Source organism: Alteribacillus sp. YIM 98480, from assembly GCF_009765375.1.
Taxonomy (GTDB): Bacteria; Bacillota; Bacilli; order Bacillales; family Marinococcaceae; genus Alteribacillus.
In genome coordinates this window covers 57,672-115,342 of record NZ_VTOK01000005.1, presented here as the reverse complement: position 1 = coordinate 115,342, position 57,671 = coordinate 57,672, and the positions used below count along the sequence as shown (strand labels likewise).

At 39.7% G+C, this 57,671-nt stretch carries 58 protein-coding genes (1 of these 58 only partly in view); 18 read left to right on the top strand and 40 right to left on the bottom strand.

Going from position 1 to position 57,671, the window contains the following annotated elements:
- The first annotated feature begins 185 nt into the window (after positions 1-185).
- Both FZF09_RS08040 and FZF09_RS08035 read left to right on the top strand, forming a co-directional pair.
- Positions 186-1,322: a TAXI family TRAP transporter solute-binding subunit gene (locus FZF09_RS08040; protein WP_158736077.1), complete on the top strand. Its 1,137-nt coding sequence runs from the start codon at positions 186-188 to the stop codon at positions 1,320-1,322.
- A 574-nt stretch (positions 1,323-1,896) separates the two neighbouring features.
- Complete coding sequence (locus tag FZF09_RS08035; protein ID WP_158736076.1) at positions 1,897-3,828, top strand: TRAP transporter permease; 1,932 nt, start codon at positions 1,897-1,899, stop codon at positions 3,826-3,828.
- A 42-nt stretch (positions 3,829-3,870) separates the two neighbouring features.
- On the opposite strand, the gene FZF09_RS08030 is transcribed toward FZF09_RS08035, so the two are convergent.
- Both FZF09_RS08030 and FZF09_RS08025 read right to left on the bottom strand, forming a co-directional pair.
- Complete coding sequence (locus FZF09_RS08030; RefSeq protein WP_158736075.1) at positions 3,871-4,725, bottom strand: MurR/RpiR family transcriptional regulator; 855 nt, start codon at positions 4,723-4,725, stop codon at positions 3,871-3,873.
- Between the two features lie 223 nt (positions 4,726-4,948).
- Entirely contained in the window at positions 4,949-6,346 is a 1,398-nt protein-coding gene (locus tag FZF09_RS08025; RefSeq protein ID WP_158736074.1) for an aspartate aminotransferase family protein, read from the bottom strand.
- Positions 6,347-6,695: 349 nt separating this feature from the next.
- On the opposite strand from FZF09_RS08025, the gene FZF09_RS08020 reads away from it, so the two are divergent.
- The gene (locus FZF09_RS08020) at positions 6,696-7,883 is read left to right on the top strand and encodes a KamA family radical SAM protein (protein WP_158736073.1); all 1,188 of its coding nucleotides are present in this window, start codon (positions 6,696-6,698) and stop codon (positions 7,881-7,883) included.
- Between the two features lie 422 nt (positions 7,884-8,305).
- Positions 8,306-9,031: a hypothetical protein gene (locus FZF09_RS08015; protein WP_158736072.1), complete on the top strand. Its 726-nt coding sequence runs from the start codon at positions 8,306-8,308 to the stop codon at positions 9,029-9,031.
- Here the strand turns inward: FZF09_RS08015 and FZF09_RS08010 are convergent.
- The 6 genes from FZF09_RS08010 to FZF09_RS07985 form a co-directional block, all read right to left on the bottom strand.
- On the bottom strand, positions 9,028-9,186 hold the full coding sequence (locus FZF09_RS08010; RefSeq protein ID WP_158736071.1) for a hypothetical protein: 159 nt from the start codon (positions 9,184-9,186) through the stop codon (positions 9,028-9,030). The genes FZF09_RS08015 and FZF09_RS08010 overlap by 4 nt on opposite strands.
- 71 nt (positions 9,187-9,257) lie before the next feature.
- Positions 9,258-10,166 carry a fumarylacetoacetate hydrolase family protein gene (locus tag FZF09_RS08005; RefSeq protein WP_158736070.1) on the bottom strand — a complete coding sequence of 303 codons (909 nt, stop codon included), beginning with the start codon at positions 10,164-10,166 and terminating at the stop codon, positions 9,258-9,260.
- Positions 10,167-10,231: 65 nt separating this feature from the next.
- Positions 10,232-11,026, bottom strand: a complete 795-nt coding sequence (locus FZF09_RS08000) for an ABC transporter ATP-binding protein (protein WP_158736069.1) — start codon at positions 11,024-11,026, stop codon at positions 10,232-10,234.
- Entirely contained in the window at positions 11,013-12,023 is a 1,011-nt protein-coding gene (locus tag FZF09_RS07995; protein ID WP_158736068.1) for an ABC transporter permease, read from the bottom strand. The genes FZF09_RS08000 and FZF09_RS07995 overlap by 14 nt, the downstream gene beginning before the upstream one ends.
- 185 nt (positions 12,024-12,208) lie before the next feature.
- Positions 12,209-13,258, bottom strand: coding sequence for an ABC transporter substrate-binding protein (locus tag FZF09_RS07990; RefSeq protein ID WP_158736067.1), 1,050 nt, complete (start codon positions 13,256-13,258; stop codon positions 12,209-12,211).
- Positions 13,259-13,429: 171 nt separating this feature from the next.
- On the bottom strand, positions 13,430-13,999 hold the full coding sequence (locus FZF09_RS07985; protein ID WP_158736066.1) for a hypothetical protein: 570 nt from the start codon (positions 13,997-13,999) through the stop codon (positions 13,430-13,432).
- 127 nt (positions 14,000-14,126) lie between these two features.
- Between FZF09_RS07985 and FZF09_RS07980 the strand changes: the two genes are divergently transcribed.
- Positions 14,127-15,893 (top strand): B12-binding domain-containing radical SAM protein, encoded by a 1,767-nt coding sequence (locus tag FZF09_RS07980; protein ID WP_158736065.1) that lies wholly within the window; start codon positions 14,127-14,129, stop codon positions 15,891-15,893.
- A 328-nt stretch (positions 15,894-16,221) separates the two neighbouring features.
- Here FZF09_RS07980 and FZF09_RS23020 read toward each other — a convergent pair whose 3' ends face one another.
- Positions 16,222-16,356 (bottom strand): hypothetical protein, encoded by a 135-nt coding sequence (locus FZF09_RS23020; protein ID WP_255450444.1) that lies wholly within the window; start codon positions 16,354-16,356, stop codon positions 16,222-16,224.
- Positions 16,357-16,551: 195 nt separating this feature from the next.
- The gene (locus tag FZF09_RS07975; RefSeq protein WP_158736064.1) at positions 16,552-16,998 is read right to left on the bottom strand and encodes an Hsp20 family protein; all 447 of its coding nucleotides are present in this window, start codon (positions 16,996-16,998) and stop codon (positions 16,552-16,554) included.
- A gap of 218 nt (positions 16,999-17,216) precedes the next feature.
- Here FZF09_RS07975 and FZF09_RS07970 point away from each other — a divergent pair, with 218 nt between their 5' ends.
- Positions 17,217-17,432, top strand: a complete 216-nt coding sequence (locus tag FZF09_RS07970) for a methionine aminopeptidase (RefSeq protein WP_158736063.1) — start codon at positions 17,217-17,219, stop codon at positions 17,430-17,432.
- 725 nt (positions 17,433-18,157) lie between these two features.
- On the opposite strand, the gene FZF09_RS07965 is transcribed toward FZF09_RS07970, so the two are convergent.
- From FZF09_RS07965 to FZF09_RS07950, 4 genes are all read right to left on the bottom strand, one after another.
- Positions 18,158-18,727, bottom strand: coding sequence for a sugar O-acetyltransferase (locus FZF09_RS07965; protein ID WP_233269442.1), 570 nt, complete (start codon positions 18,725-18,727; stop codon positions 18,158-18,160).
- A gap of 94 nt (positions 18,728-18,821) precedes the next feature.
- A complete protein-coding gene (locus tag FZF09_RS23315; RefSeq protein ID WP_158736062.1) occupies positions 18,822-19,178 on the bottom strand; it encodes a DUF4181 domain-containing protein in 357 nt (118 codons plus the stop codon).
- A 76-nt stretch (positions 19,179-19,254) separates the two neighbouring features.
- Complete coding sequence (locus FZF09_RS07955; protein WP_158736061.1) at positions 19,255-19,770, bottom strand: hypothetical protein; 516 nt, start codon at positions 19,768-19,770, stop codon at positions 19,255-19,257.
- A gap of 247 nt (positions 19,771-20,017) precedes the next feature.
- Complete coding sequence (locus FZF09_RS07950) at positions 20,018-20,443, bottom strand: putative signal transducing protein (RefSeq protein WP_158736060.1); 426 nt, start codon at positions 20,441-20,443, stop codon at positions 20,018-20,020.
- Positions 20,444-20,618: 175 nt separating this feature from the next.
- On the opposite strand from FZF09_RS07950, the gene FZF09_RS07945 reads away from it, so the two are divergent.
- On the top strand, positions 20,619-21,545 hold the full coding sequence (locus FZF09_RS07945; RefSeq protein WP_370514439.1) for an SDR family oxidoreductase: 927 nt from the start codon (positions 20,619-20,621) through the stop codon (positions 21,543-21,545).
- A gap of 17 nt (positions 21,546-21,562) precedes the next feature.
- On the top strand, positions 21,563-21,727 hold the full coding sequence (locus FZF09_RS22630) for a hypothetical protein (protein WP_199256762.1): 165 nt from the start codon (positions 21,563-21,565) through the stop codon (positions 21,725-21,727).
- Positions 21,728-22,689: 962 nt separating this feature from the next.
- On the opposite strand, the gene FZF09_RS07940 is transcribed toward FZF09_RS22630, so the two are convergent.
- The 3 genes from FZF09_RS07940 to FZF09_RS07930 all read right to left on the bottom strand — a co-directional run bounded on the left by FZF09_RS07940 (position 22,690) and on the right by FZF09_RS07930 (position 25,943).
- Positions 22,690-23,847 (bottom strand): FAD-dependent oxidoreductase, encoded by a 1,158-nt coding sequence (locus FZF09_RS07940; RefSeq protein ID WP_158736059.1) that lies wholly within the window; start codon positions 23,845-23,847, stop codon positions 22,690-22,692.
- A gap of 82 nt (positions 23,848-23,929) precedes the next feature.
- Positions 23,930-24,949 carry a DMT family transporter gene (locus FZF09_RS07935; RefSeq protein WP_158736058.1) on the bottom strand — a complete coding sequence of 340 codons (1,020 nt, stop codon included), beginning with the start codon at positions 24,947-24,949 and terminating at the stop codon, positions 23,930-23,932.
- A gap of 157 nt (positions 24,950-25,106) precedes the next feature.
- Positions 25,107-25,943: an alpha/beta fold hydrolase gene (locus tag FZF09_RS07930; protein WP_158736057.1), complete on the bottom strand. Its 837-nt coding sequence runs from the start codon at positions 25,941-25,943 to the stop codon at positions 25,107-25,109.
- A 309-nt stretch (positions 25,944-26,252) separates the two neighbouring features.
- Between FZF09_RS07930 and FZF09_RS07925 the strand changes: the two genes are divergently transcribed.
- On the top strand, positions 26,253-26,900 hold the full coding sequence (locus FZF09_RS07925) for a Crp/Fnr family transcriptional regulator (protein WP_158736056.1): 648 nt from the start codon (positions 26,253-26,255) through the stop codon (positions 26,898-26,900).
- Between the two features lie 6 nt (positions 26,901-26,906).
- Positions 26,907-27,584 carry a Crp/Fnr family transcriptional regulator gene (locus FZF09_RS07920; protein WP_158736055.1) on the top strand — a complete coding sequence of 226 codons (678 nt, stop codon included), beginning with the start codon at positions 26,907-26,909 and terminating at the stop codon, positions 27,582-27,584.
- 52 nt (positions 27,585-27,636) lie between these two features.
- On the opposite strand, the gene FZF09_RS07915 is transcribed toward FZF09_RS07920, so the two are convergent.
- From FZF09_RS07915 to FZF09_RS07885, 7 genes are all read right to left on the bottom strand, one after another.
- Positions 27,637-28,485, bottom strand: coding sequence for an alpha/beta hydrolase family protein (locus FZF09_RS07915; protein ID WP_233269441.1), 849 nt, complete (start codon positions 28,483-28,485; stop codon positions 27,637-27,639).
- A gap of 445 nt (positions 28,486-28,930) precedes the next feature.
- Positions 28,931-29,413, bottom strand: coding sequence for a YobA family protein (locus FZF09_RS07910; RefSeq protein ID WP_158736054.1), 483 nt, complete (start codon positions 29,411-29,413; stop codon positions 28,931-28,933).
- A gap of 59 nt (positions 29,414-29,472) precedes the next feature.
- Complete coding sequence (locus FZF09_RS07905; protein WP_158736053.1) at positions 29,473-29,949, bottom strand: hypothetical protein; 477 nt, start codon at positions 29,947-29,949, stop codon at positions 29,473-29,475.
- A 312-nt stretch (positions 29,950-30,261) separates the two neighbouring features.
- Positions 30,262-31,233 carry a nucleoside hydrolase gene (locus FZF09_RS07900; RefSeq protein ID WP_158736052.1) on the bottom strand — a complete coding sequence of 324 codons (972 nt, stop codon included), beginning with the start codon at positions 31,231-31,233 and terminating at the stop codon, positions 30,262-30,264.
- A 443-nt stretch (positions 31,234-31,676) separates the two neighbouring features.
- Entirely contained in the window at positions 31,677-31,931 is a 255-nt protein-coding gene (locus FZF09_RS07895; protein ID WP_158736051.1) for a NifU N-terminal domain-containing protein, read from the bottom strand.
- An 87-nt stretch (positions 31,932-32,018) separates the two neighbouring features.
- Positions 32,019-32,513 (bottom strand): hypothetical protein, encoded by a 495-nt coding sequence (locus FZF09_RS07890; protein WP_158736050.1) that lies wholly within the window; start codon positions 32,511-32,513, stop codon positions 32,019-32,021.
- A 32-nt stretch (positions 32,514-32,545) separates the two neighbouring features.
- A complete protein-coding gene (locus tag FZF09_RS07885) occupies positions 32,546-33,736 on the bottom strand; it encodes an MFS transporter (protein WP_233269440.1) in 1,191 nt (396 codons plus the stop codon).
- A 208-nt stretch (positions 33,737-33,944) separates the two neighbouring features.
- Between FZF09_RS07885 and FZF09_RS07880 the strand changes: the two genes are divergently transcribed.
- Positions 33,945-34,151 carry a hypothetical protein gene (locus FZF09_RS07880; RefSeq protein WP_158736048.1) on the top strand — a complete coding sequence of 69 codons (207 nt, stop codon included), beginning with the start codon at positions 33,945-33,947 and terminating at the stop codon, positions 34,149-34,151.
- 57 nt (positions 34,152-34,208) lie between these two features.
- Here the strand turns inward: FZF09_RS07880 and FZF09_RS07875 are convergent, their stop codons facing one another.
- A complete protein-coding gene (locus FZF09_RS07875; protein ID WP_158736047.1) occupies positions 34,209-34,370 on the bottom strand; it encodes a hypothetical protein in 162 nt (53 codons plus the stop codon).
- A 79-nt stretch (positions 34,371-34,449) separates the two neighbouring features.
- The gene (locus FZF09_RS07870; RefSeq protein ID WP_158736046.1) at positions 34,450-34,650 is read right to left on the bottom strand and encodes a YfhD family protein; all 201 of its coding nucleotides are present in this window, start codon (positions 34,648-34,650) and stop codon (positions 34,450-34,452) included.
- Positions 34,651-34,938: 288 nt separating this feature from the next.
- Here FZF09_RS07870 and FZF09_RS07865 point away from each other — a divergent pair, with 288 nt between their 5' ends.
- Positions 34,939-35,904 carry an arsenic resistance protein gene (locus FZF09_RS07865; protein ID WP_158736045.1) on the top strand — a complete coding sequence of 322 codons (966 nt, stop codon included), beginning with the start codon at positions 34,939-34,941 and terminating at the stop codon, positions 35,902-35,904.
- A gap of 104 nt (positions 35,905-36,008) precedes the next feature.
- On the opposite strand, the gene FZF09_RS07860 is transcribed toward FZF09_RS07865, so the two are convergent.
- Entirely contained in the window at positions 36,009-36,713 is a 705-nt protein-coding gene (locus FZF09_RS07860; RefSeq protein ID WP_158736044.1) for a hypothetical protein, read from the bottom strand.
- Positions 36,714-36,910: 197 nt separating this feature from the next.
- Complete coding sequence (locus tag FZF09_RS07855; protein ID WP_158736043.1) at positions 36,911-37,504, bottom strand: NAD(P)H-dependent oxidoreductase; 594 nt, start codon at positions 37,502-37,504, stop codon at positions 36,911-36,913.
- Between the two features lie 155 nt (positions 37,505-37,659).
- On the opposite strand from FZF09_RS07855, the gene FZF09_RS07850 reads away from it, so the two are divergent.
- A complete protein-coding gene (locus FZF09_RS07850) occupies positions 37,660-38,112 on the top strand; it encodes a hypothetical protein (RefSeq protein WP_158736042.1) in 453 nt (150 codons plus the stop codon).
- A 216-nt stretch (positions 38,113-38,328) separates the two neighbouring features.
- Here the strand turns inward: FZF09_RS07850 and FZF09_RS07845 are convergent, their stop codons facing one another.
- The 10 genes from FZF09_RS07845 to FZF09_RS07800 form a co-directional block, all read right to left on the bottom strand.
- Complete coding sequence (locus FZF09_RS07845; RefSeq protein WP_158736041.1) at positions 38,329-40,296, bottom strand: TRAP transporter permease; 1,968 nt, start codon at positions 40,294-40,296, stop codon at positions 38,329-38,331.
- A 270-nt stretch (positions 40,297-40,566) separates the two neighbouring features.
- Positions 40,567-41,634, bottom strand: coding sequence for a TAXI family TRAP transporter solute-binding subunit (locus FZF09_RS07840; RefSeq protein WP_158736040.1), 1,068 nt, complete (start codon positions 41,632-41,634; stop codon positions 40,567-40,569).
- A 789-nt stretch (positions 41,635-42,423) separates the two neighbouring features.
- A complete protein-coding gene (meaB, locus tag FZF09_RS07835) occupies positions 42,424-43,437 on the bottom strand; it encodes a methylmalonyl Co-A mutase-associated GTPase MeaB (RefSeq protein WP_158736039.1) in 1,014 nt (337 codons plus the stop codon).
- Between the two features lie 32 nt (positions 43,438-43,469).
- Positions 43,470-45,653: a methylmalonyl-CoA mutase gene (gene scpA / locus FZF09_RS07830; protein ID WP_158736038.1), complete on the bottom strand. Its 2,184-nt coding sequence runs from the start codon at positions 45,651-45,653 to the stop codon at positions 43,470-43,472.
- Positions 45,650-47,755: a methylmalonyl-CoA mutase family protein gene (locus tag FZF09_RS07825; protein ID WP_158736037.1), complete on the bottom strand. Its 2,106-nt coding sequence runs from the start codon at positions 47,753-47,755 to the stop codon at positions 45,650-45,652. The genes scpA and FZF09_RS07825 overlap by 4 nt, the downstream gene beginning before the upstream one ends.
- Before the next feature lie 18 nt (positions 47,756-47,773).
- Positions 47,774-49,327, bottom strand: coding sequence for an acyl-CoA carboxylase subunit beta (locus tag FZF09_RS07820; RefSeq protein ID WP_158736036.1), 1,554 nt, complete (start codon positions 49,325-49,327; stop codon positions 47,774-47,776).
- Between the two features lie 110 nt (positions 49,328-49,437).
- Entirely contained in the window at positions 49,438-49,950 is a 513-nt protein-coding gene (gene accB / locus FZF09_RS07815) for an acetyl-CoA carboxylase biotin carboxyl carrier protein (protein ID WP_158736035.1), read from the bottom strand.
- Positions 49,951-49,991: 41 nt separating this feature from the next.
- Entirely contained in the window at positions 49,992-50,627 is a 636-nt protein-coding gene (locus tag FZF09_RS07810) for a TetR/AcrR family transcriptional regulator (RefSeq protein WP_158736034.1), read from the bottom strand.
- 21 nt (positions 50,628-50,648) lie between these two features.
- Positions 50,649-51,995 (bottom strand): acetyl-CoA carboxylase biotin carboxylase subunit, encoded by a 1,347-nt coding sequence (accC, locus tag FZF09_RS07805; protein WP_158736033.1) that lies wholly within the window; start codon positions 51,993-51,995, stop codon positions 50,649-50,651.
- A gap of 287 nt (positions 51,996-52,282) precedes the next feature.
- The gene (locus tag FZF09_RS07800) at positions 52,283-53,128 is read right to left on the bottom strand and encodes a dimethylarginine dimethylaminohydrolase family protein (protein WP_158736032.1); all 846 of its coding nucleotides are present in this window, start codon (positions 53,126-53,128) and stop codon (positions 52,283-52,285) included.
- Positions 53,129-53,253: 125 nt separating this feature from the next.
- Here FZF09_RS07800 and FZF09_RS07795 point away from each other — a divergent pair, with 125 nt between their 5' ends.
- The 5 genes from FZF09_RS07795 (at position 53,254) to FZF09_RS07775 (ending at position 55,809) form a co-directional block, all read left to right on the top strand.
- A complete protein-coding gene (locus FZF09_RS07795; protein WP_158736031.1) occupies positions 53,254-53,550 on the top strand; it encodes a 4a-hydroxytetrahydrobiopterin dehydratase in 297 nt (98 codons plus the stop codon).
- An 86-nt stretch (positions 53,551-53,636) separates the two neighbouring features.
- Positions 53,637-53,819, top strand: coding sequence for a hypothetical protein (locus FZF09_RS07790; protein WP_158736030.1), 183 nt, complete (start codon positions 53,637-53,639; stop codon positions 53,817-53,819).
- A gap of 824 nt (positions 53,820-54,643) precedes the next feature.
- Positions 54,644-54,979: a DUF5665 domain-containing protein gene (locus FZF09_RS07785; RefSeq protein WP_233269439.1), complete on the top strand. Its 336-nt coding sequence runs from the start codon at positions 54,644-54,646 to the stop codon at positions 54,977-54,979.
- A 64-nt stretch (positions 54,980-55,043) separates the two neighbouring features.
- Positions 55,044-55,502: a DUF948 domain-containing protein gene (locus tag FZF09_RS07780; RefSeq protein WP_158736028.1), complete on the top strand. Its 459-nt coding sequence runs from the start codon at positions 55,044-55,046 to the stop codon at positions 55,500-55,502.
- Positions 55,492-55,809 (top strand): hypothetical protein, encoded by a 318-nt coding sequence (locus FZF09_RS07775; RefSeq protein ID WP_158736027.1) that lies wholly within the window; start codon positions 55,492-55,494, stop codon positions 55,807-55,809. The genes FZF09_RS07780 and FZF09_RS07775 overlap by 11 nt, the downstream gene beginning before the upstream one ends.
- 362 nt (positions 55,810-56,171) lie before the next feature.
- On the opposite strand, the gene FZF09_RS07770 is transcribed toward FZF09_RS07775, so the two are convergent.
- Positions 56,172-56,774 (bottom strand): cytochrome c oxidase subunit 3, encoded by a 603-nt coding sequence (locus tag FZF09_RS07770; RefSeq protein ID WP_158736026.1) that lies wholly within the window; start codon positions 56,772-56,774, stop codon positions 56,172-56,174.
- Positions 56,767-57,671, bottom strand: the 3' portion of a protein-coding gene (locus FZF09_RS07765; protein WP_158736025.1) for a cytochrome c oxidase subunit I. It continues 1,054 nt past the right edge of the window; the window shows 905 of its 1,959 coding nt (coding positions 1,055-1,959); its start codon lies off the right edge, out of view — the gene reads right to left on this strand; its stop codon occupies positions 56,767-56,769. Before FZF09_RS07765 ends, FZF09_RS07770 begins: the two co-directional genes overlap by 8 nt.

Genomic DNA, 57,671 nt, shown 5'->3' with positions numbered 1-57,671 from the left:
TTTCACCTTTCACAAGCTGCCCAGCCTTTATAATGTTTACTTGAATATTACCAGTTTATGATGGGGCTATGCCCTGTTGTTTCTTGTCAACCATTGCGATAGTTATATTTTGACAATACCTATTTTTTCTGATTAAATAAGACGTGAACATATGTTCAGATCACAAGATATAAGGGGGATACAAAATGAACAAGAAGTGGTCTTTACTATTAGCTATGCTCTTCACGTTCGGAATGCTGCTAGCAGCTTGCGGCGGCGGAGATGAAGGCGGGGAAGATGACGGAGATGCCGGTGGAGATGCTGGCGGCGACAACGAAGAAGAAGAAGCAGCCGGCGAAGATGCAATGGTTGAACTCCAGCTTGGCACAGGATCTACTGGTGGAACGTATTACCCGCTCGGTCAGGAGATTGCGAATGTTTTGAATGATAACGTAGACATCGAAGGTTTTGATGTTAGTGCCGTATCATCTGACGCATCTGTGGACAACCTTGCTCAAATCAGCCGTGGTGATATGCAGCTTGGAATGTCTGTTCACCTTACTGCTCTTCAAGCTCTCGAAGGTGAAGGTGACTTTGACGGTACCGTAATTGATAATTTTGGATTTATGGGACATATTTATCCAGAAGTAATGCAGGTTGTAACCACTGAAGATACTGGTGTTACTTCTATTGAAGAATTAGAAGGAAAAAGTGTAAACCTTGGACCTCCTGGAAGTGCAACGAACTCTGCAGCCAAACTCATTCTTGAAGCTCACGGTCTTGAAGAAGGCGATTATGACGCTTATGAGGAAGGATTTGGAGATGCAGCTGGTCGTCTTCAAGACGGCAATTTAGATGCTAACTTCGGACTTCTTGGTCTGCCAGCAGGGAACGTAACGGAGCTTTCCACTCAGCGTGATGTTGTTATCCTTCCAATTGAAGGCGAAGCGCTGGACTACGTCGAAGAAAACAGTGATTACGGTCAGCTTGATATTGAAGCAGATGTTTATGACTTCCTTGATGAACCAGTAAGTACGGTAACGGCTTACGCTGTTCTTGTAGGTTCTACTGATCAAGTTGATGAAGATACAGCTTATGAAATTACTAAGCAGCTTTATGAAAATGCAGACAGCATTTCTCATGAACAAGGACAATTCATGACAATGGAAAACATCATGAACGGAGCAGACGATATGCCGCTTCATCCTGGTTCTGAAAGATATTTTGAAGAAGAAGGACTACTTGACGGCGCTGGCGATGCAGAAGAGGAAGAGGAAGGCGAAGCTGAAGCCGAAGAAGATACTGAAGAAGATACCGAAGATGACACGGAGGAAGAAGAGTAATATAGACTATACAAGGCCGGAGTATTTCCGGCCTTTTTTCATTAGGTAAGAAAGAATTTTGGCGTTTTTGATGTCTAGCTTCAGCGCCCAGCCTCAGGCGCACACGATAAAGAGGAACTTTTGCTAAAACCGGAACGTCCTGTCGTGTGCGATCTTAGTAGAGGTTCATTAAAATGAGCTGAACGTCTTATGCCTTCCCTTTCGACTCCGGGCCGCAGGCGACCCTGCGCGAAAGCTCCAGAACCTGTCGCGGGCTCCCAGGATGGGAGTCAGTTCGGCGTTGTCGTTGTCACAGGACGTGACGCTCGTAGCCAAACTTCCATCTTTTAAGGCGCTTGCGCTTTTCTTAGTTTGGATATAATATGAAAAAATTTTCTTGTTCAAAGGATTTTTTTTAGGATTGCCTAATAATATAATATAGAAAAGTAGCACCACCTTAGTCTTGTCACAGACAAATTCTATTTTATTTGTTATGATATTGAAGTCACAGCCTTTGCCGGCTATGAGCAGCCTGTTTATCCCCCCTTTAATTAGAAAAAATATTCAAATAAATTTGTTGAGGTGGTGACTGTTAATGGCGAATAATAAACAAACCGACCAAGAGTTAACCCAAGATGAATTGTTGAAAAAATACGACAAAGAATCTACATACCGGACGAATCTTGGAAAATGGGGCATTTTAGTTACAGTTATCGGAGTAGCATTAACAATCTTTCATTTATGGACAGCAAGCAATCCTTATCGTTCCGTTATTCAAGGTGCTATTCACTTAGCAGGCGGGTTATCGCTTATCTTTTTACTATACCCTGCTAAAAAATCCATGACGGACCGCAAAGGAATTGCCTGGTATGATGTCATACTTGCCTTCACAGCATTATTTGCCAACTTTTATATCGTTTTCAATTATGATGATTTGTTCCGTTCTTCTGTGGTGACAGGTTTTGATACTTTTGATAAAGCAGTAGCCATAATTTTTATTATCCTTCTATTAGAAGCAACCCGACGTGCTGTAGGACTTCCCATTATTATTATCGCGATGCTTGCCATTGCATATGGTCTTTGGGGAAACGGCATTCCCTACTTCGGGCATGCAGGATTTTCATTTGACCGGCTGATGACTGACTTGGTGTATTCTAGTGAAGCGATTTTTGGTACACCTGTACAAATATCATCTACCTATATTTACTTATTTTTATTTTTTGGTGTCATGCTCGTAAAAACCAACATTGGTCAATTTTTTAATGATCTTGCATTTGGTTTGACTGGCAGATTTACCGGCGGCACCGCAAAAGCAGCTGTATTTGCTTCCGGTCTACAAGGTATGGTAACCGGAAGTTCCGTCGCTAACACAGTCAGTTCTGGTTCCTTTACTATACCGATGATGAAACGGGCAGGATTTAAACCTGAATTTGCAGCGGCAACAGAAGCTTCCGCATCCACTGGCGGACAGATTATGCCGCCGATAATGGGGGCTGCTGCCTTCATTATGATAGAAACGATTGGTGTTCCCTATAATGAGATTATTCTTGTAGCTCTCATTCCAGCTCTGCTTTATTTCTCAGGTGTTTTTATCGGTACGCACTTTGAAGCCAGAAAGCAGCATATTTATGGTCTCCCTAAAAACGAACTGCCTTCTGCCAAGTCATTATTAAAAAAAGCAGATCTTTTGCTGCCATTAGTCGCTATTTTGTTCATGCTGTATAGCGGCTACACTCCGACCACTGCGGCATTGTGGGGGATTTTCACAGCATTTGTGATTAGTTTTTTCCGTAAAGAAACACGGTTGTCCATTAAAGATATGCTATATACTCTCGAACAAGGGGCGCGAATTGCCCTTCCAGTTATAGCAGCTGTTGCAACGGCTGGCATTATTGTCGGAGTAGTGGTATTTACCGGTCTTGGCGGCAAAATTGCCAATGGAATCATTGATTTAGCAGGCGGACAGTTTTTCCTTGTAATGTTCTTTACGATGATTGCCTGTATTATTCTTGGCATGGGATTGCCTACTACTGCAAATTATGTTGTGACAGCGTCATTGGCAGCGCCAGCTTTAATTGCATTAGATGTTCCTGTTATTGCAGCTCACTTCTTCGTCTTTTATTTTGGTATTGTTGCTGATATAACTCCGCCTGTTTGTCTAGCGGCTTATGCCGGCGCAGGTATTGCCAGGGCCAACCCGATGAAAGCAGGGGTAACGTCTGTTAAATTAGCAATAGCAGCATTTGTTATCCCATATATATTTGTAACCAATCCAGTACTTGTCCTGCAGGATGCCACAGCAGCTACATTGATTCCTGCATTAATTACCGCATTAATTGGAATGGTTGGTATTAGTGCCGGAATGATTAATTACTTTGTAATTAAGAACAATATTATCGAGCGTTTAATGCTGCTTGCCGGTGGTATTATGCTGCTCTTGCCGGACCTCTATATTTCTATGCCTGGTCTTGGATTAATCATATTGGTTTATTTGATTCAACAATTCAGAAAAAGAAAACAAGATTAGAAAGAAAGCCGAACGGATGGTTATTCCATCCATTCGGCTTTTTTAATCATAAAAAACGTCAAATGTTTCCCATAATCCTTCAAGTTCTTTTAAGCGTGCTTCCACCTTTTTGTGTTCTGAACGGGTGACCGCTGTAATTAAGGCACTCACTATACTTAATGGAGCCGAAAATGAATCGATAAACGAATTAATTTCAGTAGCGGCCAGCAACTTTCGATCTCCGTAAGGAACGAGCGGTGACAACAAATGATCCGTCAACACTAACGTTTTCGCTCCGCGTTGTTTTGCATACTTTAAAACTTCAACCGTCCGTTTCGTATAACGAGAAAAACCAAAGCCAATAACTAAATCATCCGAAGTAATATCAAGCAAATGCTCAGATACCCCATCTGCTTCCCTTAACATTTCCGTATTTTGTAAGACGAGATCAAGATAAAATTCCAAAAATGAACCGATGCTCACTGCACTGCGGTAAGCTATAATGTAAATTCGATTTGCTCTAATAATATCATTTACAGCACCTTCAAATACTTTTGAATCCATTTGCTGAAGCGTTTCTTTCAAATTTTGCATATCATCTGCGAGTATTTCTGTTACAGCATTCTCAGGCTGATCTTCTTCATCTGTTGTATGAGCAAACACTTCAGCTGAAGTCCATTTTCGCTGCAAGGCTTCCTGCAAATGACGCTGCATATCTGGATACCCATTAAAATCCAGAAAAACAGCAAACCGAATGACTGTAGCCTCCCCCACTCCCGCATTTTTTGCCAATTTGGATGCGGTCAAAAAGGGGGCTGTTTCTGAATAATTAATTAAGTAATTTGCAATTTTTTTCTGGGATTTGCTCATTTGATCTTGAAGTTCCATAATGCGCTGGTATACATCACTTTCAAGCATGGCAGCCCTCATTCCTTTTTAAAACCAATTAATTTGTTCAGAAAGGAGGGCAAAAGCGACAAGGACAAGGTATTATAACACCTTTACGCTTTTTTACAGTCAGCCATGAAATCAAAGCTGGCTGACCATTTATCAGATATCCGCAGCGTTTCTCAGCAAACGTCTATCAACACCTCCTGGGCAAATAAATACTTCGCAATTTACCCAAGCCTGAACATTTGTTTTAAAAACGAGCACCTTCATAAACCTCCCTCAGCACTTCATCATATGCATCTAACGTTTGATTAATGTCTTCATCGCTATGAGCTGTCGACACACTATAACGATTCATCGGCTTCACATAAATCCCTTTTCCCAGTAATCGAAAATCTATTTCTTTTCTGGTGGCCAGGTCGGTTTTTTGAAGGTCTCGATAGTTTCGTATCTTTTCTTTATTATTTAATACTACACTAAAAATAGACCCTATGCCAACCGCCTCGCCTTGTACGCCGTACTTGCGAAGCTTTTCGTTAATGCCGTTTTTCAGCTTTTCAGTCTGCTTTAAGACATCATCTAATTCTTTTTCTAAAATATCGAGAACCGCCATGCCTGCTGCAAGAATCATAGGATGACCGTTATACGTGCCGCTATGAAATAATACATCTTTGGATGATGAACGTTTGCTTTGGCTGCTGTCAAAAACATCTGATCCCTGTGATGGAGCACTATGCATCATCATTTCTTTCTTTCCCCCGACAACGCCTACTGGGTATCCTCCTCCTATTGCTTTTCCTAACGTCGTTAGATCAGGCTTAATGTCATAAATGTTCTGAGCGCCGCCAAGACCAGTACGGTAACCCGTTTTAACCTCATCAAAAATGAGAACCATACCTAATTTCTCTGTAATTTGACGTAAACCTTTCATAAATGATTTTTCTGCAGGTATAAACCCTGCCTGCACCGGTTCAATCATGACAGCACCAATTTCGTCTTTATGCTGCAATAATATTTTTTTACATGCTTTCAAGTTGTTAAAAGGCAATGTAATTGTATTTCTAGTATGGGATGGATGCATCCCTTTAGATTCAGGCAATGAACAAGGAGCATCTGCATTCCCGGCTTCTCGAACAGAGGGACTCACACTTACAAGCATTTGGTCATATCCGCCGTGATAGTGGCCTTCAAATTTTGCTATTTTATGTTTTCCTGTATGGGCTGCTGCAAGCCTTAAGGAAAGTAATGTTGCTTCTGTACCTGAATTTGTATAACGCAGGCGTTCCATGCTCGGAAAGTGCTTTTGAAGCCTTTTCCCCATTTCCACTTCAAGATAATGCGGTGTACCAAACAACCATGTACCGTCTCTTTCGATTTGTTCCATAATCGCTTTTTTCACATGTTCGTGTCCATGTCCTGTTACAAGCGATCCGTAACTCATTAAATAATCAATATACTCATTTTCATCCATATCGATCAGCTTCGAACCTTTTCCATATTTCATAACAACAGGATGCGGTTCAAAATATTTAATATTTGCCGTTACTCCGCCCGGCATTACTTCTTCTGCTTCCTTCATAAATGCTTGTGAAGAAGGTGTTTCCTCCTTGTAATCTAAAATGGGATGTTCTACTTTCTGAACGGCCATTTTTTTACGCTCCTCTTTTGATGAATTTTTAACTTCAAAAATATTTATTTATGAATTCTACATTTCATTCTAATAGAAGTACAAGTTTTTGTGAAGTACTAATTTCATTTTATTTATTTTTGAAGTTTATATTTCATATTATATGAATTTGTTATTTCAATATCCACATTTTATGAATGTCAAACTTCAATTTGGGCTATTTGTCTTTTTTGTTAGAAACTTTTCCTTCATTTTCTTTTGCAATTTAAATTTTTCTTTCTTTTTTGACTATTTTTAACCCTCACTGTTATACTTCAACTGAATACCATAAAAGATGTACAAATTAAGTTTTAGAAAGGTGTGGGGGCTTTTGGCACAACCAAAGTACATTACCAAAATTGATCAAATTAAAGAAATTCCAGATGACGAGCGCGAACGTTTAAAAAAAATCACTGAAAAATTTGTGTTCCGTGTAAACGAATACTATTTAAGCCTTATTGATTGGGAAGACCCGAATGATCCCATTAAAAACTTAGTCATACCAAATGAAGGTGAGCTTTCTGAATACGGACGCTGGGACGCTTCTGATGAAGACACTAACTATGCAGTGCCAGGCTGTCAGCATAAGTATGAAACGACTGCCCTTTTAATCTGTTCTGAAGTGTGCGGCGCTTATTGCCGCTATTGTTTCCGTAAACGCTTGTTCCGTAATGACGTGAAAGAAGCAATGTCTGATGTGGATCCTGGACTAGAATATATCCGCAATCATCCAGAGATTAATAATGTTCTGCTTACGGGTGGAGATCCTTTAATTCTTGCAACAAAGAAGCTTCGTTACATTATTGAAGAGCTGCGCAGCATTCCGCACGTAAAAATTATCCGTATCGGTTCAAAGCTTCCTGTCTTTAATCCGATGAGAATTTATGAAGACGAATCTCTTTTGGAACTCATTCGTGAATATTCCACGCCGGATAACCGCATTTATATTATGGCTCATGTTAATCATCCGCGTGAAATTACAGAGGAAGCGAAAAAAGCATTTGAAGCACTGCATGATGCTGGAGCAATAGTGGTAAACCAGACACCTGTATTAAAAGGTATCAACGCCAATCCAGACGACCTGGCGGAGCTGCTCGATAAGTTGTCTTGGGCAGGCGTAACTCCTTATTATTTCTTTATTAATCGTCCGGTAGCCGGAAACAACGACTTTGTGCTTACTTTAAAAGAAGCATATGATGCGGTGGAAAAAGCTAAAGCAAAAACGAGCGGACTTGGAAAACGTATCCGTCTTTCCATGAGTCATACTTCTGGAAAAATCGAAATTTTGGCAATTGATGACGGAAAAGCATATTTAAAATATCACCAATCCCGCGATGGCAATTACGGTAAATTCATGGCACTTGACTGCCCAGATAATGCTGCCTGGTTCGATGACCTTCCAGGAAATGAACAGCATTGGAGTATGCCTGAGAAAAAGGTAGAAGACGTTGTGTCTGTTAATGAAATGCCTGATATGCCGCAAAAACGAAAAAGAAAACCGAAAACGGCTGCAAAATAAGCAGCAAAAAGAGCTGTCCTCATTAGGATAGCTCTTTTTTTGATGTGAGAATCGACTGAAATACGTTTTTGCCTTTTTCAAAAGGGGATGAAACGATGGATCGGCCGTATTGTATGGCTAGCTCCCTCCCATACCTTATTTCTTTACAATAGTACTGCTGTACTGATTTAGAAAATAATCTTTCTTTTCAATGACAGGATGTCTATCCATTTGTATGTCATTCCTTCCCTTGATTGAGGTATGTTCTTGAAAATTTGTATCCCTTTCTTCAAATGTGATTATTGTCCTGTACGAAAGGAAACTAAAATGAGTTACACTGTTCGACAATTTTCCTTCTCCTCACCTTTTTTCATGTTAAAATAGACTCAAATGCAGACAGAGGAAGAAGGATGTGTACAACCATGAACAGGTGTTATCTCTTTATGATATTGTTTCTTTTTATAGCTGCCGGCTGCAGTTCCTCGTCTTCAGAGGAAAGGCTAAAGGAAGAACTCAACACTTCCTTCTCTAACTCGCTTTATGAAATAGAATTCGAAAAACTAGAAGAAAGCCGATATGAAGGCAAAGACGGATTTTTCTTACACTACTCGATTACTTCCCCGGATGAAAGCCGTGAACTTTCTCCGTCTGATATAGACATGACATTTTCTAAAGTTATTGAAGATGAATTCGGAAATGAACACTCAATATATCAAGAAACGGAAATGAAAACAGATCAAGAAGAAAATAACGTACTCCGCATTAAGCAATTTTTCACGACCAGTCTTCATCATGACAGCGAGCAATTGATATCAACGGCACAATTGGTTTTACATCCAAACAAAACGGTTCGCTTTGACCAGGTGAAAAAGGACAAAATTCCTATTTCCCGTGATGAATTAACGATTCAAGACATGGAATGGAATGACAATAAGCTCACATTAACCGCAACAGATGTATTAGATATTCAAAATGTAGAATGGAGTATATTATCTGAAGGAGAGCAAATTTATCCTGTCTTTACTAACTCCATAACCGAAGAAGAGCATTATTTTAAAGGAGAATTTGAATTTGCTGTTGAACTAGAGGAGCCATTTACGATCATTGCCGAACGTTCCGACTCTTCTGAATTAATTTGGGAATTGCCGTTTGTTATACCGATCGATTAGAAAACATAATTTACCTTAATCATTTTATTGTGTAAAAAAAACGCAAGCGCCTTGCCCACGAGCGACAAGTCCTGGAGGGTCGGCATTATGGAAAGCTGATCTTTGCTTTGACGAACCGAAGGAATCTCGAGCGAGTAGGCACTTGCGCTAGACATCAATAACGCCAACTATTTATAATTTCTTACCTTACAAGAAAAAATAGAACAGCCTGTAAAAAAGGCATGCTCTATTTTTTATTCACTGTATTTTTTAACTTTCCAATTCTATCTGATTGCACTACTACTTCATCACCTTCTTGCAGATACTTCGGTGGATTAAACCCTTTTCCCACCCCTGCAGGTGTTCCTGTGGCGATGATGTCTCCTGGTTCTAAGGTCATTCCCCGGGAAATAACTTCAATTAATTGAGAGATAGAAAAAATCATCTTATCCGTTGTTGTTTCTTGTCGAATTTCATCATTTACGAGCGTCTTTAACGACATCGTTTTCCCTTTCCAATGTTTGAGGGGAACAATCACCGGTCCCATTGGACAAAACGTGTCGAGACTTTTCCCTAGAAAAAACTGCTTATGCTTGGACTGTAAATCTCTTGCTGTCACATCATTTAACAGCGTGCAGCCAAATAGGTAATCTTCTGCTTCTTCTGCTTTGATACCTTTTCCTTTTTTTCCAATAATGACAGCAATTTCTCCTTCATAATCTAACGCATCCGTCACATCAATATGAGGATCAATCGTGTCTTCCGGTCCTATTACGGTTGTCGGTGACTTCGTAAAAATGATCGGGTGATCAGGAATATCTGCAGCACTTCCCATTTCTATGGCGTGATCTGCATAGTTTTTCCCTGCACAAATAATATTTTTTCTCGGGACTGGAATAGGTGCTTTCAATGATATTTCCTTAGAAGAAAGCGGATAAACATAGGAAGCATCTAAATGATTATAGGCTGAAGCAGTTATTTTCTCGGCCTCTGCTAAAAAATTTTCTCCGTCACAAATCGCTTCTAACATCGTGCGAGGAAAACGATAACCCACATTATATGCTTTTCCAGCTTCCTCGAGATCAATGACATATTCTTCGTTCACAAGTGCTGCTGTTTTTTCTTCCTTATGTATTTCAACCGTAGCTAGTTTCATTTAACTGCCCCTTTCTTTAACTTAATGCTGAGGAAAAGTTCTATCTTTTGAGGTAGATAAAACCATCAACTGAGCACCGCCTTATCATTAGCCATTTTTTCACCGCGGATTTTCTGAAATTCATTTAATAATTTTTCGATCGTTAACGATTGTTTTTCATCTCCATCTACATCTAAAATAATCTGTCCTTTATCCATCATAATTAAACGATTACCTAGATCAAGAGCTTGCTGCATGTTATGGGTGACCATTAATGTAGTCAGCTTAAATTTTTTTACGACTTCTGCAGTGATGTTGGTTATTAGCTCAGCTCGCGACGGGTCAAGCGCTGCCGTGTGCTCATCCAAAAGCAGAATCTTTGGTTCTGTGAATGTGGCCATTAATAATGATAAAGCCTGGCGTTCTCCGCCTGATAAAAGTCCTACTTTGGCTGTCAGCCGATCTTCTAAGCCAAGATTTAACGTTTCTAGATGTTCCTTGAAAAGAGATTTTCTTCTTTTGCTGACTCCTGGTTTCAAGCTGCGTTTTTTATTGCGCGACCAAGCCATTGCTAAGTTCTCTTCAATCGTCATTGAAGGGGCCGTTCCTGCCATTGGATCTTGAAACACTCGGCCAATTAATTGAGAACGCTGATACTCTTGAAGGTGAGTTACCTGATTATTGTCTATGAGCACATCACCTGTGTCAGGCAGGAGTGAACCGGAAATGATGTTCATTAGCGTTGATTTTCCAGCACCATTACTGCCGATCACCGTCAAAAAATCACCCTGGTTTAAATTGAGATTAACATGTTGCAACGCTTTTTTTTCATCCATCGTTCCTTCATTAAACGTTAACGATGCTTGACTAAGTTGCAGCATTTCCTTTCTCCCCTTTCTTCGTGTCAGCCATCTGGGTGATTTCTCGCCGTTTGCGCAGTCTTCTTCGTTTTTCACGCTGTGCTTCGAGTATTTTTGGTGTGACTAATGCCGCTACCACAATAACTGCTGTAATTAATTTCATATCACCGGTTTCCAAAAAGTCTACTCGCAATGCCAGCGACACGACGATTCGATAAATAATGGCTCCGCCAATAACAGCCAGTGTTGTGCGTGCAATAGACTTCGTTCCAAAAAGGGCTTCGCCAATAATGACCGACGCAAGGCCTATAATAATCATTCCGATCCCCATACCAGCGTCTGCAAACCCGCCATGCTGTGCAATTAAGGCACCAGAAAGAGCAACAAATGCATTGGAAAGCCCCAGCCCTGCTATGATAAGAATATCTGTATTGGCTGAAAAACTGCGAATCATTTTTTTGTTATCCCCAGTAGCTCGTAATGCAAGACCGACTTCTGTCTTTAAAAAATAATCGGTAAGAAATTTGATGATTAGTGTAATAATTAAAGAGAAAAATAGTATTCCCCATGTTTTTGGCGTTCCTGAGATTCCAAGGGCGGCGATTATATTGTTAAATGGGGCACTCAAGTTTAAATTCTCCCAAAATGAGGTGATCGACGTAAAAATAGTCGTTTCGTTTAATAAAGGAACATTGGACTGCCCCATGATACGCAAGTTAATCGAATACAACGCAATCATCATTAAAATTCCCGATAATAATGGGTTTATTTTTCCTTTCGTATGCAAAAGTCCGGTTACACATCCTGCTAAAAACCCGGCAATCACCGCGACAACAGTAGCGATAAGCGGGGACTGTCCATTAATGATCATAACAGCTGCTACTGCTGCCCCTGTAACAAAGCTTCCGTCTACGGTCAAGTCCGGAAAATCCAGGACCCTAAAGGACAAATAGACGCCAAGCGCCATTAGAGCGTATATAATCCCTGATTCAACTGCTCCAAACATGGAGACAAACATATTTTCCTTCCCCCATTCTCTCTCCAAAGCATAGCATAAGCTTATTGCTCGCGAGATCCTTCCCAAGCACGGCTGGATGAGCTTATGCTAGACTTCAAAAGATGCGAACATTTTATCCTTTTCTACCAATATAAACAAAAAGCCTGGCCTGTTGCCCCTTAAAGAGGCTGGCCAAGCCTGACGCTTTATTCGTTTATAAATTGCGCTTCTTCTTCCCAGTCCTCATGGATTTCTACCCCTTGGGCCTCTGCTGCTTCTTTATTTATAAATAACTCCATGTCTTCAGGGTGTTCTGCAGGAATATCAGCTGGTGTCTTCTCCCCGCTTAATACTTCTGCTGCCATTTCACCGGCACGGTAGCCAATCGTATGGTAGTCAATACCAAACGTGGCAAACCCGCCGCGCTCAAGAGAATCGGGTTCTCCTACTACTAATGGAATATCTTGTGTTTCAGCCACATCCACTACCGTCTCCAAAGCAGATACAACCGTGTTATCTGTAACAATGTACATCACATCTACATCACCAACAAGTGACTCAGCTGCCTGCTGTACTTCCGCCGAAGATGAAACACTTCTTGTCGTTGACTCTAAATCTGTCCCTTCCATTGCCGCTTCCACTGCTTCAATTTGAGAAACAGAATTTTGTTCGCCTGAATTATAAATCAACCCTATGTTTGATTCAGGAAAGTATTCTGAAATAAAATCTACCGTCATCTCAATCGCTTCTGGATGTAAATCCATAACGCCTGTTATTAATTCACCTGGAGAGTCTGCATCTTCAATTAAACCCGCATCCACAGCATCTGTGACCGAAGTAAAAATAATTGGCGTTTCTGAGCTTGCCTGCAATGCTGCTTGTGCACTTGGCGTAGAGTTGGCAAAAATTAAGTCTACCCTCTCTGACACAAAATTATTAGCAATTGTCGCTGTATTACTCTGGTCATTCTGCGCGTTTTGATAATCAAATTCTATGTTTTCTCCTTCTGTATACCCTTGATCTGCTAATCCTTCTTTAAATCCTTCATAAGCTTCATCTAAAGAAGGATGTTCCACAAACTGGGTGGCGCCAACAACGACGCTGTCTTCTGTCTCGGCTTCTGTTTCTTCTTCCTCTTCGCCGCCTGCACCTGATTCGTTTTCACCAGCAGTATCCTCTTCTCCTGCTCCGCACGCTGCTAAAACGGTTAAAGACAAAGCCCCAGTTAAAAGCAAATGCAGCCACTTTTTTTTCATTTTCTTTCTCCCCCTCTTTATATGTAGGAATTTTCTAATATTTATATTTATCTTATAGGATTCTATAAAGCTTGTAAACAATAATTTATTTACAGTAAAACGATTAAGAAAATCGGTAGAAACGAACTAAATAAGGGCATCTGTCCACTAAACAGATGCCCAACAACTTTCTTAAGAAAGCAATTCTATGTCTACAGCCACTCCTGGAAAATCAATTGTATTGTCCGTTTCTACATTTTCTTGAATAGATGGTTTCCATTCCTTTTCGTATATTTCAGGAAAAGCAAATCTAGCTCGATTTGCAAACATGTGATTTCCTTTAATATAAACGTTATATTCTTCGAGAAAAGAAGCTTCATCTTCAATAACAAATGTCATTCGGTAGGACTCTCCTTTGACTTCGTCTTCCACCGTATACCCAAAATCATAAAGCCGTTCTAGCACCGCATAGTCACCAAATGGAATAATCACAGCCTGTTCTGTTTCTATTCGTTCGGTGTTTTCTAAAGATAATACCCGTTCTCCCTGCGATGCTCTGTCTGTATAGACTTCCGTTACAAACAAGTATAGAGAAGCCATCATGACTGCAAGTATGATGGAAGCCAGTCTTTCCACATTCTTTTTAGGTTTTTCCTTTTTTTTCATAAATGAATGAAGAGCAATCCCTAAAAGAAATGTCACGATCAAAATAATAAGTGATAATACTAAATGAAACAACCACGGTTCAAGCGTCAAAATCATTCCTACCATCCTTTGAACAGCCATAAATTTTCATTACTACTACATAGGGAGAAATGAAAGCCGAACATATGATATCATATTCCTAGTGTTTTATGCGATGAAATAGCAGTAAAAGGAGCGATTTTGTTTGAATGTCGTTGTAAGTACATTAAACGCTAAATATATTCATACCTGCCTGGCCCTCCGTTATTTAAAGGCTTATGCAGAACCGGACTTCCATGTAGAGATAGCAGAATATACGATAAAAGATCCGGCCATGAACATTGTAACAGACCTGTTTGAGAAAAAACCGGATGTGATTGGCTTCTCCTGTTACATTTGGAACATTGAAGAAACCATTCAAGTAGTATCTATGCTGAAAAAAATAGATCCAAACATCACGATCGTACTTGGCGGTCCGGAAGTTTCGTATGATACGGATTACTGGATGAAGCGTCTGCCTGAAGTAGATTTTATCGTGATGGGAGAGGGAGAAGAAACGTTTAAACACCTCCTTGAGGAACTTAACGAAGAAGAGAAGTATCATATGGTGTTCGGAACAGCTTACCGTAAAGACGGCAGAGTCAGAATGAACCCGCCCCGTCCGAAAGTTCCGCTTGAAGATCTGCCGAGCCCGTATCGTTTTGATGAAGACAAAGAGGCATTATCCAAACGGATTACTTATTTTGAAACGAGCCGCGGCTGTCCATTCAGCTGTCAATTTTGTCTTTCTTCTATTGAAAATGGAGTTCGTTATTTTGATATAGAGGAAGTAAAAAAAGATCTGCTTTATTTAATAGAAAACGGTGCAAAAATGGTGAAGTTTGTGGATCGTACATTTAACATTCAGCGTGAGTATGCAAAAGAGATCTTTCAATTTTTAATAGACAACCATCAAGGCTGTCAGTTTCAATTTGAAATCACAGCGGATATAATGCCGCCTGAACTGCTTACCTTTTTAAATGAAAATGCACCGCCGGGGATTTTCCGGTTTGAAATTGGCGTTCAATCGACCAATGATGCAACGAATAAATTAGTAAAACGCCATCAAAACCTTAAGAAATTAGAACGAACCGTAACAATGGTAAAAGAAGGCGGAAAAATTGAACAGCACCTTGACCTTATCGCTGGTCTGCCGGAAGAAGATTACGGCCGTTTTAAACAAACGTTTAATGATGTGTTTGCCATGGGACCAGAAGAACTCCAGCTCGGCTTTCTAAAAATGCTCAGAGGCACTGGGTTGCGCATTCGTTCTGAAGACCACGGCTATGTATATATGGACAATGCTCCGTATGAAATGCTAAGCAATGACGTACTAAGTTTTGCTGACATTGCCCGAATTAAGCGAGTAGAAGACATTTTAGAAAAATATTGGAACGATCATCGCATGGATCACACGATTGAATTCCTAGTCAATCAAAGCTTTCCGAGTGCGTTTGACTTCTTCCAGGAATTCGGCGATTACTGGCATCAAAAAGGGTGGGGCCGCATCGGACACCAGCTCGAAGACCTTTTCCTCCGCCTTGAGGAATTTTTAAAGCATCACGGTGTAAAAAACCTCTCAGTGATCAAAGGATTAATGACCTATGATTACTTTTTGCACCAAAAGCACAAGCCGCGAAAATCATGGGGAACACCAGCGCTTTCAAAAGAAGAGCACACTGAATTAATGAATTTGTTTGCCGAACAGCCTGAACTCCCTCATTTACCCGTCTCATTGAAAAAACAGGATTGGCATAAACACACAGTGACCGAACTGCTTCCGTTTTCCCTGCATTCTTATCTTGAAACAGGCGAAATCGTAAATAAGCAAGAAATACTGCTAGTTCATTATGACGTGAAAAACCAAAAACAAACGGCTCGGTTTATTCCTTATGAAAGCATTCAAGAAAACCGTCAAGCCGCCGTTAAATAATGTGTCAGCTGCAAAAACAAGCTGCAAAGGAGTTGTCTGAATAAAGGCAGCTCCTTTCTTTTTATGCTTGTTGCTGAAATCCCACTACACATAATTGAAGCAGCTTGAGATCAACAAAATGATAAGAAGAGCGCAAGCGCCTTAAAAGAAGGAAGTTCGGCTACGAGCGTCACGTCCTGTGACAACGCCGAACTGGCTTGCACAGGAGGTGTTGACTTTTGCGTTGCGACAGGACGTCGCGGTTTTAGCAAAAGTTCCTCTTTATCGTGTGCGCCTGAGCGGCTGGGCGCTGAGCTAGACATCAAAAACGCCAACTATTTATTATTTCTTACCTTTTAAGAAAAGCGCAAGCGCCTTGCTCACGAGCGACAAGTCCTGGAGGGGCGGCATATGGAAAGCTGATCTTTGCTTTCCATTGACGAACCGAAGGAACCTCGAGCGAGTAGGCGCTTGCGCTAGACATGTAAAACGCCAACTATTTATTATTTCTTACCTATGAACAAAAGCGCAAAATGCCCTGTAAAAAGGAAGTTCGGCTAAGGTTAAGGTACTTCTGCTAAGTTCGCGAACGTCCTGTTTGCAACGCAGAAGTCACCACATCATGTGGAAGTAAGAGGCACCCGCCTAAATTAGCCGAGCCCCCTCCTATTTTATCTGGTCACTTCTGCTGATTTTCATCTATATTTAAAAAACGTCCGCGAGACAGAGATTTATCATTTTTTGGAACACGCAGTATGAGCACATCATTAGAAAAAGATGCTGTGATTTCTTCCCCTTTGATAGAACCAAGATAAACCTTCTTATGAAATTCTCCGTATTGAGACGTTTGCCGAAAAAATTTATCACTTTCGACTTTATCTGTTTGATCGTGCACAGCTTTGATGGCTACATAATCATCTCCATATTCAATATGGATTCCATCACTTTGAAAGCCCGGCAGAGCCACTTCTACTAAAAAACAGCTGCCTTCGTCACGAACGTCTGCATTAAATTTATCTCCTATACCTTTAATCGAAGATAAGAAATCTTCTTGAAAAAAGTCATGGAATGTATCAAATACTTCTCTAAAAAGATCTGAATGCCGTCTTCCAGGCCGGTACGTCATACAACATGCCCCCTTTGCTTTTCTCACCAATCATCATATGAAACTTCGTCAAAAGTTTATACACACTAGCCCAACTATAGAAATTAGTGATTGCCGCATAACCGCTTCTGCCATAACAATTTTCCAACACATGAATAAAATGGAGTATAAAAAGTAAATATTTTTCACAAAATGAAATTGAAAGCGTATACAATATCACTTAAACGGAGGTGAATGACATGGGACTGTTTTCTTCGATTAAAGAATGGAAAAAGGCAAGACAGGAAAAGTATTTAGCGGATATGGAAGCAAAAGGAATATGTCCGGACTGCCGCGGCAGAGGTTTTGACCTTTATTATCCGGTTGAATATTATAATACGACTCCTTCTGTAGAGTGTCCAGGCTGTAACGGCAGCGGCTTGTTTTCCGATTGGACCAACCAAACCGGCCAATAACAGCAGAAGGCGGCTGAAGGGACCGCCGCCATTAAACGATATACTTCTAACTTCATAAAAAGGGAAAAGATTAATCATTCCTTTATTCCATAAATGAAACTTTTCTTTCCCGTAAAATGCAATTGCCAGTCCAATAAAATGGACCTCTGTAAACATTTTGCATGTAACCAGATAAAACGTAAGATAACAGAATTCTAAAAGAAACAATATCTTAAAGTAAAAGCAGCCTTTTGACATTTTGATTCGGTCATATCAACTAGTTGTCAATATAAAATGGTCCCTCTCATAAAATAATACACAAACATGAGGTAAACTGCATCACGCAGTTTTACTTTTACTGTCTACCAATAAAATGTATTACATTAGTAAAAATCAATTTCACATAAAAAATCTTTGTTACATTCATTCATTTTAGATAGCATGGTGTACTTCATTCTTTCTAAACCTCGCACACTTACATAATAAGTTCACTATTATTCAATAAAATGTACAAAAGAGGAAAACAGTTCACGAATAGTTTGGTAATCAAATTCCTTTTAAAGGATTGAAATGTTATATGTATCATTTTTATATTTATTTGAAAACCCAATAATCCGTCCCCCATCAGCGAAAAAATCATTTATCTCTTGATTGATTCCTGGCTCATACTCTACATTTATTCCTCGTAATCATTCAAATAACGTTTCTTTGTCCATCTTTTTAGCTTCCTCTTCCTTCTATTTTTTCTATAGGTGTTTTAATATGTTTGCAGGATTTCCGCCAACAACAGTGTTATCAGCTACATTTTTTGTCACAACGGACCCGGAAGCGATGACTGTATTATCCCCTATCGTGACGCCATGATTAATGACGGCTCTTCCTCCAATCCACACATTACGGCCGATATGAACGGATTTTCCAAATTCTGCACCTGTTTTTCTATCATGCGGACTCAAAGGATGTGCCGCTGCATACACATGAACCCCTGGTCCCATCAAACAATGATCTCCTATGTGAATTTGACAAACATCCAAGAAGACACAATCAAAATTGGCAAAGAAGTTGTTTCCAACAGATATGTTATAGCCATAATCACAGCGAAAAGGCGGTTCTATATAGACATTGTCTCCTGTATCCCCGAACAGTTCTGTTAATAATTCTGTTCGTCTGCTCTCTTCTGTTTCTATTGTTTCATTAAATAGTCTTGTAAGCTTACGAGCATGCAAGCGTTCTCTATGTAATTCCGGGTCATCAGCCTGATACCATTCACCTTGCAGCATTTTTTCCTTTTCTGATTGCCCCATTTTATTTTTCATTCCTTTCTTTGGAGTCTCCTACTCTAGAACGATTAGACAAACTCGCGTACAGCCAAATAAATTCCCTTCGTAAATCCCGTGAATGAATCGTTTTTCATTTTTCACTTAACAATAAAATAAACCCAATGAGAAAAAAACATGCGGCCAGCCACGTATGATAATATTCTTTTTGTTGACGTTTAAACAACCATTCTTCTGTGCCCCTAAGAATGTTGAGGGTAAAAAAGTAGATAAATATAATAATATAGGCGGGAATGGTATTTATGCCAGCAAAAATACTTATAGTGAAAACAATAATGAGTACTATTTCCGATATCAAGAAAAAGCGATTACGACCTTCCCAATTATTATGGAAAAATCCTTTACGTGGCTTTGTTTGGAGTTTTCTCCGTAAAGAAATGTCGATAGAAAAATAAATAATGACAAGTATTAATAATATAATTATTGTCAACTCTTACTTTCATCCTTTCTCTACTTCATGACTTGCTGCAGTTTTTTAATTCTTTTGACCTCTATCTAATATACGTTCATCGTCCATTTGCATCCTCTTCATCCTGTCGAAGCCCTTTAAGAAATTCAACCGATGCAATCACACTCTCGTCTTTATTGTTCATGAGATCAAATGTATACTCACTATCGGGTAATTTATAGTCTTCTTCCATGCTTATATGAAGCGTATAAGGTTCCTCCATGTCATGATCTTCTGTCCATTCAAAAGATCCCCCACCCTCTACTGCTTCCCCGTCTGGACCACGGTAAGAAGCTCGTGCTGATAAAACGTGATACCGATACCCATCTTCGTTTGTAACAGCTCCTACGAAAAATACATTTTCCCTTTCTTCAGCTAATAATATGTATTCATTCGCTTTTGTGGTGATCCAAGCTGTACTTTTCCAAATGTTTTCTTCTTCCACAAACCCTTTTGCTGCTTCTTCTGCGCTATGATAAACCGGGACTTCCTTATCCGGTTCTGCCGATTCGCTGCTGCATCCATTAGCAAGAAAAACTGCTCCAATTATCAACATGAAAATAGCTGATTTCACTTTTGTCCTCTTCCTTTCTTTTTACGTTAGGAATGTTTCCCTTTGTTAAAGGATCAAAGTATAAGCAAACTATGTCTTCCGCCATTTGAACTTGGCGGTAATCAATCAAGCGCAAGCACCTTGCTCACCAGCGACAAGTCCTGGAGGGGCGCTGATCTTTGCTTTCCATTGACGAACCGAAGGAATCTCGAGCGAGTAGGCGGTTGCGCTAGACATGTAAAACGCCAACTATTTATTATTTCTTACCTTATAATAAAAGAAATAAAATAACGCAAAAGATAATGAATATTTTTTTAAGCCATGATGAGGATTTTTCTGTTTTTGTATCTTCTTCAATCGATTCTAGTTCCAGAGGTTTCAGGATTTCTATTGCTAAAGAACGTTTTTCTTTGTCCACAAATAAGTCAATACCAAAGCTTGTTTCTCCCATGTAAACAGATAAATAACCTCCTGCTTCTCGGTACTTTTTCATCGTTTGTATTCCATTCGTTTCAAACAGCTCTGTAAACATATTAGCTTCTATGTCACTTGCAGCTGTGTAAACATAATCCATCTCCACAAATTCATACCGTTCGATCTCTATTTCTATTTCGTTTTGAAGTTCCACTTTACAATCTGAACACATTTTTTTACTGTCCATGTATTCCGTATAACAATTCGGACACCAAGACAAATAACCCCTCCCTCTTTTCTTACATTACGACAAAAGCGAAGGGGACGTTTCGCTGCCTTCAAAAACAAGCTTCTCATAATTGTTACCATATCATCATAACATGTGTGGTAGGAAGAAATTGTCATTACAGGAGGAAGTTATGAGTCAACAATATACGTGGCAGCAAATCCAGAACATGCAGCAAATGTTTCAAGCTACTATGAAAGATAAATCATATCCGATGTATCCGAACTATGGAAAAATAACGCGTTACCAGGAAGTTCCGGTAACAGTACCCGAGCAGCGGCAATTCCGTCAGCCTGGAGTCGAAAAATGGATGGTGCCAAAACCTATTATTGAAAATCCCCATTACAAAGGAAGTGAAAAACTCAAGGGTAAAGCTGCTCTCATTACGGGAGGGGACAGCGGGATAGGGGCAGCAGCTGCGATTGCTTTTGCAAAGGAAGGTGCAGACGTCGCCATCTCCTATCTAGATGAGCATGAAGATGCCAACCGAACAAAAAAGCGAATCGAAGAATTGGGACAGCGTTGTATCCTTTTACCAGGGGATGTTCGAGAAAAAAGCCAATGTGTGGAAATAGTGGAGAAGACAGTTGAGACGTTAGGCGGTCTTGATGTGCTGTGCAACCATGTTGGCATTCAATTTCAGCAATTAAGCCTGCTTGATATAACCGATGACCAATTTGATGAAACGTTTAAAGTTAATGTCTACTCTCATTTTTACACGACCCGGGCAGCGCTTCCCCATATGAAAGCAGGAAGCTCTATCATTAATACTTCCTCTGTTGTAGCATATGCTGGAAATGAACAGCTGATTGATTATACCGCAACAAAAGCAGCAAATGTTGGATTTACCCGCGCCTTAGCTAACAATCTTATAAACCAAGGGATCCGTGTAAACGCGGTGGCTCCTGGACGAGTGTGGACGCCGTTAATTCCGGCAAGTTTTTCTGCTGATGAAGTGACTCAAGTTAATAATCCAATGGACCGGCAAGGACAGCCTTTTGAACTCGCTCCAGCTTATGTGTACCTTGCTTCTGATGATTCTCGTTTTATGACCGGCCAAGTGCTTCATGTCAACGGCGGAGAATCAATTGAGTAGAAAAAGAGGTGAATCTATTGCTTTATACCTTCAGCCCGGAAGTAAAGCTGCTCCTCGTTAACGAATCCGATGAAACAGTAGAAGTAACGTATCTTTCTTATGCCTTTGTATTACCCAAGATTGGCCCGAGACCGCCTTATTTTGCGCATTCATTTTATGAACCGTATTACCCTGTTATTTAGAACATGAGAAAAAAAGGTCATAATAATAGTTAGAATTTCTTGAAGTCTTTGCGTCGTCACATTTTTCTTTCCTGCTTCGAGCGAAATCGTATTTCCACCTGTCTTCTCAGCATCTCCACCGCTTTTTTTAAAGTTTTTCACCATATCCCTTTTTCGGGCCTTTTCTTTCATAAATAAATCGTTTTATACCCACGTCCGCCTCATACTTACAGACGAAAAAATGGATAGACCTATCGTTTTTCAAGTGCTATGAAAACGACTGACTCGTTATTTATTGATAACTGTTTCAAATGTTCCCTTGTATCTTCTCGATCTGAGGGCTGTTTGTAAAATATGCGATATAAATCAAATAGTTCTATTATGCTGATTTTTACTCCCTTCACAGCCATTTTTTCTTATAAAAGATATCTATTTTATCAAATATATCAACAATAGCAGCCTTGGAAATAAAAGGGAGGGCAACTCATTTCCTCGCTTCGTCAAAATACTTCGCTTTCCGCGGGCACGGCTTCAGCTTCCTCGGAAAGCAAAAACCGCTTTCCTGTGGGATCTTCAGCTCGTGCTGTTCCCGCTGGAGTCTACGTATTTTGACTACGCTGATACACTGCGTTTATTAAACGGGTCACTCCTTCAACATGTGGGAGTTGACTATTCTAGTTTTGTCCCAGCTTCATTGCTGCAATTCATAATTCCAATGGTAGAACGGATCAGAATTCAATTGCGCAAGCCCCCTCGAAAACAACATATATTCGTTTCGGTATACTTGCCATTTCTAAGTAAGAGCATTTTTTCGTTTTAACTCCAATATGATTAATTTTATAATTGTCATTTATCATTAGAAACTGGGATTGCCGCAAAGTAAAAAAAAACCTTTATATGAATAGCAGGATCACCTCCCGCCCTTCCAATATAAAGGATTATAACTTATTGATTAGTAAATGGCTAACATAGATTATAACTTTTTATATTTTTTCAGTTGTCTGTCTTATCCCACAGCGATAAGAGGAAATAACGTAGGAAGCTGCCTTACTAATTTTCTCTTCTAAATATCGTGATTCCATCGCAGCCTGAATCAATGGATAACGATCAGTTAACAATTCTTTAGGCCATTTTGTTGCAGCTAAGCTATACAGTCGAGCATAATATTGAGTATTATCAATTGTTGGGCGAATTATTTTTTCCCACGCATCTAGTGCTGCTTCTATTGTATTGTAGCTTTCTAATGATTCAGCGAGTTCTAACGCACTCATCATGCCAGTCCCTGCACCCTGACCTAAATTTGGCGACATCCCATGCGCTGCGTCTCCCAATAGTGCAACAGATCCTGACGACCATCTTTTACAGAAAACATTGAAAAAGTGATAGTCTAATCTGCCAAATTCATCTACTCTTTCAATTACAGATTCTAGATGTGGGAATGCTTCTTGCCAAATCTCTTTATTAATAGGGACAGAAAGTGCTTCATCTTTTGCTAAACCAGTAAGGAATACATATACATAATTTGGTCCGCATGGAGTCACTCCTATCCTTCGATAACCTGACCAATTTTCTGTAGATATCTTATCTGGATCATCTTTTCGTTTTGGAATTAACACTCTGATAGCTCCATCATCCATGGTTTCAACATTCTTGGTCAGATTTAAAGAATTACGTATTTTAGACCTTACACCATCTGCACCTATAATTAAATCTGCTGAAATTTGTCTGCCATCATCTAAAATTAATTCACCGTGTGACTTTGCCCCCGCTACAGGTGATTTTGTATAGATATCCACTCCTTCTTCCTGAGCCCTGTTAATTAGTGCTTTATATAAGCCCTGCCTTGATATGACTGTAAACCTATTTTCTGATGAGAAAGGAATGGAATGTATTAATTCCTGATGTTCATTTACCATATCCATACGTTCCATCATATCTAGCTCACTGCATGCCTCATTAAAAGCACCAATTGTCTCTAATACTTTTAAACCATTCTCCCATGTATACAAACCAGCGCCAATTTCCCTAAGCTTAGAAGACCTTTCATGAATTCTAACTTTCCACCCTCTTTGAGCTAATGCTATGGCAGCAGTTAGACCAGAAATACCAGCACCAGCTATTTCCGCATACCTTTTTTTCATGTTCTTACCTCCTCAAAGTTGCTCGAAATTATAAATCTCAAGCTATCTTCTATAGGTGTAACGAAAATAAACCATGTTACGTTCATTCTATATTTTGGATTTTTATTTCTGATTGCGGTATAGAGACCTTATCAATAGGTTCTGATTTTCGTTGCAATATATAAGCTGCTGTGAGGATGAGAAGACCTCCTATAATTTGAATAGAATAAATTTGCTGCCCAAGAAAAACCGCTGCAAGAATTGCTCCCATTACTGGTTCAAATATCTGTAAAGTAGATGCCCTTGATGCCCCTATTAAACGAATACCTGTTAGCATTAGCATAGTAGGTATTGCAGCACCAACTAATCCAGCAAAAATTAGAAGAAACCAAACTGAAGAGTCGTGAAAAGGTTGAAGAAGAGCACTTTTTTCTCCAAAGGCCACCCCGCAAATTACAAAAACTAGAGTACCTGCTGCTAAAAAAAAGGTAGTAGCATGTGCGGGGGGAAGATTGGGATAACCGTTACGGCCTATTAAATAAAATATCGACATCCCAACAGCTGCCCCAAGAGCAAGAATTATACCCAAAGTGCTAATTTGAACTGTTTGGCCAAACATCTGTCCTACCACAGCCAACGTTCCCCCACCCAAAGCGAGTAATAGAGCAATTAATTTCGGGGAGTTTAACTTCTCCACGCCAGTTATAGCACAAATTACTGTTACAATTGCTGGAAACACATAAAACAAAAGCAGGGCAAGAGCTACAGTTAATTCTACGAATGCATAAAACATTGCTAAACTGTAGGCTGAAAACGCGATGGCAGCAAAACAAATATTGCGAATTTGATGTCCAGGAACCTGCGTTATTGGTATACGTTCCTTTTTAGGAGGTCTTCCCACACCTAAAGTTAATAGTATAAACATAGAAACAGTACCTAAAAGTTCACGCCACATAGCGAACGCCACAGGGCTTAATCCAGCTTGATGAGCAAAGTTAGTCAAAGTTCCCAATGTACCAAAGAGTGAGGCAGCAACGAGCATTAGTATAATACCTAAGAAAAGGGTTTTCTTTTTGCTTTTCACATTAGAAAATTCATTCTCATTCATCCCGTTTTCGCTCATACAGACGGTCCTCCACTTAATTGATTTGCTTTGTAGCGTAATATTAATCACATTAACCTTTTGGAAGACATACATTTCATACTCACTACAATCTTTTTTAATTCAATTTTACAAGGACCCTACAGGTCCTTGTAAATGCATGGTTGTTTCCTCAATATTATCGGATAAGTGAACTTGCAGACACAAACTCATTAATATGATTAACAACTGCCTCTGGAGATTCTAATGTAGGAAAATGAGTGTCCCCTGGAACAACTATAAAGTCAAACCATGGATGCTCTTCCTTATAATTTTTCTGTATTTCTTCATATCCTTCTACTGCTGCTTGAGAATAAATATGAACGATAGGACGTTTCTCTGGAAGTGAAGCCATTCTATTAAGCGGGGATCCCCAGATTTGATAACCTTTTTCGATCTGACGACAGGCACGTTCCCACATGTCATACCCCCAGCTGGCCATCTCTATATCAAGGTGGTCTTTAACAGTTTGATTATGGCTAACACCTATCCAGTGATTAAATAAACTTTGACGTCCCATAAACCACGTTTCTAGATTTTGAATCTCTTTTAAGTTTTTTGTAAATTCCTCCATTGCTTCTACCATAATCCAATCAATTAATATAGATTTTGGAACTCGCTGCGTCCCCAGCCTTTCAGTTATTTCGAGGTTCGCCCAACCTCCGTGTGATGTAGAGACAGGTATTACCTGATCAATATCTAAAGCATTTAAAACCCCAATAACGTCATCTGCTTGATCTTTTGCTCCAAAATCTCCTGGTGAACTTTGTGGGTCTGTATGTCCGCGCCAGTTCATGCGAATAACTTTATGCTGGTCAGATAAGGGTTTGACTATATAATCAAAAAGCCTATGATCTTGACACCACCCTGAAAGTAAAACTATTACTGGTCCTTCTGCCGACCCATTAATATCATAAGTAATCTCTTGTCCATTGATAATTATTGATTGTAGTTTATTATTTTCCTGGTTTGCCACATCCATCATCCCCTTTTCTTTTTTGTTTTCCGCTATTCGTTTATATTTTTAGTCTCTATCGTTATTAATATATCACCACCTATGTGTTATGTTGACTAGACGTAATTGACTAGGATTAATTTGTATATTAATCTTATTAAAAAAAACCAATGGAAGGTGTAACCTATTTAACTTTAAATAAAAAAATTCTCAAAATTCTAAATGTAAAGTAAAGTATAATGGAAAAGGGGGCTTTTTCTTTCAATATGTCGACCCTTCTTTTCTGTCCCTATAAATACTAATTTTGGTTCATAAGAAGGAGAGGGTTATATGACAGTACTTGTTTCTAATTCAGGTAAATTAAATGAGAAAGAATTTGTAACATACGGCAAAAGAACGTTTATTAAAAAAAATACAGTAATTTACCAGCAAGGCGAAGTCGGTGATAGTATTTATTATGTTGAAAAAGGATTAGTGAAAGTTACGACTAAAACAGCTAACGGGGATGACTTACTATTAAAAATCTCACTTCCAGGTCAATTTTTAGGTGTTCAGACCATGGATCAGCTTGTTCACTATACTACTTCCCAAACAATTAATGATTCAGTTCTCTATTTATTTAATTACGATACAGTTAAAGAGTTACTACTCGCTCATCCTGAGCTTAGCCGATTATTCCTAAAAGTAGTTATTAATGAATTAAACATTCTTACTGAAAAGATCTGTTTAAGCAAGCTACCTTCTGAACAAAAGATAGCAAAATTATTATTAAATATTTATCATGAATTCAACCAATTTGATATACGTTTAACACGTAATGAGCTTGCAAAATGTACCGGGGTTACTAGAATAACAATTTATAAGATTATGAAAGAATGGGAAGAAAACAGTTATATTGAAACGCTGGGAAGATCAATAGTCATTAGAAATCCATCAGCTCTGCAATTCTACGCTGATGGTCTGTTTGCTGAGGAGTGATATTATATGAAGCAACTACGCTTCACTTGGGAGCCGTATTTAAGTTACGGAAACAAGATGAATATTAATAAAGGTGACTTTATTTATCGTCAGCAAGAAAAGGGAAAGGGTTTTTATTATCTAGACAAAGGATTAATTAGCAATTCTATTATTTCACCTGAAGGTATTGAACACACAATAAATTATATAACAGAAGGAATGCTTTTTGGTGAACCGGGGATATATAATCAACCTTATTTAGCTTCCGCAATCACTTTAAAGCCCTCCACTGTCTATTATTTTTCCAACACCAAGTTTGACGAATTGTGTAGAAAGTTCCCATCAGCCAAGCTCATATTCACCCATTCTCTAATTTTCAAGCTTCGAACAATGGCCGAAATTATTGCCTTTATGGGATGCACTGCTGAACAAAAAATAGCACATTTTACGATAAAGTTAGACAGAGAAGTTGGTAGGTTGATCCCATTTAACCAAACCAAGTTCGCTAAGTACCTAGGTATTTCGCGTAAGAGTGTGAACAAAATATTAAACAACTGGAAAAAAGAAGGTATTATCAGTATCATAAATAATGAATTAATTATTGAAGATGCAGAACGTTTAAGAGAGCTTGGAGAAACAAACACAGAGCTAAACGTCAATATAGATTATCTCCTCTCTGTACAGGATATTACCAACTCCAGTTGACTGTGTACAAAAAAGGAAGTCCCGCTGATGCGGAACTTCCTTTTTATAATTATTATGTGTTATTTAACAAGCTAACCGTATGGTCCCATATAATAGACCATACTTCTGACATTGGATCTATCAGTTCAAAATGTTCTATATTAGGGAACGTTTTCAACACCACATTATCTCCAGCACTCTCCGCTATTTTTTTAAAATTAACGCTTAAACCGATCGGTACATTAACATCCAAGGCTCCATGAAATAAAACTAAAGGAATCCCTATAGGCAAAAGTTCTTTAGGGGAACCCTCAGCGTAGCGTTGAGCATATTCGTTCGGCTTCCCCCCTATTAAATCTCTCGTAGGATTTTCAATAACTCCAAACAGTTTTTCTTTCCATTGGTGTATCTCATACATTAGGATCAAGTCACTCACACCTGCAAGACTAATAACACCTTTAGGTTCTAGCATCCTATCCTGTTGTCTTAATATGCTATTTGATAATAATTTATTCCTAGCAGCAAGCCATAATGCTAAATGCCCTCCAGCCGAGTGACCGATAATGATAACTCGTTTTAAATCTACAGGATGGTCTTCTGCAATTATTTTTAGCGATTCAATTGACCTTGCACTATCTAAAAATGTTCCTGGCCACCCTCCGCCATCCTGTCCTACCCGCCTATATTCTATATTCCATGTCGCTATACCATGAGAAGCATATTTTTCAGCAAAATCATTCATTTGCTCTAGTCCAAATTGCTTTTTCCAAAAACCGCCATGAATAATCACTGCTAATGGAAAAGGTCCTTCCCCCGCTACGGGGATCCTTAAATCTCCAAATTGATTGTTATTAGTTCCATAACTAATTCTTTTTAATAGACATTTATTATTCATTCCATTATCCGTTTTAATAGCCGCCAACTCCTTATTATTCTTATTACCTATATTAATTAAAAATTATAATTATTTTTTTCCTAGCGGGTTGGGAATCATTTAACAAAAATTCATAAAATACTCCCTGTACTTATATATTGAACGTTTTCACTTTTTTTTGTCTATCAGTAATTAGGTTCAGCTGAAAAATGTGTGAAACGAGGGAGCACCGGAGTTTATATCGATCTACGGGAGGTATGATTCGTATTGTTGACGGTTACTTGTAATGAAAAAACTATTAGCATACATAATGGATTCATTTTATAAGGAAGCGGGAGGATAACGTTCACGTTCACTTATCTTTTTCTCCATATCTCCTTTTTCATTTATGGTAGCGAATCCCAAAACAAATAGAAAAGCACTTAAACGTGGTTATTACTTTTTCTATAACTTTCAAGTTATACCTCCATACGTAACGCTCTTTAGCGATTTTTTATCTATCACCAACTGTTATCGTATGCGTCTTTTCATGTGTCGTTATTTCTATCATCCATTGATTACGATCCGGTTGATAGTCTATGTTGGTTAAGGCCGGAAGCCCTTGTATATCTTTTTCATCAAGAGCTTGCTTTACCGCTTCTTGCTCTGTGAGATGCGCCCCTTCTGGCTTTTCACTTGGGAGAACTTCCATATGATCCGCCTTTGCTTGACCGGGATACGATTCAGCCACTACTTCATACCACACTTCTACCTTATGCCCTATATCTGCGTTATCTGCTGCATTGGAAAACCAGATCGCACTATAAAATTCCTCTTGTCCGCCGGTATCACTGTAATCCTTCGGTTCTGACGCCACTACAAGAACTTCATCCCCTCTTTTGTCGACTACATATCCCGTCATTCCTGGTACGGAACCTGTTTTAGTTATTACCATACTTGTGAGCAATAAAATAAAAAATAGTACGTTTCTCATCATGTCGTTTCCTCCGTATGTAACAGTTTCCTGTGTAACGACTGCAAAACACTAAACGTTTCTTATCCATATAAAACTATTTTTTCACTCATCTGTTTTTCTTTTAATGGATCATACCATTCCACCATAGCGTATATTTCGTTGATATCCTCTAGCGTGATAGGTTCGCCTTTATCATTATAATAGGTTCCGCCTTCCACTTTTCCAGTCGTCATGTCTGCCATATTTACATGTCCAGAAACAGACTTCCCTTGAATTTTTCTATCTTCATTATTAATGACCGCATGAACATCGATCGAAAAAAATTCCGATTGAAACTCATCGGTATCTTTCATATGTAGTTCTCCATCCCCAGCAATTAAATGTTCCGGCGTAATTTCCAGCTGATAATTGTTTATTTTCCAAGTCGAACTGTCTCCCATCAATGTTAAATAATAATTATCCTCTACTGTTGTTTCTTTTAATGGAAATATCACAACGGCGGCTAAAAGAATGAATGCCAGGCAGATAAACATAGGTAAATATTTTTTGCCGAACATATTAATCTCCTTTTTGCTTCTTATATATCTATGATTTCGTTTATGGTCGAGTTCCATTTTATGATACTGGAAATCAGTGCTAATATAAACAATAATGGGTCTATTGGACACGGAAAAGTAATGTAAAGCCAGAACATTCAGCCCGCTGCTTAACAAGTTAAGGAAAAGTAATAAGGAGAGAGGAAGAACTTGTTTTTTACTCTTTTATCTATCACAGAAAGATCGTTACCCGCCTCTGGGTCTGTCGATAGGAAGAGCGGCTTCAGGCCCGATCCTTTTCACAACTTCCTTCTATCCCTGCCGCTCCCTCATTTATTCACCTGCTTCAGGTGGGAGATTTTGAATAAACGTTTCCAAAAATAATCGGAAAAATTTGTTATAATCCATCTGTAATGCGATCTTATGTTTTATTTCTTCTTCCTCCCCGCCTGCTGCTGGACTTGGCTCATATCTCGGACGAAAATCAGCGATACTTGCTCCCCGTCCCGGTCCAGAACTGGTTTCGATATAAATTTCTCGTTCCACAAAAGAAAACATCTCCGGATTGGTTATATACATAAACGGTAGTAAGTCATGAAACAAAGCTCCGTTTAACCCTGGAATGAATTCTTGATAGGCTTCGTAGTAAAAATTGTACATTAATTGCAGTGGCTGCTTAAGCTTTTCTAGAGGCGAATACGTAATAATATAATCTATCATTTCCGGGGTGACATAAGCGCTGTTTGTTACATTTAAAGGAAAAACCCGGGTTTTTAAATTTTCAAACACAAATTTAGCTGCAACCGGATCTCCATAAAAATTAGCTTCAGCGGCCGGTGTAATATTGCCTGGTGTTAAAAAAGCGCCTCCCATTATAAAATAATTCTTTGCCTGCTCCATCTTCTGTTTTCCGAGCATATAGCTGATCATTAATCCTGTATTTCGGCCGATTCCTACAACCGATATATCTTCATATTTATCAAAAACCTCATATAAGTCTGTAAAATTGGTTAACTGGTATCCTAATCCTTCTGGCTCAAAATCCCCTAACCCTTCCACGCCATGTATTTCTGGATAAAACTCCACATACACATCCGACACTGGCTGGTTAGCTCCTCCATATATCGGTATATCCACTTCTAACAAATTCAATATCGTTGCAATGTTTCTCGTCGCAATTTCTACTTCAACATTTCCATAACCTGCTACAATGCCGACTACATTGATATCTGGATGGAGCACACTATAGATAATCGCAAAAGCATCGTCTACGCCGGGGTCTGCAAATAAAAGAACATTTTTCAAAGTATTCCGCCCTTTTTCCTTTATTAGTAATGTCTTTTATGAAGTAACTATGTCAAAAGGGCCTCCTTTATGCGAGAAAGATTAATAGTGTTGTTCTAAAAATTTCTTTATCTCAGTGTTTATTTGCGTTCGTACCTGTTCTGATGGAAAATGACCCATTTCAAAGGAATGACAAATAACGAGATTAGGAATAATTTTTATTGCAGTGTCTACCACGTATTTGCCAGGAAAAAAAACGTCTAAGTTTTATAATAATCTAACAGCCTTCTCTTTCCGTGCTTGCTTTTATAAATAGTCCCTTTTTTCATAGCACACCACTTTTCTTCTTTTAGGAAATATTAACATTTATGCCAGATTCATTAACAAAATTGAACTTTTTAACGTAAAAAATGCTCCCTTTCAAACTGAAGGCGAGCATTTTCTAAAGAGTGTTTTATTTTTCTTTATTCATTATCGTCGAATGCTTGTTGGATTTTAGGCATTAAATCATCCCACTCTACATCCATTGTTTTGTTTACTGTTACAAAATCGTTATAGCCAAAAATATTGTCTACGCCTTCAATTTGCAACAGCGCTTTTGCAATAGGGTGATCGGTTTCATCGCCTTTTTTAAGAGAGGTGCTGCCATCAAAAATGACTTGGTCTGCTGAAAATTTCACAGCATTTGGGTTCGGTGTAGATTGAGCTTGTACTTCCATAGGTTTCGTAAGTCCCCTTTCGATTTATCACACTTTAAAATGAGTCTATTTATAAAATATAACACTTCAAGCCAAATTTTAAAAATTTTATTTGTTAGGACGTCCGCCCGTACTCTGTATTTCGTCTTTGCCGTTTATGACATCATCTGACATATGGTAAGCATAAGAATAATCGGCTTCCTCTGCAAACGTAACATAAAACAAATAATGGCTGTCAAAAGTGGATTCACTTTTTTGGATGTCCCAATCCCTGTCAGGGTAAGTTTCTTCTAAATAAGCATCTAATATTTCCATCCTTTTTGGTACTTCATCATTTATAATAACATAAGGACGGACAACCCACATGCTAATTCCTGCGGCTGTAATGGTAAAAATAATAACATACGATGTATAAAAAAGCATCTTTTGCTTTTTAGAAATAAAAAGGGTAACAGCAAACAAAATCGTGATGAAATAAGCTGTGATAGTAGCAAATTGGACTTCTACGTAATGGGTGTCTGGGGCAATATTGTGACGATAAAACCACCCCAGCAATACCATAATCATCAAAAAGGCAATAAAGAACATAACCCTGGTTTTCAAACGACTCCCCACCTTTAAAACTGTTTAACAGCTTAATTTACATTAATATCTTTTGTCGTTAACTGACGCCTTAACAGCCATATACAAACAGGTGTGATAAACGTAAGCAGTCCGATCGTTGTAAAAGCAGTTCCCCAATTATAAATGTCCAGCAAAAGACCAAACAATACAGGAGAAAAGATCGTAGCACTAAACCCCATAACCGATTGAATTCCAAGCGCAGTGCCGATAATATCAGGATCAGCAATTTCTGTTAATGCAGTATTATAAATTGGAGAATCAGCAATAATCGTAAATCCATAAATAAAAACAACCGGAAGCAATATCCAGATTGGAATTTCAATGAACCAGCCAACAGCTAAGGAACAAACAATACTGACAAAAATAAATAACTGGATAATGTTCAGCCGTCCGAACCTGTCAGACATCTTACCGCCAAGATACGTAGCAAATCCTCCTGCCATAATAACGAGTGATCCTGTAAGATTACCATAACTTACGGCATTTTCAACCTCATTATTTGCAAAATAATAAACGAGAAACGGCCCGATCCAGGCCCACATGGCATACAGTTCCCAGCAGTGCCCAGTATAACTAACATTAACGAGCAGATTTTTCTTCGTCAGCACTCGTTTCAATAGTGCCATATTTAATCGCTGGCCTTCTATATGTAAGTTATTTGGAATATTAGAAAAGAAAAGCATTCCAGATGCCACAAGAGCAGAACAAGACGTAATCAAAATAACCCCCTGCCAGCCAGTTAGGTTAATGAGCATTCCCGAAACAAGTAGTGAAAAACCAGAGCCTACCACCAACGACCCTACATAAACACCCATCGCTGCTCCTCTTTTTTCTGGGGGAGCCATTTGCGCAACGATTTTCATGCCCGGCACATAAATCCCTGCTATCCCAATTCCAGACAATAAGCGCAGCAGCAGAGCAGAGATAAATCCGTCAGCCAAAAAAACAAATAAAATACCTGATATTCCAGCTAATAATGCACCGTACATAAACGAATACTTTGGATTGTATTTATCGCTTAAAAAACTATAAAAAAATACTGCCGCCACATAGCCTATGTGAAAAAATGAAACAATGATTCCGGACTGGGTTGGGGATAAGCCCCACTCTTCTTCTACAATGGGCATCACCGCAGAAAAATTAAACCATACTTGCATCGCGAGAAATTGTGCAATAGCTAATGTCCATAACAAACCATTCAACGTATTAGCCACCTTTACCATTAAATGTACTTAGTTTCATTATAGCTTCTCGCCTAAATATTTCGAATTTTTTGCTTAACTGATCAGAATTTATACCTTCATGGAGATATTTGTAGATAATTTCATCGCTGATTTTGCAGGAAAAAACGAGGTTTGCCACAAATGTATTAAGTAGACTTTATAAACTTAAGAAAGGTGGTCGTTGTTGGTGAACCGTGATCTCACATTGAAACAGATCGCAGAAGGCATCCCTAAGTCGGTATTAAATGCGTCAGACAAGGACCTGGAAGGATTTCAGGAAATTCTGGACCAAACGATAAAAGTAAGAGAAGCACACAAAGATTTGCAGCGGATGGTACAGAGCTATTCTGGTCCGAAAAAGCCGTCTCCTTCCGCCATGCAGCAGTCTTCTTAAGCATCCTGTGCAAACCATTTCCACGGCCCTCTTTTCTATTTATATAAACAAAAGTCATCAGCAGGTATTGAGTGTTCTAAAAAGAAATAATTTAAGAAAAGCGCCAGCGCCTTGCTCACGAGCGACAATTCCTGGAGGGGCGGCATATGGAAAGCTGATCTTTGCATTCCATTGACGAACCGAAGGAATCTCGAGCGAGCAGGCGCTGAAGCTAGACATCAAAAACGCCAACTATTTATCATTTCTTCCTTTTTAAAAAGGGTCAGACCCCTGCAGGACCTGACCCATTGGATTTTCTTTATATTTCATCAAGCGGACGATCGTGTGCTCGTTCATCTGCCTCTCTGGCACGCTCTTGTGCTTCTAAATCATCAGTGTCTGCAAGCTCTTCGGAATATTCCACATCTAACCCATCATTTGCCACGATATCTTTTTTCGGAGTTTGCGACAATCTTGCTTTGTTTTTGTGTTTATTGTTTCTCGTTTGGCCTCTTGTCATCAAAAACACTCCTTTACCTTTTCCTTTAACTTTCCGCAACATGTTATATATTATTCATTTCCATTCATATATGGACAGCTGCTTATCCAGGGTGCGATGCAATACGATTACATTTGAGAAGTTGTACTTTAGCAGAAGTTATTTTCCCCTGCCCATTACGCTATTATGACAGTTGACATGATCGATGGCGCAAACTGCACAACTTTTAACACCGCTCTGAATGATTATTTAAACCTGATTATGATAAGATCATAGAAAATACTATTTTTATCAATCGGTGGCGAAACAATGAATGTAGTGGAGAAACTATATACGTTTATTATTTTCTTATCAGTCATTATTGGAATAAGCATAGGGCAAGTTGAACGAATACAAATGAATGCAGGAAGCTTTATTAGTCCTTTATTAGTAGCTATGCTCTATATTACGTTCTTACAGATTCCAATTGGAGATATAAGAAATGCTTTTAAAAACATCAAATTTACATATATTTCTGTCACCATTAACTTTATCTGGACCCCTTTTTTGGCATGGCTGCTTGCATCGTTATTTTTAGGAGACCAGCCAGCCTTATATATTGGTTTTATTATGCTCATGGTTACCCCCTGTACAGATTGGTACTTAATCTTCACAGGGATAGCAAAAGGAAATACCGCATTATCCACTGCTATCTTACCTTTAAACTTAATCTTACAGGTTGTACTGCTGCCAATTTATCTTCTTCTCTTTGGTGGTACGAAAGGAATCATTGACCTCGCGTTTTTCGGAGAAAGTATTTTAATTGTTTTATTCGTGCCTTTCGCTTTAGCCATTTTTACTAAAGGGTTTTTGAGAAACAAGCAGCAGTTTAGAGAAAAGCTTATATCAAATCTTAGCGTGCTGCCAATTATCTTTCTAAGCACTGCCATTATTGCTATGTTTGCTTCTCAAGGTCAGTTACTGCTTAATAATTTGGAATTAATGTGGCAAATTACTGTGCCCATTATTTTATTTTTTGCCTTTAATTTTATTATTACTCAAAAAATTGGACAGTGGATGAAATTTGCCTACCCTGACAGAACAAGTCTTAGTTTAACGACCTTAGCGAGAAATTCACCTATTGCGTTAGCAATCGCCTTAACAGCTTTTCCTGAACAGCCCTTAATTGCTTTAACCTTGGTTATAGGCCCCCTGTTAGAGCTGCCTATTCTTGCAAGTATCACTCAACATATTTTATGGATTTCTAAGGGGAAAAATCTAAATAATCATCTTTAACATGACAATATCTACCCGATTAAAAATTAAGCAAACACTGCAAAAGAAAACGACTAGCTGGGTTTTATCCAGTCGTTTGGGAAAACAAAAATACGGCTGCTGTTTTAATCAGACCTCGCCCGCTTCGTTTCTTCAAGCATAATATTTTTCATTTTCTCTGTACCATATGCTCCAGGATTCAAGACATTTTCTGATATATAGTAAGTCGTCCGAAATGAAGTGCCGTCGTTTAGATGGATACGTATAAAGGTACGGCTGCTGTTCTTTCGTTTTTTCTCAATGCCTTCTATACCTGTGTATTCTAACGAAAGGTATTCCTCTATGAAGGCGTTTGTGTTCATTGGTGTAAAATCGGATATGTGACTTCCGTCTTCTATACTTTCGATACTTATTTTATCCACTTTTCCTTCTATGTCGTATAAATCTGCAAGGGTTTGAGCTTTAGGGTTTTCACTTATTTGATAAACTTTGTCATCGGCAAGCACCCGAAAGTCAGCATCATACCCTTTGATACTATAAATTTCTGTACCTGCAGGCAGAAATGCTGCATCTCCATTTCTCATTTTATGATTAGAACATGCGTTGTCCGCCATTTTATACTCCACTTCCCCAATCACTTCTCCTTTTTCCAATTCTGCCCCTTCATTCGTGCCTTCCACTTCTCCGGTATATTGCAGATCGTTTATCATTAACAGATCCATCCAGGAAATCGCAGCATCAGGACAATTCCTTATCGTGTTCGTTACATTCGAACATGAAGCTAAAAGGAGCACGAGCACAGAAAAATACAAACAACATTTCCAGTTCATGGACTCACCTCTTTGAAAGAACAGACGTGAAAGAAGCGGAAATGTTTCAATACCTGTTCCTGTTTCATGGTTTTATGATATAATAATAATTACATTATTTTCCTTATGTAAAGATGATGTTATGCAAGCTGTATCTTAAATTTTCTGTTTGACCAACCTTTACCTGACTTTCTTCACCTAAATGATAACAGTAAAAATCAACGCATATCTGTATGTTTTCTTGCATACTTTCTTACCTTTTCGAGCATTTGCTGTCTTTTAGTATCTGAAGCTTGTATCACATCACCAAAATGTAAAAATGGCAGACAGTCAAAACCGCAAAAGTCAAAGATTTCTTCTTTCCACGTCTCTTCTATCCGCTGTTTACTTCCTTTTTCTATAAATTCTTTATTAGGAGTGCCAGTCGTGTAAATGACGGCTGCTTTTTTGCCATTCATGCGCGGCACTGGTGTTTCCCCATCCAATTCATAAGCAAAACCATAAGAAAGCACACGATCTAAAAAGCCTTTTCCAACAGCGGGAAAGCTTCCCCACCAAAGTGGAAAAATAAAAGTGATGACTTCTGCCCATTTCATTTTGTCATGCTCGTTTTTGATTACTTCCGGGTATTTTCCCTCTATAGAAGCTTTATACTCTTCACGATACAAATGAGGGGACATATCGAGATCTGCAATCGTGCGAATGTCTATCTCTTTTCCTTGTTTTTTTAACTCATCAGCATAAGTATCGAGAATAGCGCCGTTAAAACTTTGACGGTCTGGATGCATGAACCAAATTAAAAATCGATTCATCGATATCTTCCCTTTCTTTACAATTCATTAACAAATATTAAAAAACAACTAAAAGATGAAATATATGCTCTTTTTCTGTTTATTTTTATACAATACGGATATAGAACTGGTAGATATTGTCTTATATAAAAATAAATAGCGGAGGCGAAGGCAACATGAATAAAATGCTGACAGGACTTACGGTGTGGACCCTATTTCTGGTGTTAATGGGAGTACTTTTTCCGATCCCAACAACCACTGACATAGGCATGATAGGAAAGATCCTGCAGAGCATTACGATTTACGGATTTTTCTCTTTAACCCCGATTGTATTCTACGGTTCCATTGTATCACTTGCATCCGACTGGCTTGCCCGCCGGATTAAGTGGCACTTTCAACCTCTATCTTTTTTCTTTCACATTGCAGGGGCTTGTACTGCTTATATTGTAACGCAGAATATAGATATTACTATCATGGCTGTATTAGCTGCCGTTCTTTTCTTTGTTGCCGACAGGTTTTTCATGCTGCTGAAAGATTCTTCCCAGAGATTTTATCTCGTAAAAAACCTGCCGATTGTGCTTGGATTTGTCGGTGTTACTATGATGGTGTTTGGCTCCTCCTTTGTTTAATAAGGAGTGCTTTTTTAAATACCCTCCCCTGCTGCATCCCCTCCTTTGTTCCATTACTAAAATATATCGTTTTTCGCATAAATATTATGTATGTTTTCGACTTAAAAAGGCAGTCTCCAGTTAACCGGTGACCGGTGAACAACCAGTATTGGGCAGCCTTTTGTTTTTATTTACATATTTCTCGATGCAGGCCGCTCAACCAGCCTGCTTGTATTTTTATGCTATTTCTGAACGAAGTTGTTTGTTTATTTTGTTTTTGTTGTTCCATTGAAATAATACAATAACCGCAAACAATGTAAAACCTATAATATTAGTAACCGTCCCACCGGTAATTAATAATAATGCACTAGCTGTTAATATTAACCGCTGCACCCAGCCTGTCTTCGTGATGAAATAACCAATAAAAGCAGCGGCCAATGCGGAAATGCCGACTAACCCTATTAGAATAGCACCAACTACTTCCAACAAACTCCCTTGTCCTAGAAAAGCAGGATTATAAATAAACATAAATGGAATAAGAAAACCTGCAAATCCTACTTTACACGCACTTAAAGCTGTTTTTAGCCAATGTGCTTTTGCAATACCTGCAGTAATAAAAGCTGCTAACGATACGGGCGGGGTAATACCGGATAGTATCGCAAAATAAAGAATAAACATATGGGTTGACAATAAAGACAACTCTAAGCTGTTAAATGCAGGGGCAATAACTGAAGCAGCTAACATATATGCCGCGATGGTCGGTACTCCCATACCTAATACAATCGTTACAATCATCCCTAATACTAACGTTAACAAAAGAGACGTTTCTCCTATTTGGGCAATAATGCTAGAAAGTTTACTTCCAATCCCTGTCATTCCTATTACCGTTGCAATTACTTGAGCGACCGCTAATATTACAGCAATTAACGTGACCGTTTTTGCGCCTTGAACCGAAGCTTCTTTCAATTTAGAAATTGCATCTTTCCATTGATTTTGTAAGAAAGACTGAATAATAAATAAAACTGCTGCACTTATTATTGCCCAATAAGCACTAAATGTTGGTGTATAGCCAATAACTAAAAGCAATATTAAAACAAACATCGGAACAAAGAGGGTAAGAGCCTCTCCTTTAAACAAAACATCTTTTAAACGAGGCATATCTTTTGCATCTATAGGTTTGAGGTTTAATTTTTTCGCCTCAAAATGAACGGATGCCCATAGCCCTAAATAAAACATGATTGCGGGAATGATCGCTGCTGCTGCCACAATGACATAACTTATTTGCGTTACTTCCGCTAAAACAAAAGCGGCTGCTCCCATTATCGGCGGAAGTATTTGCCCGCCGCAAGACGCAGCTGCTTCCACCCCTCCTGCGAACACACTTTTATTTCCATTTCGCTTCATAAGGGGAATGGTAAATATCCCGGTGGTTGCAGCATTTGCTGCTGTACTTCCGGAGATGGCACCAAACATACCGCTGGCTATGGTAGAAACCTTAGCTGGCCCGCCAGTTAACCTGCCAGCAATCGCCATCGCTAATTTAATAAACATGTTTCCTCCGCCTGTAACCAAGAGCAAAGCTCCGAACAGGATAAAAATAGCTACTGTTTTGGCAGACACTCCTAACAATGTCCCTTGAAAAATTCCATTTTGCCCGATATACATTTCAGCAATCACTTTTTCTAAGCTAAAGCCTTGATGTTGAAAAATCCCTGGAAAATACGGCCCAAATAACATATAAATGACAGCGATGATACCTACGACCGGAAATACTATTCCTATCGCTCTGCGTGCGGCTTCAAACACTAAAACAAGCGCAGTAAACCCAACAATAACATCCCAATCAGTAGGCCTTAAGTAAGCTAATTCATAAATGATCCTTTCGGAATGAATAATATAATAGAAGTTAACGAAAAGAGCTAATAGCAGGAAGATAATGTCATAAACAGGCAGCCCAAACGTTCCTGGTGCTTTCTTTTTTTTAAACATCGGATAAATAATGTATGCAATGGATAACGCTAATAAAAAATGAATGCTGTTTTGTAACACCACAATACCAGTAATCGCTGTGTAGAGGTGAAAGATAACTAATCCAATCGATAGAACAGCTAAGATTATCGTCCAAAAAAGGTTAATCTGCTTCGACATGTCTTCTTCTTTATCAAAATCATGTTTTTCTAATTCTTCCTCCATTTTGATATCCACTATTACCCCTCCTCCAAATGTCCACCTATTATCTTTAAAACATTACATGAATGCCGCCATTAGTAAGCATCACGTTTTTTAAATAAAACTTAGCTGGCGCCGAGCCTTTAGGTGCAGGCGACTGCCTAGTTGCACTTACACTGATTTCCTCAACATTTTAACGACGTCGATGATTCATCCCATGTTAAAATTTTATGCTTTCCTATCAGTGTAAAAAATGGGGAGGTATATAGAATATACGCTCCCGCTTCTTCCATTTTCTTTATTGGTTTAACCTTCATATTCAGGTGGAATTAATTCTTCTGGTACGTCTAACCCTATCTCTTCATAATACTGGACAACTCCCGCATGAAGAGGAATGGTAGCGGTTTCAATCGCTTGTTCAGGAGTACTTTCAGAAGCTAATGGAAAGACTTCTGCGACTTCTTCGATATTTTCCCAATAGGCTTTAGACATTTCATAAACTAGTTCTTGGTCAATCTCTTTTAAAATGGCTGCTCCCATCCATACACCAATTGTTTGGGCTTCATCAACACCGTCATAGGCATCATCAGGAATAACAGCATCAACAAAAAATGGAAATTCTTCTAAGATAGAGTCGAGCTGATCATCATCTAAAGACAACATGTGTAAAGGTTGTTCAACATTTACTTCAGTAAACGTTGGGTCCGGTGGTGTCGCATTATAAGTAAAACCATTTAACTGATTATTTCTTACAAGTTCCGCTGCATCAGAAAGCTGTGCTCTATGGTAGTCAGGAGAAATACCCATATGGTCAAATACTAATTCAGTGATATATTCTCCACCGCCGCCGACAGTACTAGGGTTAAATTCTTTCCCATTTAGGTCTTCAAAGGTTTTGATTCCGCTGTCTTTGGTTACAGCCCAATGAAGACTTGAATGAGCAACGAACCAAAGCAGACGTAAATCTGGATTCGCTTCCCCTTCAAAACGGCCTTCTCCATTATAAGATTCATAAGCTACTAATGCTTCCGTGAAACCAAGATCAATATCTTTTTCTGATAACGCAATAGCATTACCATTAGAGCCGCCAGATTCTTGAGCAGATATCGTGAGTCCATCGACATTTTCATTCATGACATTAGCCATTTGATTCAAGTAAAAGTTCCATGTTGTTCCAGATGGATTTGCCGCTAAATTTAATAACGTATCGCCCTCTTCTGCGGTCGTTTCTTCTGTATCTACAATGATATCGGATTGATCCTCTGATTCTTCGCTAGTTGTTCCAGCTTCGCCGCATGCTGTTATCAAGAATAAAATACTTGCTAATAACAAAAGAGTAATGAAAGTAGTTTTTGTTTTATTTATATAATGCAAATGTACAACCTCCCCCAGTAAATATTTTTAATATTAAAATTAATCAGAACACTCATGACGGTCTCATGGTTTCATTAATCTTCTTATACTTAAAACATTGGAGCCATTGGTTAGTAGGATAAATCTAACAAATCTACTCGTTATGTACTGCCAGCAACTTAGCCCTAAAGTAAACTCCGCCCTCCTTTCGTATAATCGTTAGATGAAACAACACTTTTGCGATTGAGGTTTTATGATAAACATGTTTTTTTAGAAAAAATCTATTAGATCTTATACTGACTATGTTGTCGTGCGTTTCATTTTTTATTTAGCACTTGCCTTTACAAGCCGAAACTGCCACAGTACAGACCAAAGAAAATATGGCTCCTCCCCCGTCCTTATAAGACGACTATGTTTTTTTCCTCCTCGTGAACCACCTCCTTATTAGAAAAACTCGGCTTACTGCCACGTTCAAATGGCGTAATCGTAGTTTTTCTTATCTGTAGTAGCAGTGCACTGTACTAACATTATTAAAACGCTTTCAGAAATTAAGTGATTTAAAGAAACAAAGTTTCCTTGAATTGATTATAATACAAATATTGTCTCTAATTCAATGAAATTTTAAAAATAATTAAACAATTATATTTAAAAAAAAACAACTGTTATGACTAGCAACTTGGCTTGCCGCCAAGAACTGTTTTACTTATAAAAATAAAAAAATTGTCCTTCCAGCAGTTATATCTACTAGAAAGACAAATCATTGTCATTACCGTACCAATCAAAAAAAGTAAGGCGTATTCCTATTTCGTTTTATTGTCGATATATTTCCATCATCTGTTTCACTGCTTGAGCTAGAGGCAGCTCGCCCGCTGTTACTTTATGTTTCAGCGATGGCAATTGAGATTTTACCTTTTCGTTTTGATAAAATGACATTTTTAATTCATCTTCAATCAAGCGGTCCATCCACTCTGATAACTGAGAGGCTCGGCGTTCTTGAAAAAATCCGCTTTCTTTCATTTTTTCTTCGTAGTCTTTTATTATTTCCCAAATATGAGGAACCCCTTCTCCTGTAAGAGCAGAAACAGTATAAGCTTTCGTTTCCCAGCCGGGAGTGGCGGGTTGTAAATAGTGAAGCAAGCGGTTATACTCAGCTTTCGCATTTAAAGCAGCTTGTTTGTTTTTCCCATCTGCTTTGTTAATAAAAATTGCATCGGCTATTTCCATGATGCCTTTTTTCATTCCTTGCAGTTCATCTCCGCCGCCAGTAAGCATAAGAACCAAAAAGAAATCTACCATAGAACGAACAGTGATTTCACTCTGCCCCACTCCAACGGTTTCTACAAAAATAACATCATAACCGGCTGCTTCACATATCAGCATCGTTTCTCTGCTTTTTCTTGCGACGCCGCCTAGTGTTCCGCCAGATGGGGACGGACGGACATATGCATTAGGATGCTTAGACAAGGTTTCCATCCTTGTTTTATCCCCAAGTATACTGCCTCTGCTCACGCTAGAAGAGGGGTCAACGGCAAGCACTGCTAGATGGTGCCCAGCTTCACACAGCATCGATCCAAATTTCTCAATCAGTGTGCTTTTCCCTGCTCCAGGCACACCGGTGATGCCTACTCTAATCGCTTTTCCTGTGTATGGCATAAGCTGTTTCAGCACTAGTTGGGCTGTTTCAAAATGCTTCGGAGAATTGCTTTCTACAAGTGTAATCGCCCGGGCAATCACTGCCCGGTCGCGATTTAGCACCCCGTGTACATACTCTTCTACAGAAAGAGATCTTCTTCGTTTTGTGCGTGGTCGCCGCTGCTTGTCCATACGGGCCCTCCTTTCCCACTGGCCCTTTCCATTTATTCCTCTTCTTCTAAACGTTTATTTACTTCTTCCATTACTTGTTTGGCTGCGGTGGGAATTACCGTACCCGGCCCAAAAATGGCAGCTGCTCCTTTTTCTTTTAATTCTTCATAGTCCTGCGCCGGAATCACACCGCCAATAACGACGACAATATCTTCTCTTCCCAGCTTTTTCAACTCTTCTACAACTTGAGGAAGCAATGTTTTATGTCCGGCTGCTAGCGAACTCATCCCGAGAATATGAACATCATTTTCGACCGCTTGGATTGCAGCTTCTTCCGGCGTTTGGAAAAGCGGACCGATGTCTACGTCAAAGCCAAGATCAGCAAAAGCAGTTGAAATCACTTTCGCGCCGCGGTCATGACCGTCCTGACCCATTTTAGCGATCATAATACGTGGTCGTCTGCCTTCTGCTTCGGCGAATTCATCGGTTAACTGTCTTACATCGTCCATTAATTCTTCCTCTCCAAATTCCGCACTGTACACTCCGCTGATCGAGCGTGTCACAGCCTGATGTCTTCCAGATACTTTTTCAATCGCATCTGAAATTTCTCCAAGGCTTGCTCTTGCTCTGGCAGCATCTACAGCCAGTTTTAATAAATTTTCTTTGCCATCTTCTGCGGCTTTCGTCAGTGCGTGTAACGTTTCTTTTACTTTTTCTTCATTCCGTTCAGCACGCAGCTTCTTCAAACGTTCCATTTGCGATTGGCGTACAGCTGAATTATCAATATCTAAAATATCAAGCGGGTCTTCTTTTTCTAATCGATATTTATTAATACCAACAACCGTTTCCCTGCCAGAGTCAATATGAGCCTGGCGGCGGGCAGCTGCTTCTTCGATTCTCATTTTAGGAAGACCCGTTTCGATCGCTTTTGTCATACCGCCAGCTTCATCAATTTCTTCAATATGCTCCCAGGCTTTTTTTACAAGCTCTGCCGTCAACGTTTCCACGTAATATGAGCCGCCCCATGGGTCTACTACGTTTGTAATCCCTGTTTCTTCCTGAAGGTAAAGCTGGGTGTTTCTTGCAATCCTCGCTGAAAAATCGGTAGGCAGAGCAATTGCTTCATCAAGTGCATTGGTATGAAGCGATTGGGTATGCCCCATAGCTGCAGCCATTGCCTCGAGACACGTTCTTATAACGTTATTATATGGATCTTGCTCCGTTAAACTCCAGCCCGAGGTTTGAGAGTGTGTACGCAGGGCCATCGACTTTGCATTTTTCGGGTTAAAAGGTTTCATTAAGCGGGCCCACAGCAGCCTGGCTGCCCGCATTTTCGCTATTTCCATAAAGTGATTCATTCCAATTGCCCAGAAAAACGAAAGTCTAGGCGCAAACTGATCAATGTCAAGGCCTGCCTTCAAACCTGTGCGAACGTATTCCAATCCATCTGCAAGCGTATAGCCAAGCTCAAGGTCAGCAGTAGCCCCAGCTTCTTGCATATGATAACCAGAAATCGAAATGCTGTTAAATTTCGGCATGTTTTCTGACGTATAAGCAAAAATGTCAGCTATAATGCGCATCGACATTTCCGGCGGGTAAATATACGTATTCCGAACCATGTATTCTTTTAGAATATCATTTTGAATCGTGCCGGTCAGCTGTTCTTGTTTTACTCCTTGCTCTTCTGCTGCAACAATATAAAATGCCATCACCGGCAATACGGCACCGTTCATCGTCATGGATACAGACATTTGATCGAGCGGAATACCGTCAAACAGCACTTTCATATCAAGAATAGAATCGACAGCAACGCCGGCCTTCCCGACATCTCCGACAACACGGGGATGATCTGAATCATACCCGCGGTGCGTTGCAAGGTCAAAAGCGATAGAGAGCCCTTTTTGACCGGCGGCTAGATTACGGCGGTAAAATGCGTTAGATTCTTCTGCAGTTGAGTAACCTGCATACTGCCGCACTGTCCAAGGCCTTGTTTTATACATGGCAGGATAAGGTCCTCGTAAAAAGGGCGCAATGCCAGAGACATAGTTTGTATGCGGGAGGTCTTTTGTGTCCTTTTTTGTATAAAGCGGCTTCAACGCTATATTTTCTACGGTTGGAGAAGCCAGGTCTTCGGCATTTTTTCCCGTTTTTGCTCGTGCTTCTTCCTCCCATTTTGAAAAATCATGAGAAGCAAGCACGTCGTTGTAATCTATTTTTGTAAAATCCGGAGTTGTCATTGAACAGACGCTCCTTTCGCACGCTGCTGCAGCCAGCTTAATGTTTTATAGACGTTGGAATGACGATGAATCGTGCCGTCCAATCCTTTATCAGAAAGAATATTTTCTTGATCTTCTGATAATTTCCCAGCTAATAGCACTATTTTTTCCGGTGTTTTCTCTTTTATCGATTCAATAATCCCAGCAGCGAGTGCTTCATATGCTCCGTCCTGCCCGCATAAAACAACAATGGATTCCTCTCTTGATATAGCAGCCGCGCTCGCTTGTTCGGCATCCTCTGTTCCTTCTGTCTGTTTTACATGGAAACCGCCCGTTTGCAAAAACCCTGTTGAAAAGTCTGCTCGTGCTTTATGGTCAGCAAACGGACCTAATGTAACCAGTAAAGCGGACAGAGGTTTGTTCGTTTTTTTTTCATAAGTTGCAGCTGATTGACGAAGGTTTTCAAATGTTTCTGCTTCTCGTACAGGCGGCAAAGGTGTAATAAAACTGTTTTGGCTGCTGTAATGTTGAGCCAGCTCAGAGATCAAAGCGCCCTTTGCGGCAGCGTCTATCGCTTCTTCTAGGATGCTTTTTTCTCCTTTCTTCCATTCTAACCCAGCTCTGTTTCTTTTTTTAGATTGATTGTTTTCTAAAAAGGATGATACTTGTTTTTCGTCATCTTCAGGCTTTACCGATACAGCTTTTTCATTGATATCCGGGTATTTGTTAACGCCAACATATACTTTACGCTGTTTCTGTACTTGTTCTTCTTTTTGCTTGCGTCCTTTAGCGACACGTTCTTGTACTTTTCCATCTAGCAGGCTTTGTGCTAAGCCCCCGCTTGCTTCGATCTCTTGAAACAAAGACCAAGCTTTTTCTGCTAGTTCATGGGTTAATTTCTCTACATAGTACGAACCGCCTGCAGGGTCCATTATGCGTCCAAGATAGGCCTCCTCTTGTATAATAATCTGGGTGTTGCGGGCAATTCGTTTGGCAAAAGAAGACGGACGCTGAAAAGCCGCATCAAATGGGGTTACTTCTAAACAGTCAGCTCCTCCGGCCACTGCCGAAAACGCTTCGGTTGTCGCACGGAGCATGTTGACATAAGGATCATTTACGGTCTTTGTTCTTTTAGAGGTGGTCCCTTGCAGAGACATGCTTCGTTTTTCTTCACCGATTCCAAATGCACTTTGAATATTAGACCAAAGGCCACGGGCTGCTCGAAACTTAGCGATCTCCATAAAAAAGTTTGAACCAGCTGGAAAACGAAATTGGAAATAGGATACACTCTTTTCCGGTGAAATACCTCTATCATTAAGTGCTTTTATATATGAAACAGCAGCAGCCATTGTATAAGCAAGCTCCTCAACGGCACTAGCTCCGCTGTTATGGTATGGTTCACTTGAAATAAGCACTGTTTTTACGTGGATGCTCCTGTTTTCACACCATTTTATAATTTCTGCTGCGTGATCATAGCATGTACTTAGCGGTGCCGGAAGCTTCCCTGCCTTTACCCAGCTGCCAAGCGGATCGGATGCAGCGCTGCCTGAAGCCGGGGAAGAAACGCCAGCTTTCTGAAGCGCAGCAGCCCATAGGGAAAAAAGCGGAAGCGGATCGGCACCTGTTTCAAAATAAATGGGCGTGTTTTCTAAATCAACACTTTGGAAAAGCGTAAGCATATCCTCTGCATCTGAAACAAGGATGCCTGTATCACTTATCTCATCGCCCTCCATCTCTCTTCCTTCTTTTACCCCTGCATTCCAGCCCAAATTCACTGCATGCTGTCCTTTTTGCAGTCCTTCTTTTATTTCCTGGCTGGCCGCTTCAGGTGTACGTTCCCACACGGCTTGGGCAACTTCCCATGGTAGGGAGCCTTCAGAAGCTGCATGGATACCTCTTATGTGAGGCGGCTGACCAGGCAGCGTGTCAGCATAAGGGAGATTCTCTCTATCTTCTTCTCTATAAAGCGGTTTTAATGTAATTCCTTCATCTGTTTTCGTATAGAGGAGCTTTTCTACTGATTTTCCTTTTAAGGAAGCTTGTGCTGCTTCGTACCAGGCTTTTTCGTCAGGAACTGGAAAATCACAAATATTTCTCAACACCGAGCGGAGTGTTTCATCCATGCTTGTTTCCCCCTCTTTTTACAAAGGAATATTTCCGTGTTTTTTCTGCGGATTTTGTTTCTTTTTGTTTTGCAGCATTTCAAGCGCGCTGGCAAGCGATTTTCTCGTATCGCGCGGGTCGATTACATCATCTACCATGCCATTGCCGGCTGCAATATACGGATTGGCAAATCTTTCACGGTATTCCTGGATTTTATCTTGACGCGTTTTTTCAGGATCAGGACTTTCTTTTATTTCTTTGGCAAAAATAATATTGGCAGCCCCTTCCGGCCCCATAACAGCTATTTCAGCGTTAGGCCAGGCAAATACCATGTCTGCTCCAATTGCTTTGCTGTTTAGTGCCACATAAGCCCCGCCAAAGGCTTTTCTTAAAATCACCGTAATTTTGGGAACTGTTGCTTCGGAATAGGCGTATAAAATTTTTGCCCCGTGACGGATAATGCCGCCGTGTTCCTGTTGAACACCTGGAATAAATCCGCTGACGTCTTCAAAAGTAATAAGCGGAATATTAAAACAATCACAGAAGCGGATAAAACGCGAACACTTATCAGAGGAATCGATATCAAGGCCGCCCGCCATCATTTTTGGATTATTGGCAACAATTCCGACAGTTTCTCCATTTATTCTTCCAAAACCTACAACAATATTTTTAGCAAATCCGGGCTGTACTTCCATAAAATACTCGTCATCTAAGAGCAGCTTAATTACTTTTCTTACGTCATATACTTTTGTGCTGTCCACCGGTACGATATCGAGCAGTTCTTCCACTCGTTCTTCTAGATCCACTGCTTGTTTAGGCGGTTGAGCCGGTGCTTTTTCTTGATGATTAGAAGGAAGATATTGAATCAGCCGGCGTACGTCCTGCAGCACTTCTTCTTCTGTGGAAGCGGTGAAATGAGCATTCCCGCTTTTACTCGAATGTACCTTAGCCCCTCCTAAATCTTCAGAGTTAATTTTTGCCCCCGTTACACTCTCAATTACTTTTGGGCCGGTTATAAACATTTGGCTTGTTTTTTCTACCATAAAGACAAAGTCCGTAATCGCCGGTGAATAGACAGCTCCTCCTGCGCACGGTCCCATAATAACAGAGATTTGCGGAACGACGCCTGAGTAGATAGAATTGCGGTAAAAAACATGGCCGTAACCGTCTAAAGACAGGACACCTTCTTGAATACGAGCCCCGCCAGAATCATTTAACCCGATAATCGGCGCTCCATTTTCTGCAGCAAGATCCATCATTTTTGCAATTTTTAAGGCGTGCATTTCTCCTAGCGCCCCGCCGTATACGGTAAAGTCCTGCGCAAACAGAAAGATTAATTTTCCATATACTTTCGCATATCCAGTAACTACACCTTCTCCTGGTGCTTCCGCTTTTCCATAATCCATCCCGCGGTTTTCGATAAACGGATTTAGTTCGACAAAGCTTCCTTCGTCTACTAGAAGATCAATTCTCTCTCGTGCGGTCAGCTTTCCCCGGTCATGCTGTGCATCAATTCGGTCTTCCCCGCCGCCTAGTTTGACTTTTTCTTTTTTTCGTTCCATTTCATCAATCCGGTCAAACATATCACTCATTGAAAACAGCCTCCCTTTCTATGTACTTGTCACTTTTGTATTGAAACGCTTTCAACGTTTTTGGCATAAAAGGGGTATCTTTTAAAAAGATGCCCCTGACATGTGTATAGTTAAGCTGTTTTTACTAGGAACAGCGGCTGGCCGTATTCAACAAGCTCCCCATTTTCAACGAGAATTTCTACAATTTCTCCAGAAATTTCTGCTTCAAGTTCATTCATCAATTTCATTGCTTCTACTATGCACACAACTGATTCTTCGCCTACTTTGTCTCCTTCTTTTACGTACGGATCAGCATCTGGAGATGGAGAACGGTAGAAGGTACCGACCATTGGAGAAGTTATTTCTTCTAGAGAATCATCTTTAGCTGCTGGTGTTTCTGTTTGTTCTGGCGCTTTTGCTTGTGATTCTTCTTTAGGTGCAGCTGGTGCTGGTGCTTCCGGCTGTGGAACACTAGGAACTGCTTGCGGTTGTGGTGTTTGAATAGTTTCAACAGCTGCTGTCTGCACCGCTCCTTCTTTTCTGATTGTAATCTTTTCTTTGTTCTCTCCGCGGATTTCAAGCTCTCCTATGCTGGATTTGTCTAGTGCCCGAATCAATTCTTTAATTTCGTTAACTTTATACATGTTTTCCTACACTCCCTTATTGAGGATTAAAAATAAAATAATTACATTACACGATTAGTTCGTAAAAAGAAACGTTGATAAGCAGGTTCTTTTCTTGCTTGTTCGGTTAGAAGCGACTGCATGATCAAATCTGCATAAATGTCTGCTATTTCTTTTACCGAATATTGTCCGTCGGCTTTGTACCATTTGTACGTCCAGTTAATCATACCGAAGATGGCCATCGATGTGATCGGGACAGGCAGTTCGTCTCTGAATTCTCCTCGTTCTTTGCCTTCTTTTACAACAGAAAACATCATATCTTTGTAGATGTCACGCTTTTTTTTAATACTATCAAAATAGTCTGGTGATAAATACAAACTTTCTTGATAAAAAACAGTGACGTGAGCCCGGTATACTTCAAACATTTTCACGAAAGAACGCACGGTTTCATAAAGTTTTTCCGCCGGTGTATGATAGCTGGCATGAGCTTCTGCTGCTTTATCAATGACATATGTAATAAACGAGTCATGGATGGTGTAAAGAAGCTCATCTTTCGATTTAAAATTGTGATAAAACCCGCCTTTAGATGTATTGCTTTCTTTTACTATTTTATCCACGGTTACCGCATGAAAGCCATTTTCTTCAAAAAGTTGAAGAGCAGCCTCTGTAATCCTTTGTTTCGTGGATTTCGCCGGCATTCTTATCACCTGCTTTCGGTCTTAATCCATAATTTGGTGCTGCTCAAGAAATTTCGTGTTAAAATCTCCTTCTTTGAAAGAAGGATGATCCATTAATTTTAAATGGAACGGAATCGTTGTATCCACGCCTTCTACCACAAATTCTGATAACGCTCTTTTCATCCGGGAAATCGCTTCATCTCTTGTTTTTCCTCTCACAATTAGTTTAGCAACCATCGAATCATAGAACGGCGTAATAGAATATCCCGGATAGACAGCGCTGTCTATGCGTACACCCAAACCGCCTGGCGGAAGATACATATCAATTTTCCCTGGAGACGGCATAAAGTTTTTGGCAGGATTTTCTGCATTTATTCTGCATTCAATGGCCCAGCCGTCAATTTGAATGTTCTCTTGTTCAACTGATAATTTTTCTCCTGCAGCGGCACGGATTTGTTCTTTAATTAAATCTATACCAGTTACTTCTTCGGTTACGGGATGCTCTACTTGAATTCGAGTATTCATCTCCATAAAGTAAAACTTTTTATGTTTATCAAGCAGAAATTCCACCGTGCCTGCTCCGCAATAATCCACTGCTCTTGCGGCTTTAATAGCTGCTTCTCCCATTTTTTGTCTTGTTTCTTCATCGAGAGCAGGGGATGGTGCTTCCTCCACCAGCTTTTGGTGTCTTCGCTGAATGGAACAATCTCTTTCTCCAAAATGAATAACATTTCCGTGAGAATCTGCCATGATTTGAATTTCTACATGACGAGGTTCTTCTACAAATTTTTCCATATATACACCGCTATCCCCAAAAGCGGTGGCTGCTTCTTGCTGAGCCATATTTATCGCTTTTTTCAAATCTTCTGGGTCTTCAGCAACTCTCATCCCTTTTCCGCCGCCGCCGGCTGTTGCTTTTACAATTACCGGATAGCCGATGTCTTCTGCTGTTTTTACAGCTTCTTCTTCGTTTTCAATAATTCCATCCGTACCAGGAACGATTGGCACTCCTGCTGCTTCCATCGTATCACGAGCCACTGCTTTTGCCCCCATTTTGCTGATTGCTTCTGGGGATGGTCCAATAAATACTAGGTCGTGATCAGCACAAATTTCTGCAAACTCAGCGTTTTCTGCAAGAAACCCATATCCCGGGTGCACTGCATCTGCCCCTGTTTTAAGGGCGGTCGAAATTAGATTCGTTTTTTTTAAATAACTTTCTGCAGAAGAGTTAGGTCCTACACAATATGCTTCATCAGCCATAAGAACATGCAGGGCTTCTCGGTCTGCTTCAGAATGTACAGCTACTGTTTCGATACCAAGCTCGCGGCAGGCACGGATGATACGTACAGCAATTTCACCACGGTTGGCTATTAATATTCTCTTAAACATCACATGCACCTTCTCTCTGTTTTTGCTTCGTCTTCTTATTGTTTTCAAGGTAAGCGATTACATACTATAACACTCGAGACCGACCAGTCAGTCTGTATTTAGATTGTAAAAAAAAAATTATAATCTGTCAAATATAATTAGAAAACGTTTCTTTCTTCTATAGTTTAAAAATTTTTATCATGGAACACAAGAAAAAATTTAGCTGACTCTCCCACATCCAGCCTTCGGGACGAAAAATATTAAAAAACCTGGCAGAGCCAGGCTTCAATTATTTCATGAAATATTTATCATTTTCCTTTGATAAGCGGCATTGTTACACAGCGAAAAGAACCGCCGGATTTAATGATTTCTGAAAAAGGGATTTCAAGCACCTCAAACCCCATCTCTTTCATATCTTCATTCACTTTTTTATTTTCCGGAAGACTGATCACAGTTTCATTGCCTATTGAAAGTACATTTGTGCCTAGTCTAAATTGCTCCTCTTCTGTCACCGTAATCGTACGGTAACGCATGCATATATCGCGGACAATATCATTAGAGAGGGCGTCGGGATAAAGCAGTGCCGTTCCTGGAGAAAGAATGTTAAAAATACAATCTAAGTGAAGATATTTCTTATCAAAAGGAATCGTTATAATTTTTTTCGCAGGAAACAGTTCTTCTAACCGTTTTACTGCTTGTTCACTCGTACGGCTGCTATCCCCTACATAGATCACATCTTCGTCAATTAACACATCCCCGCCCTCAATAGACCCCTCATCTATTGAAAAATAGTCCCAATGATGGGCCTTGAGCCAATTTTTAAATTCTTTTATTTCCGGCTCCCTAATATCTGTCTCCATTTTACCAGTAATAATGCCTCTTTCTGTGGCAAAGCCGAGATCTCTTGTAAATACCTGCTCTGGCAGCTTTGATAGAGCAGGAATAAGCTGAACGGTAACCCCGTGGTTTTTTAATGTTTCTATTAAAAATTGATGTTCTTTTATCGCTTTTTCTTGGTCGATATTTTCATCTTCGTAAGACTTTTGTACTTCATTTATCGGTTTTTTAATACGCATTTCCTCTGGAGAGCACATTAATACTTCCTTTAGCACACCGTACTCTGTGTAAGCTGAGCCATGTCGTTTATTTGTCATTCTCTCGTCTCCTTTCTCTCCCTCTAGTCATACCCTTTTTCAAACTAAAATAAAAAATTGCAACGTTTAAAAACATGCTGAAAGTGGTAAAAATGATGTATCAGCATTAGGTTGGGATGGTGAAAATGAGTACGTTAAACAACGAAGAAATTGAAAAAAAATTAAGTGATCTAAATGAATGGAATAGGGCAGATGCCAAAACAATCGAGCGAAATTTCTCGTTTCAGCAATTTCTTACCGGCATTTCATTTGTTGAAAAAATAGCTCATCATGCCGAAAACGTGCAGCATCACCCTAATATCATCATTGATCACACTTCCATCACTGTGAGGCTTTCAACACTGGATGAAGGCGGGATCACAAAAAAAGATGTAGACTCTGCTGCTGCTTACAACCAAATCTTTCAAGAAGTTAATGTGTAACCATTATAAAAGCGGAAAACCTCCCATTAATACACAGCATACTATGGTTATAAATAATCAACCGCTTTCGTTAGAGGTGAGAGAGCATGGATTTTCAACAGGAAAGAATGAAACAAATGCTTGAACATGACCGCTTTCTTCATGCTTCTTATATGGAGGCAATCGAAACTTGCGGAGATGAATCTGTCGCACTTAAATTATTATTTGATACGTACGTACAAAATGAACCAATGATGCGTAATGCCTATGAGTATTTAACCAATCATTGATCCGAGGGCTGTTCCCAAAAGACAGGGAACAGCTTTTTTGTACTTAGGAAGTTTTACCTTTGTTAAAGGATCAAAGCATATGCAAACTACGCTTACAATGGCGAGTCTTTGCCTGAAAACGGCGAGTAATCCGCATATTCGGATGCAATTGGAAAATCAAGAAAATTAACTGCAATGGTAAAATACCCATATTTCTGACAGACTGGGATTATCCGTTTTTCAGAAATGGATTTTCTGTGCCTATACACGTAACAGAATGCCGTTCGATCCGCAATGGCGAGCAAATCGGCGTTAACGGCGAATATATCAGTATTTTTGGATAGTATTGGAATATAATGGAATTAACCACGGCCATATGATCACAATTCAATCACTATCTTTCTGTATAACCGTCAAAACCAGGTGACATCTGCCACATGGCACGTAACAGAATTCTCCCGATCCGCATTGGCGAGTAAAACGACGTTAACGGCGAGTATTTGGCTAGGTATGGCGAGTAAATCAGTGTTTTTGGTCAGTATTGGTATATATTGGAACCTAATCGCAGCCATATGAAAGCAATTCAATCACCATCTTTCTTTATAATCCCGAAAATCCGCTGACATCTGCGACATGGCACGTAACAGAGCTCGCCCAGTCCGCAACGGCGAGTAATGGGTAGTACTCGCGTTTTCCGCCATACTTCCCGGCGCCAAGCCGTTTAACTTTGCTAAAACCTTGCTAACATAGGAGAAGCACACGTTCTCAAGTTCCCCTGCAACTGTTTAAAGAAATGAACAGCAGGGTAAAACATAATGAAACAGGCGAGAACAGGGGGGAATAGCGTGGAAGTACGAAAGGATAATAAAAACTACCGGCTTGAGAAAAAAAGGCGCCCAACTAACCATGAAGACGTAAAAAAACTAGAAAAGCTTGTAGTACAGCTTGATGACATTACTACGAAATCCCGGATGAGAGATATGGCCTATCATTACACGAAACGTTCAGAAGTAATAAAAACAAATTTGATCGCCGGAGCTGCCCGCGGAGTAGGGTTAACAGTTGGCACCGCCCTTATTATTGCGTTATTATTTTTTATACTGGCTCAATTTGAAACAATGCCGTTTATAGGTGACTATATCGCAAGCCTTTTAGATATTGTAGAAAGCGAGAGGAATTAAGGAAAAAATGTCGAAGTTTTTTTATAGATGATTATTTTACACATAATAATTGGAGGTAGAAGGAATGGATCTACTAGGAATCAGCTTACTTATTGTCGCAATTGCCTTCGCAGTGCTCGTTATTTTTCTAATAAGAGCATTAAATAACTTGAGCAGTGTTTTAAACGGAATCGACAAAACGGTAGAAAAACTGCCGGATCAATTAGATGAAGTCATGAAAGAATCAGGGGTTGTTATTCATAACAGCAATGAAACCCTATTGGATTTAAATGAAAAAATGCGTGCGTTGAATCCTTTGTTTCATATTCTTGGGGATGCTGGAGAAGCTTCAAGAAAACTTTCTTCCTCATTAGCGGACATTACCGTCTCATGGAAAAAAAATACCGAAGAAGGGAAAGAAGCATCTCAGAAGAAAGATCTTGGAGGACTATACGGGGCCGCGGCGCTCATATACTACCTTACCCAAAAGCGCAAAGCCTTAAAAGAAATCAAAGAAGGAAGCGAAACCCGTAATGACAAATAAACGGATGAACCGTAAAAACAACAGCAAACAAACATTCATTCGAAGTGCTGGAGCTGGCTTTTTCATCGCTTTTATTGGAACATTGTTCAGCGCGCCAATGAAAGGTTCCTCCCTTCGCCATAAAGTAGCTAACCGCATTAGTCTTTTTATTAATTACCCAACGAAAATGGTCGCTGCCTACCGCGGCAGAAAAGAAAAATTTCGCGAACTTGGCCATGTCAAATATGAAAAACTGCAATCAAAAATGAACGATATAAAAGATGAAGCGCACAGCTCTGCAGAACAAAAGCATAAACGCCCTGATTAGTTAAAACTTGGTTAGCGCCACCCCTTTAGGCAAAGGCGATTGCCTAGTTTCCCTTATACTGATTTCCTACTGATTTCCTCATCATTTTGACAACGGCGATGATTCATCCAAGCTAAATTTTATCTTTTCCTATCAGGGAAAAATTTTTAAGAAAAGCGCAATTGCCTTGCTAACGAGCGACAAGTCCTGGAGGGGCGGCATATGGAAAGCTGATCTTTGCTTTCCATTGACGAACCGAAGGAATCTCGAGCGAGTAGGCGCTTGCGCTAGACATGTAAAACACCGCATATTTATAATTTCTTACCTTTCTAAAATAGAAAAGAAGGAAGCTGATCTATCATTCGGTCAGCTTCCTCTTCTTTTTAATAAACTCCCTGGGACCCCAAAATATAAACGAGCGTAAAAATAAATACCCACACCACATCGACAAAATGCCAATACAACCCGAATGCTCTTATACGCTTCCAATTCGTCCATATTGTTCGTTTTGTATAAAGGTGCCAAAGTAAAAGCCCCATCCAGACCGAACCAAACAGAACGTGGGCTCCATGCGTGCCAACAAGCACATAGAAAGAAGCAAGAAAGGGAGATTCAGAAAGGGTGTACCCTTCTTTGGCATATTCAAAAAACTCATAGATCTCAAACCCAAGAAAGACGAGAGCAAAGCTGAGCGTTATACTAAGCCAGAGCATCGTGTTGCTTATGTTTCTATGTTCCATCCTCTTTTCTGCTAAATGAAACGTCCAACTGCTTGATAACAACAGAAAGCTTGGAATCAAAATTGGAGGAAGCTCTAATAGTTCTGCAGCATCCGGGCCATTCAATGTACTTTTGCTTGAGACAAGAAAGGTGGCAATTAAACAAAGAAACACGACCGACTCCGCTGCGATAAACAGCCACATGCCCAGCCTGTCATCAGGCTCTGTCCACGATTTTATTTGTGATGCACTTTTTTGTTCAGCCATGTATACTCCCCCCTTTGCCTTGACCGTCTTCCGAATCCTCTCCAGACCATTCGACATTTTTGTCAAACGTAAGTGAACGATAAATCATGATGCCAAACGTTATTGCTAAGCCAGCTATTGCGATGGAGAACACTTCAAACACAAAGCCGAATGCTGCAATGAACAGGGCTGCACTGATGATAACGGGCAGACTGCTCGCATGTTCTTCTACATGACGCTCCTCGTGTTCTGCATATTCTAAAGCTGTCTTGCCTGCTTTTTTGGATTCCCAAAGAGGTTCTCTATGATTAATAACCGGTAGTCTTTTCCACCTATCAGAAGGCGCAGGCGAAGCAATCGTCCACTCTAATGTACGGCCGTTCCACGGATCTCCTCCTGCTTCATTTGGCTGTGTGTTATAGCTGTACCAGATGTTATATAAAAATAACAGCACACTCGCTGCCATGATGAATGCGCCGATTGTACTTACAAAATTTAAGCCGAACAACCCATCTTCGGGGAGATACGTATAGACTCGGCGCGGCATCCCGTTTAGTCCCATAAAATGCATCGGGAAAAAAGTAAGATGAAAGCCGATTAAAAAGGTCCAAAAATGAATATTTCCAAGCTTCTCATTTAATAGAAAACCAAACATTTTCGGCATCCAATAATAAATACCAGCAAAAGCTCCCATAATGGTGCCTCCAACCATTACATAGTGAAAATGGCCGACAACAAAGTAGCTGTCATGATACTGGTAGTCAGCTGCTACCATAGCTACCATCACTCCCGTTACTCCGCCAATCACAAACGTAGGAATAAAGCCAACCGAAAACAGCATCGCTGTGGGAAAACGTATTCGGCCTCCCCGCATGGTAAACAACCAATTAAACACTTTAATACCGGTAGGAACAGCAA

What these genes read in the sequence shown, in the direction of transcription:
- FZF09_RS08000 (WP_158736069.1), bottom strand. Translation starts at nt 11,026, where the DNA reads ATGCTGCAACTTAGTCAAGCATCGTTAACGTTTAATGAAGGAACGATG.
- FZF09_RS07820 (WP_158736036.1), bottom strand. Translation starts at nt 49,327, where the DNA reads ATGAGTGATATGTTTGACCGGATTGATGAAATGGAACGAAAAAAAGAA.
- FZF09_RS07790 (WP_158736030.1), top strand. Translation starts at nt 53,637, where the DNA reads ATGGATTTTCAACAGGAAAGAATGAAACAAATGCTTGAACATGACCGC.
- FZF09_RS07810 (WP_158736034.1), bottom strand. Translation starts at nt 50,627, where the DNA reads ATGCCGGCGAAATCCACGAAACAAAGGATTACAGAGGCTGCTCTTCAA.
- meaB (WP_158736039.1), bottom strand. Translation starts at nt 43,437, where the DNA reads ATGGACAAGCAGCGGCGACCACGCACAAAACGAAGAAGATCTCTTTCT.
- FZF09_RS07970 (WP_158736063.1), top strand. Translation starts at nt 17,217, where the DNA reads ATGGGACTGTTTTCTTCGATTAAAGAATGGAAAAAGGCAAGACAGGAA.
- FZF09_RS07850 (WP_158736042.1), top strand. Translation starts at nt 37,660, where the DNA reads ATGAATAAAATGCTGACAGGACTTACGGTGTGGACCCTATTTCTGGTG.
- FZF09_RS07795 (WP_158736031.1), top strand. Translation starts at nt 53,254, where the DNA reads ATGAGTACGTTAAACAACGAAGAAATTGAAAAAAAATTAAGTGATCTA.
- FZF09_RS07945 (WP_370514439.1), top strand. Translation starts at nt 20,619, where the DNA reads ATGCAGCAAATGTTTCAAGCTACTATGAAAGATAAATCATATCCGATG.
- FZF09_RS07990 (WP_158736067.1), bottom strand. Translation starts at nt 13,258, where the DNA reads ATGAAAAAAAAGTGGCTGCATTTGCTTTTAACTGGGGCTTTGTCTTTA.
- FZF09_RS07905 (WP_158736053.1), bottom strand. Translation starts at nt 29,949, where the DNA reads ATGTTCGGCAAAAAATATTTACCTATGTTTATCTGCCTGGCATTCATT.
- FZF09_RS07770 (WP_158736026.1), bottom strand. Translation starts at nt 56,774, where the DNA reads ATGGCTGAACAAAAAAGTGCATCACAAATAAAATCGTGGACAGAGCCT.
- FZF09_RS07860 (WP_158736044.1), bottom strand. Translation starts at nt 36,713, where the DNA reads ATGAACTGGAAATGTTGTTTGTATTTTTCTGTGCTCGTGCTCCTTTTA.
- FZF09_RS08030 (WP_158736075.1), bottom strand. Translation starts at nt 4,725, where the DNA reads ATGCTTGAAAGTGATGTATACCAGCGCATTATGGAACTTCAAGATCAA.
- FZF09_RS07865 (WP_158736045.1), top strand. Translation starts at nt 34,939, where the DNA reads ATGAATGTAGTGGAGAAACTATATACGTTTATTATTTTCTTATCAGTC.
- FZF09_RS07825 (WP_158736037.1), bottom strand. Translation starts at nt 47,755, where the DNA reads ATGGATGAAACACTCCGCTCGGTGTTGAGAAATATTTGTGATTTTCCA.
- FZF09_RS07855 (WP_158736043.1), bottom strand. Translation starts at nt 37,504, where the DNA reads ATGAATCGATTTTTAATTTGGTTCATGCATCCAGACCGTCAAAGTTTT.
- FZF09_RS08025 (WP_158736074.1), bottom strand. Translation starts at nt 6,346, where the DNA reads ATGGCCGTTCAGAAAGTAGAACATCCCATTTTAGATTACAAGGAGGAA.
- FZF09_RS08005 (WP_158736070.1), bottom strand. Translation starts at nt 10,166, where the DNA reads ATGAAACTAGCTACGGTTGAAATACATAAGGAAGAAAAAACAGCAGCA.
- FZF09_RS07985 (WP_158736066.1), bottom strand. Translation starts at nt 13,999, where the DNA reads ATGATTTTGACGCTTGAACCGTGGTTGTTTCATTTAGTATTATCACTT.
- FZF09_RS07910 (WP_158736054.1), bottom strand. Translation starts at nt 29,413, where the DNA reads ATGATGAGAAACGTACTATTTTTTATTTTATTGCTCACAAGTATGGTA.
- FZF09_RS07775 (WP_158736027.1), top strand. Translation starts at nt 55,492, where the DNA reads ATGACAAATAAACGGATGAACCGTAAAAACAACAGCAAACAAACATTC.
- scpA (WP_158736038.1), bottom strand. Translation starts at nt 45,653, where the DNA reads ATGACAACTCCGGATTTTACAAAAATAGATTACAACGACGTGCTTGCT.
- FZF09_RS07975 (WP_158736064.1), bottom strand. Translation starts at nt 16,998, where the DNA reads ATGACGTACCGGCCTGGAAGACGGCATTCAGATCTTTTTAGAGAAGTA.
- FZF09_RS07995 (WP_158736068.1), bottom strand. Translation starts at nt 12,023, where the DNA reads ATGTTTGTCTCCATGTTTGGAGCAGTTGAATCAGGGATTATATACGCT.
- FZF09_RS07895 (WP_158736051.1), bottom strand. Translation starts at nt 31,931, where the DNA reads ATGGAAGTACAAGCTCAATCTACACCGAACCCAAATGCTGTGAAATTT.
- FZF09_RS08035 (WP_158736076.1), top strand. Translation starts at nt 1,897, where the DNA reads ATGGCGAATAATAAACAAACCGACCAAGAGTTAACCCAAGATGAATTG.
- FZF09_RS07875 (WP_158736047.1), bottom strand. Translation starts at nt 34,370, where the DNA reads ATGTCTAGCTTCAGCGCCTGCTCGCTCGAGATTCCTTCGGTTCGTCAA.
- FZF09_RS08010 (WP_158736071.1), bottom strand. Translation starts at nt 9,186, where the DNA reads ATGTCTAGCGCAAGTGCCTACTCGCTCGAGATTCCTTCGGTTCGTCAA.
- FZF09_RS07870 (WP_158736046.1), bottom strand. Translation starts at nt 34,650, where the DNA reads ATGACAAGAGGCCAAACGAGAAACAATAAACACAAAAACAAAGCAAGA.
- FZF09_RS08040 (WP_158736077.1), top strand. Translation starts at nt 186, where the DNA reads ATGAACAAGAAGTGGTCTTTACTATTAGCTATGCTCTTCACGTTCGGA.
- FZF09_RS07800 (WP_158736032.1), bottom strand. Translation starts at nt 53,128, where the DNA reads ATGACAAATAAACGACATGGCTCAGCTTACACAGAGTACGGTGTGCTA.
- FZF09_RS23020 (WP_255450444.1), bottom strand. Translation starts at nt 16,356, where the DNA reads ATGTCTAGCGCAAGCGCCTACTCGCTCGAGGTTCCTTCGGTTCGTCAA.
- FZF09_RS07780 (WP_158736028.1), top strand. Translation starts at nt 55,044, where the DNA reads ATGGATCTACTAGGAATCAGCTTACTTATTGTCGCAATTGCCTTCGCA.
- FZF09_RS07940 (WP_158736059.1), bottom strand. Translation starts at nt 23,847, where the DNA reads ATGAAAAAAAGGTATGCGGAAATAGCTGGTGCTGGTATTTCTGGTCTA.
- FZF09_RS07925 (WP_158736056.1), top strand. Translation starts at nt 26,253, where the DNA reads ATGACAGTACTTGTTTCTAATTCAGGTAAATTAAATGAGAAAGAATTT.
- FZF09_RS08015 (WP_158736072.1), top strand. Translation starts at nt 8,306, where the DNA reads ATGATATTGTTTCTTTTTATAGCTGCCGGCTGCAGTTCCTCGTCTTCA.
- FZF09_RS07965 (WP_233269442.1), bottom strand. Translation starts at nt 18,727, where the DNA reads ATGAAAAATAAAATGGGGCAATCAGAAAAGGAAAAAATGCTGCAAGGT.
- FZF09_RS07920 (WP_158736055.1), top strand. Translation starts at nt 26,907, where the DNA reads ATGAAGCAACTACGCTTCACTTGGGAGCCGTATTTAAGTTACGGAAAC.
- accB (WP_158736035.1), bottom strand. Translation starts at nt 49,950, where the DNA reads ATGTATAAAGTTAACGAAATTAAAGAATTGATTCGGGCACTAGACAAA.
- accC (WP_158736033.1), bottom strand. Translation starts at nt 51,995, where the DNA reads ATGTTTAAGAGAATATTAATAGCCAACCGTGGTGAAATTGCTGTACGT.
- FZF09_RS07935 (WP_158736058.1), bottom strand. Translation starts at nt 24,949, where the DNA reads ATGAGCGAAAACGGGATGAATGAGAATGAATTTTCTAATGTGAAAAGC.